Genomic DNA, 56530 nt, shown 5'->3' on the forward strand with positions numbered 1-56530 from the left:
TGCTTCTTATTTTGTCATTAATTTAGCAATGTCTTCGTACTTCATATCCGAACTCACATGATAGGTACCGACTTGCAGAGATTCACTTGCTTCTGTAATATCCAAATACGTACGGAATGCGGATGCATCCTCGATGATATCTGCTTTTTCAAGTGCAGATGAAACGTCTTGGCTAGTCATGCCAGTCTCTAGCTTAAGAGTAAATGTTTTTTGCTCCTCTTTTTTAGGTTTTTCTGGAGCCTTCTGCTGTGCGTTCTTTAGCTCATCATAGTCTTGATTAGATAACACATGATAGTCGTTTTCTTCAAGCTCTTTTTTTATTTCGTCTATACTAGGTTTTTCAGTTTTGACTGCCGCTGAAGCTGTTGCTGTTTGTTCAGTCTTCGGAGTACCTGTAAAATAAAAGGTCAGCATACAAGCACCAGCTAACAGAAGAGCTGTTGCGAATCCTTGGATTACCTGCTTCATAGCTGAACTCCTGCTTGTTTGGCGATTCGGTATACATCATCTTCAGCCAGGCTTGTCTGCTTGGCAATTTCCTTGATGGAATATCCTTGCTGTTGCAGCTTTAGAATCTGCTGGAAGATGGCAGGTTTCTGTGATGTCTTATTAGGTTTTGGCTCATGCTGTACAGTTGGCAGCAGCTCTTCTTCGAGAATTTTGACTTTCTTGTTCAACGTATATGTTTCTTGCATAGTCGAAAGGGTCAATTGTTCAATCTGTTGATCCATTTGTTTGAATTTATCTTGCATGAAGAAAGAGAAAATCCATAATATGATACCAGCTGTAAGAAAGGTGATAGAAGCAATTAACATGTTAGTATAAACCTCCTACTTATTGCTAACCTAGTTATACCATACCAAGCAGCTACCGGATATATAGTTTTCGACATTTTTTGAAATAGTTATTGATAACGGTTGATTACCTTAGGTAAGTCTGCTATTATTAGATGGTCTGAAGATCGTTAAGTTTTCATACACTTATTTAAGATTGTTGGGAGGGATTATACATGCGTGTAAACATTACTCTCGCCTGCACAGAAACAGGAGATCGTAACTACATTACAACAAAAAATAAGCGTAAACATCCAGAACGCATGGAGCTTAGAAAATATAGCCCACGCTTGAAAAAGTATACGCTGCACCGCGAAACAAAATAAGTTCGACCAAAAAAACTCCCCTTCAATTAGTGGGAGTTTTTTTACATATCAAGGAGGCGGAGCAAATGGAAGAAAAAGAAAAACTTCGACAGGAAGGGCTTCGTTTGCTGAAAGAAATGCCGCAAACGGATAAACTGCAAATCGAGCATCGGCTTGCGGAGCATCTTTTTGCTTCCTTCGTCTGGAAAGATGCAAAGAGCATCGGTATTACGATGGCTCTCCCACATGAATGGGATACAACTAAGCTAATTCAGCAAGCTTGGCTCGAAAAGAAAAGAATATGTGTTCCGCTCACAATCGAGAATCGAGCTATGCAATTTTACCACATCGAAAGCTATAACCAATTGACGAACGGAGCATTCAGCATCAAAGAACCGATTGCCGATCGCTGCGAACCTGCTTCAAAGGATACCATTGATCTTATTATTGTTCCTGGCCTTCTTTTTGATATGGCGGGTTACAGGATTGGGTATGGCGGAGGATACTATGATCGCTATCTAACCGATTATCAAAATAAAACGTTGTCACTGGCTGGCAGACAACAGATTAAGCAGTCATTACCTGTGGGACCTTTAGATCTTCCAGTTGATCATCTTCTGACAGATGATGGATTTCTGTTTTAACCGAATAGGAGTATTCGGCTTCGGGTTAAACTAGGCTTATCCCGGAGGAAAGGAAGAGCGCCGATGTGGAAAACCCTCATCACAACGTTAACGTTGGCAGCAAGTGTCGTATTTTTGATACGGGAGCGGTATCGGGTGCTGAATGCACTTTTAGCCGTAACGGTTCTTCGCAAAGGTCTTATTCGGCTTTCAATGGGATTTGAGCCTCTGCGTTCCCGGATGCTGCCGATTTTATTTAAACGCTCAGTGTAAACTGGGCGTTTTTCCATGACTTTTTTGATAAACTGTAGGCAAGAGGGGGAGAGGTATGACCTACAACGAAGAAACGGCCTATTATAAGATGATCAATCGTTTGTTAGCCGTTCATGGTTTTACATTTGTGAGGGCCGAAGAAGATCTAAGTGTCTGTTGGCTCGAGAAGAAGCAGAATGGTATCACCCATGTTGTGAAACTAAATTATAGAACGTTTACTTGGGCAAACCATTTAAAACAGGATATCTTAAAAACAGCAAATCAAATACAGAACATGAGTAAAGGGTTATTTGCGAAAAAGACGCGCATCCATAATGTCTATTTCGGTGAGCAGGAACCTGCAGATGAGTGGTCGAAGCTGAAGAAGCCGATGATCATCAAAAGCAAGCGTCCTATTCCGATGCAGCTTTATTATTTGGATGGGGGCTCTTATGAAAAAGAATCGGAGAAACTATTCCGCCATTTGAAGCTTGATGACAAAGTTACATTGATTTCAGCTGATGAACAAGAGCTTGAGGTGGAGAAGGGCAGACTCCGCAGCTTACTTGTTCAACAGCAGCAGGCAGATCAAGCTGTATTCCATCGTAAAAAACCGCTGCTTGTATATGGTCTTATCGGAATCTGCGTAGTGATGTTCCTATTGGAAACACTACTCGGTGGCTCGACTGATTCTACTGTACTTATTGAGCTCGGTGCAAAGCACAATCCATTAATTCTTGCAGAGAATGAATGGTGGCGAATTGTTTCTTCGATGTTTTTACATATCGGAGCATTGCATCTTTTGACAAATATGTTGTCGCTATACTATTTAGGTACATTGACAGAGCAAATATTTGGTCATCGTCGCTTCTTGCTCATCTACCTTTTAGGTGGGCTCATAGGCGGGCTGGCGAGCTTTGCTTTCTCAGATAATCTGAGTGCTGGAGCATCAGGTGCGATTTTCGGTCTGTTCGGAGCGCTGATTTATTTTGGCGTTGTTTATCCGAAGTTGTTCTGGCGAACGATTGGGAATGGTTTGATAGTTATTTTGCTTATTAACTTAGTGATCAGTTTCTCTGCTAGCCATGTGATTGATGTATTCGCGCATCTCGGCGGCTTGGTAGGAGGCTTCGCCAGTGCCTTGCTCGTCGGACTGCCTGGTAAGAGAAATACACGAGCGCGCATCGGCGGTACGCTATTGTCAATCGCACTTATTGCTGGTCTCATATGGTATGGCCTGACCGGATCTGTGAATGATACACTCCGTCACGTTCTTAAAGTGGAAGATGCAGTTAAGCAGAACGATTATTCTTCTGTTATTTCGGATTCAACGCTAGCTTTGGATGAAGGGGATTCTGTATATGAACCGATGCTCCTTTTTAATCGTGGTTTAGCTTACTACAAGACTGGAGACATTGAAAAAAGTGCACAGGACTATGAACGACTGGTGAAATTAACACCGGAGGATCATGCTGCTCATTATAATTTAGCGCTTGTCCTGCAGACAGAAGGCAAGAAAGAGGAAGCATTGAAGCATGCAAAGAGAGCTGTTGAGCTTGCGCCGGATGAAAGTCAGTATGAACAGCTTCAGCAGAAGCTTTCTCAATAATATTGCAGCAGCTCTCTGTGCTGTCCTGTCTCATCCTGATAGAGGACACGCAGATGCTTTCCAGATTTATCAAACAGCAAAAGCGGGATATACGTAACTGCTGTGCCTTTTTCCACTGCTGGACCGATCGGCAATATATAATTTCGATACAGACCTTCCCATAGACGACTGATGATTTCCTGTCTTTTCTTATCTTCCGTAAGACCTGAGATTCCCGTTAAGTCCGCAGTCGGAAGAGCTGTAAGCGGTATTTCTGTATACTGACCGGCTGGGATGGATAATTGCTGTTTCGCGTCGGTCCAGACTTGCTGCAGTGTCCGGCTCGTCTCTGTTTTTGCTATCTGCCGGGACTGCATCTCTTTTTCATTTTTAGGAAAGGAAAAAAGTTCGTATGCATCAGACGTGTAGGATCGAACGCCGGACAGCTTGAATGAACTGGTAATTTGGTTCTTGTGCAGTTCAGCGAAATGAAAAGAAACTGCATCCAGCTGTTTATTCGGCTGAAGAATATGCGTTTTCTCCTGCGTAAGGCGGCTTGCAGGATGCAGCCATTTATTCATGACCCCGACCAATCTGCCATTTTCGTACAATAGTCCAACGTCCTGACGTAAGTACGCTTCGGTGTCGAGTGCGCTAGTCAGACGCCACTGTATGCGACGGAAATCCACCTTTTTCATTGAGGTAGATGTATCGGTAAAAGCTGCAGAGCCATCAAGTGGGAAATGCTGAATCACAGGCTGTGGTTGCTGCATGCGTATAATGTAAGTGGAGCACAGTACGATGGAAAAGAAGATACAGGAAATTATAAGCCATATTCGCATAAGTTTTCCTCCTCATTGGACAAACTCTCGCTTATTGATACTATGTAATAGACCGATATGTTATGAAAGAGGGGATACGAATGCAGCAAATTGATCGAATATCAGAAACGTTGGAAAATCTAGTGCATATACCAAGTCCTTCAGGTTATACGGAACAGGCAATAGACTTTTGCCGCAGTGTTGCTGATTCACTTGGATACAATTCAAAGGTTACGAATAAAGGCAGCCTGCTTATTACGGTACCAGGTGAAAATACAGCTCACCATCGCCTGCTGACTGCGCATGTTGACACACTGGGAGCAATGGTAAGAGGAATAAAAGCAGATGGAACATTGTCCTTAGCTATGATCGGCGGTTTCCGATGGAACAGTGTCGAAGGGGAATATTGTACGATACATAGCAAAGATAATGCCTTCACTGGCACAATTCTTATGCATCAAACATCTGTCCATGTTTATAAGGATGCTGGAGAAGCAAAGCGTGACGAGAAAAATATTGAGGTCCGAATCGATGAACAGACAACGTCTCGTGACGAAACAGAAGCACTCGGTATTCGTGTTGGAGATTTTGTGTCATTCGATCCTCGTTTTGTCCGTAGCGATTCAGGCTTCATTAAATCACGGCATTTGGATGACAAAGCAAGTGTTGCTATCCTGCTTGAACTTCTTCGGGGTCTAAAGGAAGACAACCAACAGCTGCCATACACCACTCATATGTTAATTTCGAATAATGAGGAAATCGGTTATGGAGGAAATTCGAGTATACCGTCGGAGGTAGTGGAATATATTGCAGTCGATATGGGGGCAATCGGGGACGGGCAAGCTACTACAGAATATGATGTATCTATCTGTGTAAAAGATTCGAGCGGACCTTACCATTATGCTTTAAGAGAACAGCTTGCCGAGCTCGCTCAATCCAATGGTCTGCCGTATAAGCTGGATATCTACCCATATTACGGATCGGATGCATCCGCTGCGATTCGTGCAGGATACGATATACGTCATGGTCTGATCGGTCCGGGTATTGCTGCATCACACGCCTTTGAACGCACGCATGAAAGTGCTTTGACAGCTACGTATGCGTTGTTAAATGCTTATTTGAAAAGCGATATGTTTTAATTGTAAAGAAATACCCTAAAGTCAATCGACTTTAGGGTATTTTTTTTACATTAAGGCATATTGTTAAGAAGGTGTGAACGTAGTCTTAAATCATTTTCAATTTTAGGTGAAGGTTGTTATAATAACTTAGGTGATGTGTATGAAAACGGTTTATGATGTAATGCAGTTATTGAAGACGTACGGTATTTTCGTATATATCGGAGACCGTAAGCTTGATCTGACGATGATGCTGGAAGAGCTGCGGGAGCTGTATGACAATAACCTATTGTCTTTAGAGGAATATGGACAAGCAAATTTGATTCTTAGAAAAGAGATAAGTGCTTTATCGGATAGTCGAGAAGGAGCGGGAAACAATGAGTAAGGATGGATTATTGGTCGGTGTCGATATCGGCGGCACAACAATTAAGCTCGCCATCATCGATGAAACGAGCGAAATAGTGGAAAAATGGGAGATCAAGACGGATAAATACGAGCAAGGTCTGCACATACCGAAACAGATTTGGGAAACAATCCAAGCAAAGCTCACAGAACGTGACATTGCAAAGGAAAGAATCCAAGGCATCGGTGTCGGAGCGCCGGGATTCGTAGTCCCGAGCAATGGTGTTATCGCTGAAGCGGTAAATGTTGGCTGGCGCGACTTCCCTCTTTCTGCCGAGCTTGGTGTACTATCTGGCTTGCCTGTTTTCATCGATAATGACGCTAACCTAGCTGCGCTCGGCGAAGTGTGGAAAGGTGCAGGAGCCCAGCAGGGTAATATCATTGCCATTACACTAGGTACCGGCGTAGGAGCGGGTATTATTGCAAATGGTCATATCGTGAATGGAATCAATGGTACGGCAGGAGAAATCGGCCATGTCACTGTCGAAGAGAATGGTGCCCCGTGCAATTGCGGGCGAAAAGGCTGCTTGGAGACAATTTCTTCTGCTACAGGTATCAGCAGGCTGGCAACAGAAGCGGCCACTGTGCATCCAGAGAGCGGTCTTGGCCAACGGTTTGCAGAAAACGGTCGCGTTTCTTCCAAGGATGTTTTCGAACTGGCAGCAGAAAATGATGCAGCAGCTCAAAAAATTGTGGATAGAGCAACTAGTATCTTGGCAAAAACCTTAGCAAATGCGGCTATCCTTACCAACCCGTCCCGGATTATTATCGGGGGAGGCGTATCCAAAGCAGGGGATGCTTTGATGAAACCTATCATGGAAGCGTTCAAGAAAAATGCTCTGCCGCGTACAACATACGAATGTGAAATCGTGCTGGCTCAGCTCGGCAATGATGCAGGTGTCTATGGCGCTGCTTATTTAGTCAAACAGCACCTGGAAGAGAGCGTCAACTAAATAAAGAAACGCGTGCATGGCAGCAGCGCAAGTTGCTGCCATCTGTTTTACGCTTGGTTCTATTATGAGGAGGATTTTTACTTGAAACGAACATTCACTGCACCATTATATATTTTGGCGACAGTTTTGTTTGGACTGAAGACGTATATCATTTATCGCTTCCTATTCAATATCAGTTTGGATAATGCGATGCAGGAGTTCATACTGCTGCTGAATCCGTTTGTCAGTGCCTTTTTGGCTTTTGGACTTAGTGTTTTATTCTCACGTAAATGGCAGATGCGGTATATCCGCTTCATCAGTCTCGTGGGTTCTATCATCTTGTACATCAACTTAATTTTTTACCGTCACTTCAGTGATTTTCTTACAGTGCCGGTCCTCATGCAAGGAAGCAATGCCGCAGATCTTGGCGGCAGTGTACTCAGCCTCATTTATCCACAGGACATTCTGCTGGTCTTGGATTTGGCTATCATCTGGTTCCTCAGCTACCGTTATAAAGAAAAAATGACGGTTGACTACGTTCGCAGAAAGAAAGTATCAACAATGGCGGCTATCGCTGCTGTTGTAGTAATAAACATCGGACTTGCGGAAGTAGAACGCCCGCAGTTGTTTACACGCGGATTTGACCGGGAATATCTGGTCAAGAATATCGGTTTGTTCAACTTCCATGTATATGATGCTGTCATGCAATCAAAGACGGAAGCGCAGCGCGTGTTTGCTGACGGAAATGAACTTCCTGAGATCCTTTCTTATGTAAATGAAGAAGTGGAAACAGAAAAATCAGCTAAATTCGGGCAGGCAGAAGGAAAGAATGTCATCTTCATCTCTCTTGAATCCATGCAGAGCTTCCTGATCAATAATGAATTGAACGGGGAAGAGGTCACACCATTCCTCAATAGCCTGACAGAGGACAAAGATACGTATTACTTCGAGAACTTTTATCATCAGACAGAACAGGGAAAAACCTCTGATTCTGAATTCTTAGTTGAAAATTCCATATATCCGCTACCCCGGGGAGCAGTATTTTTCACCCACGGTCAGAATGAATACAACGGAACACCTGAAATCTTAGGTCAGAGCGATTACACAACTGCTGTATTCCATTCGAACAACTCCAGCTTCTGGAACCGTGATGTCATGTATGACAGCCTTGGCTATGACACTTTCTATGATGAAAACAGCTATGACGTCATCGCTGAAGGAGAAGATCAAAATACTGTCGGATGGGGCTTGATGGATAAACCATTCTTCGAGCAGTCGATTCCATATCTTCAGGAGATAGATAAGCCGTATTATTCGAAGTTCATCACCTTGACGAACCACCATCCGTTTGATTTGCCGGAAGAAGAAGCGACGATTGATCAGTTCGACTCCAATTCCCAGACACTAAATAAGTATTTCCAAACAGCCCGCTACACAGACGAAGCAGTACAGCAATTCTTTGAGCAGCTGAAGGGATCTGGTGAATATGAAGATAGCATCATCGTGATGATGGGAGATCATTATGGTATCAGTGAATATCATAATAAAGCGATGAGCCAATACTTGGGCAAAGATATTACACCATACCAGCAAGTACAAAACCAGCGTGTTCCGTTCTTCATCCATATTCCTGGTGATGGAAACGGGCAGGTAATGGAACAAGTGGCTGGTCAGATTGACGTGAAGCCGACCATCCTGAGTCTATTGGGAGTCGAAGCTGAACATGACATCCAATTCGGTAATGATGTGTTTGCAGAAGATCGCAAAGACTTCACTGCCCTGCGAAATGGAGATTTCATCAGTGATGAGTATCTGTTCACCAATGATATGTGCTACGACAGGCTGACGGGTGAACCAGCTGAAGATATGGAAGGAGAAGAAGCAGAGATATCCGGTGAGACTGGTGAACAGATTGAAAGTGTTTGCGAACCGATTCAGGAACAAGTAACAAAAGAACTGAATTACTCTGATCGGATTATCTATGGCGACTTGCTCCGGTTCTATGATTTCCAAGAAGGTAAGGAAAAAGCAAGTTAACAAAAAGGATCGCTGTTTCTGCAGCGATCCTTTTTACAATGAATTATAATAAGTTCACAATGGAAAAAAACGTAATGATAATTACAGAAATAAATGTAAAGATCGCCTGTTTCACTTGTCTTTTTTTGCATTCGGAAATAAGTGTGCAAACACAAAGAAATGCAATAAAAAACAAGATGATGGAAAGAATCACTTGCTAGTCCTCCTATGAGCAAAATAGTTGGTTTCCTGCTATACTTGTGATAGAGGAAGCTAGACAATACCTTCTATATAGTAGTACACACATATACGCTTGTCGAGCCTATTTTTTAAAAGCATTCATCAGGAAGGAGCAGATGAGTAAAAGTGAAAATACATACATTAGGTCTTGGACCAATGGGAACAAATTGTTACATACTGGAATCAAAGAATGACTGTCTGATTGTCGACCCTGGCGGTGATAGTGTCAAATTAATCGAATGGATCAAGCAAAAGGAGCTTCGACCGCAGGCAATCCTGCTGACTCATGCGCATTTCGATCATATCGGTGCTGTGGATGATGCGCGAGACATTTATCATATTCCTGTTTATTTGCATGAAGAAGAAGCCGATTGGCTGGGCGACCCGGGAAAGAATGGTTCAAAGATGTTTCCAGTCAAACAGATAACAGCACGGGATGCAGATGAGAATCTAAAGCCAGGTAATATGAAGCTAGGTCATTTTGAATTTGAAGTACGTCACACACCAGGACATTCTCCAGGAAGTGTGTCTCTCATCTTCCACAAAGAAAAGTATGTCATCGTTGGAGATGCGTTGTTCCAGCGAGGCATCGGGAGAACGGATTTGTATCGCGGAGATTTACCGACGTTGATGCAAAGCATCACAGATCAATTATTGACGCTGCCTGACTTCTATGAAGTATATCCAGGTCATGGTCCAGAAACAACGATAGGGGAAGAGCAAGCGAAGAATCCTTTCCTAATATAAAAGAAGATCCCGCTTTTATAGTGGGATCTTCTTATTTTACTGGGCTAGCTGGATTCGAACCAACGATAACGGGACCAAAACCCGCTGCCTTACCGCTTGGCTATAGCCCATCGTACATAGACTATTTTGCACGAGATTGTCCATCTTATACATCAAGAAGGATATTTCTTATAATAAATAATCGATTCCAGGCTTTCATCTGTTTTTATTTCGTATCGTACAAGTACATGCTGCTCTTCTTTAGTGATCGTTATATCTGCTTTCATAGCTTTGTTATGGATTGTAAAGGTTTTATCATCATCCGAATTTAGATTCGGAAGATAGTGTTTTTCTACTGTCTTGATTGCGATTGATGCAGCTTGCTCTAATTTGTACTGTTCGAACAGCAGGTTTGTTGATTGTACTTTTGTTTGAAGAAGCAAGCTGCCAGAAGTGAGTAAGAGAAGAAAGAAAGCTGTCAGGAACAAGAGGAATGGATGAAGGAATCCTTGTTCATTCCATATCAATCCGTTTTTCATATAACGATCCCTCTTTTCCTTTGACAGTAATAACTATCGAGCTGCCATCCTGAATAATTTTTAAATCTTCGATATGGTGCAGGTAGATTTCATGTCCTTTCGCATCAACTTGTCGTCGAATCATATCTTTGTATTGCTCAAAAACAGCTGTTCGACCTTGCTGATCCTGGATGTAAAGCTTATCTTTCACAGTATATACAGAACCGCCTTTGTGCACTTCCATAGAAATGAAATGCAATGCTTGCCTAACAGACACTGCTTCTGATTTTGTGTCTTGAGTCAAAGGATCCAATAGGGGAGGAACCGAAGCGAGGATCAGCATCAATACGCCTAATGCAAGTACTGCTTCAAGAAGCGTGAAGCCTTTATTATTCGAGATACCCATATAAGCAGCGTCTCTCCTCTCGCCCTTCTCCTCTTATTTCGATGCAGCCTTTTTTAAGACCATCCTCGATACCGAATCTTATTGCAATAGACAGCTTATCATCTTTAAATTCTTGATTCTTTGGTGTGGATTTTGCCAGTTCATTTTGCAGCAGACTGTAATAAACTGTCCGTTTTTCCTGGATATAATGTTCCTTTTTCACATCAATCCATAACGGCAGCAGCAGCGTACATAGAAGCAGGAACATAGCGAAACTGAACAAAGCCTCGAGCAGGAGAAAACCATCCTGATTATCTGCTGTCTTCATAGCGGCCTCTTCCTTTGCCAAGTGGAAATACTAGCCTATCCGTTCCAGCGGGTGTGCGGATAGTGAAATTACCCGGTGCTAGTGCTGTACCTGTTTGATTGAAACCGAAGGACATTGCGTTTGGATAAATCTTGATCGTATATCCTTCTGGAATCTCCTGGACTAAAAGAACCTTCTTCAGTCTGCTTGAAGAGATCTGATATTTATCATTCTCTAGATAGAGCTTAGCTGACCTGTCAAATTGCGTATATTGCTGCAAATAGAGCAGGTCTTGTTCCAGCTGCTTTTTGAATTGTTTTGCTTCTGCTTCCACTAGTAAGTGAGAATATACACCTGTACCGATGCTAATCAGTAAAGAAGCAATACCTAGTACAAGTATCAATTCAAGCAAACTAAAGCCTTTTTCTTTATGACCCTGATGCATTTGTCAAAGAAACCTCGCCTCCAGGACTAAGTACCAAGGAACGCTTACCACCCTGACATGTTGTTTCTGTTAAATAGCCGTCTTGGAGCTGCGCAATAGAGGTTGGAGCTGTGCCGTTGTCTATCTTATATGTTTGTACTTGGCTTTCAGCTAATTTTAATAGTGCGTCACAGCCCTGTGTTTGGACCCGGTCATTCTTATCAGCTAGATTAGGTACAACAAGAATCATCAGCACCGATATAACAAGCAAGACGATAAGCATTTCAATTAAAGTGAATCCTTTTTCATTTCGCATCTGATTACCTCTTTCTATAATGTATGGACCATTTGGAACATTGGAAGAAGCAAAGATAGATAGACAATGATGATGCACAAGGCCATGATACAGAGCAAAATAGGCTGAAGCAGATAAAGAATAGATTTTGTCCGGTCTTCCATTTTAGTCGTCATGATCTCCGCATACATCAGCAAATCCTCCGATTGTGATGACACATCATTTTCTTTCATCAAAATACTTTGAAGCTGGGCATCAAGCAGTGGGAAACTAGGCAGACATTCATCCAATGAATAGCCTGAGGATAGCTGAGATAGTAAGATACTGCTGTATAACTGAAGCATGTCGTGATATTTCTGTTTGGACAAGAGCTGGAGACTTTCATACAGTGAAAGCCCAGCCGAAAGAAGATTACCAAGCTGAATGGCAAACTGAAAACTTGTCCTTGTACGGGCTACAGTACGAATAACAGGTATGCGCTCCAAGTAATAGCGTTTCTTTGTTGAGGGCCAGCGTTTTTTGAAATTTCCCTGGAGAAAATATAGACTGATACCAATAACACCAAGAAGTAAACTGGCATACAAAAGAAAGTTCACCAGATTGGAGAAAAAGTGGAGAAGGTTTGCAGAGTCTGCAGAATATGCAAATAGAGATAGAAATGAAGGATAGACGTACAGCTTCACAAACAGTAGCAGTAGCAGAATACTGAATAGAAGAAAGATGGGGTAACGGGTGACTTTTTTGAACTTGGCAAGCTGCTGCATTTGTTTCTGCATAGTTGTGTAGCTTCTTGCTAATGCATCTTCCAAGTTTCCGTCATGATGTGCCACATAAAAATGGATGACGATTATTGGTGAGAAATGAGCGTGTGAAAAGGCCTCGTCCAGCCTTAAACCTTGCCGCAGACCTTCCTGTAATTTTTGGGTTGCTCCTTGCCATTGCGGTTGCCAGTGAAGGAAGTCCAGCGAGCGAGCCATATCATATCCTTGTGTTCTGAGTCGATGAAGCTGCTGGAGGAAAAGCATCTGCTGTTCCTCCAGCAGTTTGTCTTCCTTTTTGAACCTGATAATTTTCTTTCGTGATAAAGCCATATGCATAGGCTTTCCTCCTAAGTTTCGCGAATGTCAGGAAAGACGTTTTGTTAGCTTTCAGCAGGCGGCTGATTTGCGCAGAGTCGGCCAGCTCCATAATGGCAGCTCGTGTTGGGTGGGGCTTTGTAATAGGAAGAAGTTCCAGCGAAGCGACACCAATTAACGTATGCTGCAAGTCAGCTATAGGAATTCCCATTTCCTTTAAGCGGTGAATGGCACCTGCTGCATTCTTAGCGTGCAAAGTACTGATGACAAGATGTCCAGTCCTTGCTGTTTCAAAGGCAAAGCTGGCTGTGGATTCATCGCGGATTTCTCCAATCATCAGCACATCTGGGTCATGTCGCAGTGCTGCTTTCAAACCTGCTTGATACGTTAGACCGGCCTTCTCATTCACTTGCACCTGCAGCATGTTCTCCATTCTTTTTTCGATCGGATCCTCTAATGTGATAGCCTGGCAAGCTTTTATACGCAATAAATCCTGCAGTATGCTATACATAGTAGTTGTTTTCCCGCTGCCTGTCGGACCTGTAAACAAAAGAATTCCTGTACTTTCCATCAAAAGCTGGCGTAGTAAAGTTATTTGGAATGGAAACAAAAACAGCTGGTCGAGCAAGGGGGCTTCACTTTGGGGAAGTATACGGATTGCCAAACTTTCTGTTTGCTTGAGCGGCAAAGTTGAGAGACGAAGAGAGTATTGCTTTTGTCCTTGGTACGAAAACGGCATAGCCCCATCCTGAGGTTTTTGCATTTCTCCGATATCCATGCCACTGACGAATTTATAGTATGCTATCAACTTGCGAAAGCTCGGAGTCGATAAGCGGCTATGGAGGATACGTTTTCCATGTATTCGTATAAATACGCTAGTCTCGTCTTCTTCCGGCGTAAAATGAATGTCAGAAGCCTGCTGTTGTATCGCTTCTTCCATCAAACTTGCAGCAAAAACGGAAGGGCTATCCAGCATTTACATCACCTCCTTTGCAGTTACAATACTATAAGTTCCTGACAGCAGTCATACTGCGAAAATACAGGAATCAGCAGTGAATGAGCGTGTAAAAATGATTTCTTCCCAATAAAGTAGCTTTCTTAACACAGGTTGTATGGAAAGAAATGAAATTGGCTACGCTACAAGTAAAAGTAAGAGGGGGCAATAGCACATGTCTTCGAATGATTATTTTCGATTCGTAACCCAGGAGCTGGTGAAAAAAATGGATGCACCCAAGCAGGAGAAGAAACAGAAGGAAAAAGAAAAACACCAGCTGCACGGAAAGTGGTTTGGTGTTCTGCCATTTGCTTTCAAGCTGTTCTTCCGTAGTCGTAAAAAGTAAGAGGCCTGAACATGATTCAGGCCTCTTTTTTATGGAAAAGTTTCCGTGCAGTCTCTTCAGAGAGATAGAATATGCCGGCATTGATTGTATCCATTTGAATGGATGGGACTAGTCTTTTATGCACTGCATCCAGCTCGTTCTTGTATAACGCAGCTCTTTCTTCACGGATTTCTTCTTCTAGCTCTTCCTGAGCACTTTGATCGAAAAAATGCGCCAGTAAATCTTCTTCTTGTTTGAGTGTATCTTTTGTCTCCTTCACCCAGCTGTCATCGATAGTATCCAGATAGGTATGCATATAACTGCTTATTCGCTGGTAGCCGCTCTGATATCGGATGATAGGGGAAAGGCAATAGCATTGATCACTGATTTGCTGTTTGAATTCGACCTGAGAGAAGTTCTCCATCCAATCGGTTTCCAGCTGCCCATTTAATAACTGTAATCCGACAGAATGTGTTTCCGTACGTTTGCGTTTTCCGGAAAAATGTACACTCATATTGCGGATGAGCCACGGATACAACGGCGTCCTGGAAGCTGTATCCACCTTTTCATAAAGACGAGCAACTTGAGCGGAGTCACGAATGAGACGGAAAATCTTATGCAGACGAGGGCTGCCGAAATGAATATGTTCTGCTTTTTCGGCTGTCTCGTTTGGATCAGTTAGGAGGGTTAGCTCCATAGGGTCGCCTTCTTGACCAAGTCTTTTCTTATATCGCCAATAAAACGGGCGATTCATCAATTCTTCATCCAGTTCTGGAGTCAGCAGGAAATGGAGCAGCCCTTCTTTTTCCTCTATCAGCTGACAGCCATTTGTTAGGAAAAATTTCTTCAGAAACTGATGGAGTGTGTGTCTATCCATGTAATTTATCCCTTTCCAGCTGTTCGCCTGTCTCGGTAATAACCGCAGTCAAATTATCCAGCTTCACTTTTATTTCTCCTTCGGAACGAGAGTCGGCAAAAATTCGTTTAATCTCTTTTTCTACATCAGAAACTTGCAGTTCGGCAAGGATATGATCAAGGTTACCGATTACCCGCTCGAATAGGTTAATTTTCTTATAAAGCAATTCCAATATGTGCGCTTCAAGTGTGTTGCGTACGGCAAAGTTATAGATTTGTACATCCTTTTTCTGACCAAAACGATGAATCCGGCCAATGCGCTGTTCCAGTCGCATAGGATTCCACGGCAAATCATAATTGATCATATTGCTGCAAAATTGGAGGTTGATACCCTCACCGCCGGCTTCAGTTGCAATCAGAACTTGTGCATGTTTTTCAAACAGCTCGCGCATCCAATCCTTTTTACCAGCCTTAAAGCCGCCTCGGAAAGGAACGGAGGATATATCATGCTGCTTCAGTGTCCATTGCAAGTAAAATTGCGTTGCTCGATATTCTGTGAAAATAATGAACTTTTCTCCAGGCGGGGCAGCTTTGATCAGCTCTACCACTTTCAGTGCCTTGCTATGCTGTGGCAGCTTTTCGATTTCTTTCATCACAGGCAAATAAGCATTACCTGTTTCCGGATTTTCCTCCACCATTTTTTTCATAGACAAGTATGCTGCTTCCCTGGAGCTGCAGAGTTCGCGGAGTAAGGTTATTTTTGCGAAAGTCGCAGCGGCGCTGGTGGAATCTTGCATATTCTCATACACTAGCCGCTCTTGTTCGGTAAAATCAATCCAAATAGTTTCCACTTTTCGCTTTGTCCATTGCAGTCCTGTTTCTTCACGCCGGTTACGTACCATCACTTTCCGGATAAGTTCCTTTAAGTAATGATGCTCTTCTGCATCTCTTCGGTCATCTCCATATGTATCTTTGAATTGCTTATAGCTGCCAAGGTAGCCAGGCTTAAGCAAGGATACGAGATTATAAATATCACTCAGTTTGTTTTGGACAGGGGTTGCAGTCAGTAGCAGACAATATTTCTTCTTAAGTGATTGGATAAAAGCATAATTTTTTGTCTGGCTGTTTTTCAGTTTATGAGCCTCATCAATTAGCACGAAATCATAGTCCTGCTCTAGGATGATTTCCCTGTGAGGGGAGCGTTTTGCCAAGTCAATAGAGGAGACAATCACATCATAATGCTCCCATACATATTGCTTTCGCTGGGAGGCAGCAGGTATATGGAATTTAGAGTTCAATTCGTTTACCCATTGGTTGACAAGAGACGCCGGCACAAGCAGCAATACTTTTTTCACCAAGCCGCGAATCATCAATTCTTTCAATACGAGACCTGCTTCGATAGTCTTCCCAAGACCAACTTCATCTGCCAAGATGGCGCGTCCGTTCATTTCTTCCACAACTCGTCGACTTGCTTCCAGCTGATGAGGATGGAAGGTCATATGTGGCAAATACCCGGGTGCAACCAACCCGGTAAACGTATCAATATTCGTTTCTTTTGCAGCTGTATATGCCATTTGAAAATGCTCCCATGAGGCTGTTTCTCCTTCTTGCTGCAAAACATCATCCATCATGTCGATGAAAGGTTTATCATCTTTTATATGCACCTGCATAGTGATTTCATCTCCTTATTCTTCGGAGTTTCATTTAAAAAGCCGAAAAAGATAGACACATCCTGAAAATGTTATGTTATAATGAGGCTGAAACCAGACATTATTAATATTTTTTATTAGAATGTTTGGATTTTGCTTTTTTATAGGTTGATTGTCTGTTAGTATGCCCGCGTTTTCCAATTTCATAAACCGCGAGTGAATGTTGGAGGAGAGACCGCTATATGCGGCGCCGAAGGAGCAAATATTGAGTGAATCTCTCAGGCAAAAGAACTCCAACAGGACGCAACTCTGGAGAGTGCTTCCGTAGTAGAAGCCACCCAAGAAGCAACTATGGTCCAAAGGACGATAAGAAACTTTCTGGTAAATGGACAGAGCCCCTCAAAGCTTTTTCGAGGTGGCTCTGTTTTTTGTTGCGAGGTACATAAGAGAGGAGCAAGATGATGAGTGAGTTGAGAAGAACCCCGCTTTATCCTGCTTATCAGGCTAACAGCAAGACGATCGATTTCGGCGGATGGGAACTGCCAGTCCATTTCAGCAGCATCCAGGAAGAGCATCATGCAGTGCGGCAAGCAGCTGGCTTGTTCGATGTTTCCCATATGGGTGAGATTTTAGTTGAAGGACCAGCGAGCAAAGACTTCCTGCAATTTGTCCTGACGAATGACATTGACTTGCTCGTTCCGAACAAAGCGCAGTACAGTGTGATGTGTTATGAAGATGGCGGAACAGTAGACGATTTAATCGTTTATATGCTGGAAGAGAACCGTTATTTATTGGTGGTGAATGCCAGCAATACAGATAAGGATTTCGAATGGCTGCTTTCTCATAAAAGAGAAGATGTCAACATCGAGAATAAATCTGCATCGTACATGCAGGTTGCCTTGCAAGGACCTCATGCGGAGCAAATTCTGCAGCAGCTGACAGATGAAAAATTGTCGGAAATTTCATTTTTCCGATTCGCTTATCCAGTGAAGCTGGAAGATGTGGAAGGAGATTTTCTTATCTCACGCACAGGCTACACAGGTGAAGATGGCTTTGAAATCTATGGACCGGCCGCAAGCGGGCAAGCTGTATGGGAGCTGTTGCTCGAAAAAGGTAAGCAATTCAATCTTCAGCCTGTTGGGTTGGGTGCAAGAGACACATTACGCTTTGAGGCGAATCTCCCGCTGTATGGAAATGAATTGTCGAAGGATATTACTCCGATCGAGGCTGGTATTGGCTTTGCAGTGAAGACGAACAAATCTGCCGACTTCATCGGTAAAGAAACCTTAAAGAAGCAAAAAGAGAACGGAACGAAGCGAAAGCTCGTCGGCATTGAAATGCTGGAAAAAGGTATACCGCGCCATGGATATCCGATCTTCAGCGGCGGCGAACAAATTGGTGAGGTAACGACAGGAACGAAGTCACCGACGCTAGATAGCTATATTGGTCTTGCGCTCGTACATGCGAATGCTGCCGAAGAAGGCAATATTGTGGACGTGCAGATCCGAAAGAAACAGTTGCAGGCCAAGATTGTCGCAACACCATTCTATAAACGGAAATAGAAGGAGGATACAGCATGGATTTCAGGTACTTACCGATGACTGAGCAAGACAAAGAAGAAATGCTTCAAACGATAGGCGTGAAAGACACGGAGGAACTTTTCTCTGATATTCCGGAGGAAGTTCGCTTAAAGGGACCGCTTCAGATCAAAGAGCCGAAAAGTGAAGGTGAACTGAAAGCGGAACTTGCAGCTTTGGCAAGTCGGAATGTGACGATGAAGACACATGCTTCCTTCCTTGGAGCGGGTGTATACGATCATTACATCCCTTCGATCGTGGATCATGTAATCTCCAGATCTGAATTCTATACAGCTTACACGCCGTATCAACCAGAAATTTCTCAAGGCGAGCTGCAGGCAATCTTTGAGTTTCAAACGATGATCGCCGAGCTGACCGGAATGGATGTAGCAAATAGTTCCATGTATGATGGCGGAACTGCACTTGCAGAGGCAGCGACACTAAGTGCTGGTCATACGAGGAAGAAGAAAATTGTTGTATCAGAAGCCGTTCATCCTGAATCTCGTCAGGTGATCGATTCATACGGAAGAGGACAGCATTTGGAAATTGTCACTGTTCCGCATAAGGATGGTTTGACAGATTTACAAGCACTGGAAGAAGCAGTAGACGCCGATACGGCAAGTGTTATTGTGCAATATCCAAACTTCTTCGGACAGGTCGAACCGTTAGCCGATATTCGTAACATCATTGATGCACAGCCGAAAGCGATGATGGTTGTCTCCAGTAATCCATTGGCTCTAGGATTCTTGACACCACCAGGCAGCTTTGGAGCAGATATTGTCGTTGGTGATACGCAAGTATTCGGTATCCCTGCACAGTTTGGCGGACCACATTGCGGCTATTTCGCAAGCTCAGCAAAATTGATGCGCAAACTGCCGGGAAGACTTGTCGGTCAGACGAAAGATGAAGAAGGCAGACGTGGCTTTGTTCTAACACTTCAAGCTCGCGAACAGCATATCCGCCGAGATAAGGCAACATCGAATATTTGTTCCAATCAGGCGTTGAACGCATTGGCTTCCTCGGTGGCGATGAGTGCACTGGGGAAGAAAGGTGTAGCTGAAATGGCTCACTTGAATATTCAAAAAGCGCATTATATGAAAAAGCAGCTTGAAGTACACGGGCTGCAAGTCATCTTCCAAGGCGCCTTCTTTAATGAGTTGGTAATCAAAGTAGAAGACGATGCAGATGCACTGAATGATCATCTGGTTACACAAGGGTTTATCGGGGGGTATCACTTGGGACGGACGGATGATCGTTTGAAGAACCACATACTTGTTGCTGTGACGGAGCAGCGCACAAAAGAACAGATTGATACATTCGTAAGAGAGGTGGCGGCAGTCCATGCAAAACAATACTGATTTCCCATTGTTATTCGAACAAACGAAACCAGGCAGGACAGGTTATAGCTTGCCGCCGCTGGATGTTCCAGAAACGGATCTTTCAGAAGTTTTTGAATCAGCTTATATCCGCAGTGAGCCTGCAGAACTTCCGGAGCTGAGCGAGCTGCAAATCATTAGACATTATACAGCTCTATCAAGAAGAAATTACGGCGTCGATTCAGGGTTCTATCCACTCGGCTCTTGTACGATGAAGTATAATCCGAAAATCAATGAAGATGTTATCCGAATGGAAGGATTCAGCCATGTGCATCCATATCAGGATACGAAAACGGCCCAAGGTGCACTAGAGCTTATGTTCGATCTTCAGGAGCAGCTGAAGGAAATTACCGGCATGCACGAGGTTTCCTTGCAGCCTGCAGCAGGAGCTCATGGAGAATGGACTGGACTTATGATGATCCGTGCTCTACATGAGAAAAATGGAGAGATGCAGCGTACGAAGGTTATCGTGCCGGATTCAGCGCATGGTACAAATCCAGCTTCAGCGACGGTTGCTGGATTCGAATCTGTAACAGTGAAATCCAATGAAGAAGGACTAGTAGACTTGGATGATTTGCGTCGCGTCGTTGGAGAAGATACAGCAGCGCTGATGCTTACGAATCCGAATACACTCGGTCTGTTCGAAAAGGATATTTTGGAAATGGCCAAGATTGTCCATGAAGCAGGCGGCAAATTGTATTATGATGGTGCAAATCTGAATGCCATCATGGGTTATACAAGACCTGGAGATATGGGCTTTGATGTGGTGCACTTGAACTTGCATAAAACGTTCACTGGTCCGCATGGCGGCGGAGGACCAGGATCTGGCCCTGTCGGTGTTTCGGAGGAGCTTGCAGCATTTCTGCCGAAGCCTGTCGTACGCAGACAAGGAGAAGAAATCATCCTTGACGAAAACCGTCCAGACTCAATCGGTCGCGTGAAACCTTATTACGGAAACTTCGGTATCAATGTTCGTGCATATACGTATATCCGTACAATGGGACCAGAAGGGCTTAAACGCGTAAGTGAATATGCTGTCCTGAATGCAAATTACATGATGCGTCGCTTGAGTGAAGCATTTGATCTGCCATACACACAGCATTGCAAGCATGAATTCGTTCTTTCCGGACGCAGACAGAAAAAGCTTGGTGTCCGTACGCTTGATATCGCGAAACGATTGCTTGATTTCGGGTACCATCCACCGACCATCTACTTCCCGCTTAATGTGGAAGAGGCACTGATGATTGAGCCAACCGAAACAGAGGCAAAAGAAACATTGGATAGTTTCATTGATACGATGCTGGAAATTGCAGCGGATGCTGAAAGTCATCCAGAAATCGTGCAGGAAGCCCCGCATACGACAGTAGTGAGCAGAATGGACGAAACGACTGCCGCCAGAAAACCGATTCTTCGCTATATACCAGAATAATAAAAGAGCTTTGCACATCATGTGCAAAGCTCTTTTATTCGCCTTTTCGTTTGATCTTACCGCTCCAGGCTTTGAAACCGCCTTTAAGCTGATTAAGATCCTGATAGCCTTTTTTATGCAGCATTGCTGCAGTACGAACAGTACGTGTACCGTTTTGATCATACATATAAACGGGCTTGTCCTTGCGGATTTCAGCCAAACGGTAGCGAAGCTGGGTTAACGGGATATTTCGTGCACCTAGAATGTGTCCGCCATCGAATTCCTTCGGTTCACGAACATCAATCAGCTGTGCTTTACGGTATCCAGCTTTGAATTCTTCCTCTGTAAGAGTTTTCAGGTGTTTCTTCTGAATGAAATAGCGGATTACACTATATGCGATGAATACAATCAGTGCAATTCCGATAACTAATACTGCTTCCATGTCATTTCCCCCATCTGCTGATACTCCAACTTACATTATAGCAAGCAAGCGCTTATTTTCAAAGATTTTTTAATAGCCGTTCATATAAGTGTAACACTTTTTACCTGCTTCAACTTTGTTGGCTTGTTTGTCCGCTCGAAAAGGTGTATCATATAAAGATGTAGAAGTTGCAGTGGATTGAATGGAGGAATTTTATGCCTACACCGAGCATGGAAGATTATATTGAACAAATTTACATATTAATGGAACAAAAGGGATATGCCCGTGTGTCTGATATAGCAGAGAACCTGCAGGTACATCCGTCTTCTGTTACAAAAATGGTGCAGAAGCTGGACAAAGATGAATATCTGAAATATGAAAAGTACCGTGGCTTGATTCTTACTGATAAAGGAGAGCAGGTCGGCAAACGGCTTGTCTATCGGCATAAACTTTTGGAAGACTTCCTGCGGATTATCGGTGTCGAGGAAGAGAATATCTATCAGGATGTAGAAGGAATTGAGCATCATATGAGCTGGAATTCCATCGAGCGGATCGGCAATCTTGTTCAGTACTTCCAGGAAGATAATGAACGAAAAGAAGCGCTAATCAAAATACAGCAAAAACAGAAGTCTTAACTCAAACCATCCATTTGGATGGTTTTTTTGTTCTAAAGGAGCACTTTCCTGATTAGGTATAATAAAAAGTCATCATGGAGTGTGCTTATGAAAATAGACGGCGTTTTCTCAGGTGGGGGGGTGAAGGCTTTCGCCTTCATCGGTGCTATTCAGGCTGTGGAGAAGGAGAAATATGAGTTTGAAAATGTAGCGGGCACCTCTGCTGGTGCCATTGTCGCCGGGTTGCTGGCAGCGGGATATAGCGGAAAAGAAATGGAAGCATTATTACAGGAAACAGATATCAGTAAATTCACTGATCCTATTAAGCTTACTAGGTATATTCCTTTTGCCAACTGGCTGACGCTTTATTTCAAGATGGGGCTGTACAAGGGGAATGCGTTGGAACGCTGGCTTTATGAAGCATTGGCAAAAAAGCAGGTATATACCTTTCAAGATTTGAAGCCAAGAACATTGAAAGTGATTGCCGCAGATGTAACCTTGGGACGCTTAATCGTTTTTCCGGATGATTTAGCTGAGACATATGGAATAGATGGTGGAAGTTTCCCAGTAGCACGGGCCATCAGGATGAGCGCAGGTATTCCGTACATATTCATGCCGGCTAAGCTGCTATACAGCAACCGAAAAAGAAGTCTACTGCTGGATGGCGGATTGTTAAGTAACTTCCCAATCTGGACGCTGGATGGAGATGAACGTCTATTAAGACGCCCGATCTTAGGTATGAAGCTAAGTGAAGCAGTACAAAAAATTCCGGTTCAAAAAGTCCACCAATCTTTTGATTTGTTTTATGCGCTTTTTAAAACGATGAAGGTAGCACATGATATGCGCCACATAAATCAGGAAACAGCAAGGGATATCATCTTTATTCCGGTAGAGGACATCGGAATGGCCGATTTCAATATATCGGCTATAGAAAAGGAGAAACTGATAACAGGGGGCCGAGAGAAGGCAGAGCACTTCCTAAAGCGCTGGCCATAAAAAAAGTCGGGCATCAGATGCTCGACTTTTTCCGTTTCTGTTTATTGCCTTCAATGACACGAAGCTGTGGACCGCCAGACCGATCTTTAACCGTTCGTTTTTTTCTAGCAACGGAAGCTTTCTTAATGCTAGCAGCTTGTTTCGCTGGTTTGTTGACAGGGCGGGCTTTGGGCTGTTTGTATTTCTGTTTGGATTGCTTTACAGCTTTCTTATATTTCTGCATATCGCTGCTGCTGCCGCTCCCAGCTGAAGTATTACGGCCACGCATGCGTGTAAGTATAAAATAAAGCAATGCACCGAAAAGAACGGCACCTCCGATCCAGACAAGCACATTTTGGAAGAATGCTCCTGGATTTGTCACGAGCTGCATGCTGACACCGATAACAGCAAGGCCAATCAAAACAAAGACGATGATGGAAGACCCAGATCTACGCAACCCATTTTCCTCCTTTCCATGCCTTGATGGTGACATGGTTTCTTTATCTTACTATCTTTATACCACTATTCACCTGTACAGAATCATTTTCTAGCACTTTTTTGAAAGAAGCCAGTGCAACTTCCACTTGATCATCCTTGGGCTCTTTTGTTGTAACTAGCTGCAGCCAAAGACCTGGATAGCCGAGAAAGCGAAGAACAGGGATATCACGAACCTTGTTCGTCAGCTGAAGTACCTCAAAAGAAAGCCCGATGACAATCGGCAGGAGCAGGATACGGTTCACCATACGCCACCATAGCGGATCTGTTGCAACGAACATATACACGATCACGCCGACTATGACAGTAAACAGCATAAAGCTCGATCCGCATCGATAATGAAGACGAGATTGTTTCTGGACATTCTCTACCGTAAGCGGCAGGCAGTTTTCGTAACAGTTGATTACCTTATGTTCAGCACCGTGATATTGAAAAACCCGCTTGATCAATGGTGTAAGGGAAACAAGATAAACATATGCGAGAAGCAAAATAAGCTTCAGGAAACCTTCCAGTGCAACCTGTTCGAATCTGGAAGGAAGCCACTTGTCGAAGAAATCGGCGACAAGTGCAGGAGTCAGTGTAAATATCAATTTTCCGAAAATGAAGGATAGTACTCCAACAGCACCGATACCGATAATCATCGCCAGCTTTGATTTCTTCTCTTCTGGAACAATCTGAGCATCGTCCTCCGGATTGACCCCATAACGTTCTGAGGAAAAATTTAGATGCTTTGTACCATTAGCGCTGGCGTGTATAATCGCTGCGATCCCTCGCAGTATAGGTATCTTTTTCAGCTTGGATAGTTTCGGATTGTCTTGGCGTTCGACGGTTAAGTAGTCAATGCTCTCGTCATTTCTGCGAACGGCTGTAACGAAGCTGTTTTTTCCCGCAAACATGACACCTTCAATGACGGCTTGCCCGCCATAGGTATTGGTTTGTTTATCTGACATTATTTCACCAGCCTCGTTTCGATTTCCTTCTATTTTACTAAAAAAATACAGATAACACTAGATGGGATCTGTGATTAAAATCGTATAATCAAGGCATGCTACGTATTGAGGTGAGTTTTATGCAGCAAAATCGGAAAACTGCATCACGTTTTAATAGAAGTGCCGTTGTGACCGGATTCGTCGGCGGCGTGCTTTGGTCAGCTCTCGCATGGGTAGCGTACTTCTTTCATTTCACCGATTTGTCTGTGGCGGATTTCGTCCTCCGTTCCTGGGTTTGGATGCCTTGGGCACAGACATGGGTGGCAGAGTTAATTAGCATATTCCTAGTCGGGATTCTATCCATTTTAATCGCTTACCTGTATTTCCTATTCTTGAAGAAACAGCAAGGCATGCTGCCCAGCCTGATCTTCGGTGCTGTGCTCTGGGTCCTTGTCCAATTAGTGCTGGCCCCGGTTATCCATGGAGTAGATAGTGCTTTCCAAGCAGATCGGAATGCAAATATCACGACAATGTGCTTGTATTTGCTTTATGCTGTATTTATCGGATACAGCATAAACTTTGAATACCAACAAAGCGAAGCATACCAGGATAATTAAGCATTTCGAATTTTCAATCACAAAGGCTTCGTCTTATGTTACACTATGTGAAAGTTAAAATAATGTAACCAAAGGATGAAGAACGTGAATCGCTTAATGTTGATCAATGGACCAAATTTAAACTTGCTCGGAACGAGAGAGCCCGGTATTTACGGAAGTCATACGCTGGCCGATGTGGTAGCTGAAGTTAAGAAAGTGACGGATAGCTTCGGATATGAACTGGATGACTTTCAGTCGAATCATGAAGGTGCAATGGTGGATAAGATACAAGAGGCTGGCCGTACATGCAGCGGTATCATCCTGAATGCTGCCGCTTATACGCATACTAGCATCGCAATCAGGGATGCAATTGCCAGTGTCCCGATTCCGGTTCTGGAAGTACATATATCCAATATCCATACCCGGGAGGAATTTCGTCATCATTCGATGCTGGCATCCGTATGTAAGGGGCAGGTCGTTGGTCTGGGGATTAAAGGCTACCGATATGCAGCTTTAGCACTGCTGGAGAAATAAAGGGAGAGGAAGAAACAGATGGAGAAAATAGAGAAATTACGTGCTTTAATGGAAAAGAAAAAATTGGACGCATTCATCGTAACGAGTGCTCAGAATCGCCGATACATATCAGGTTTTACAGGAAGTGCTGGATTGCTTATCATTACTAAATCTAAGCAGTTATTCATTACTGATTTCCGTTATATGGAGCAAGCAACAGAACAAGCACCTGATTTTGAAATCATCGAGCACAAACAGTCCATCATCCAGGAAGCGGCTGCACAGCTTCTTAAAGAAGGTGCTCAGCAAGCTGGATTCGAGCATGAGGATGTTACTTTCGCACTGTACCAACAGTTCCAGAATGCTGTACACGCAGACCTTATCCCAGCATCGGGCCTGATTGAGGAGCTGCGTCTGATTAAATCAGAGGCGGAGCTTGCTATCATGAAGACCGCTGCCGAGATTGCTGATGCAGCATTCACACATATCCTTACTTTCGTGAAGCCAGGCATGAAGGAAATCGAAGTTTCCAATGAGCTTGAGTTCTTTATGCGCAAGCAGGGTGCAACACAGTCTAGCTTCGATACCATCGTCGCTTCCGGTTACCGTTCCGCATTACCGCACGGTGTAGCTTCTGATAAGGAGATTCAGAAGGGTGAATTGGTCACACTTGATTATGGTGCCCTTTACAATGGATATTGCTCGGATATCACCCGAACTTTCGCAGTAGGGGAGATAAGTGACAAATTACGTGAGATTTATGATATAGTACTAGAGGCGAATCTTCGAGGAGTAGCAGGCGTCAAACCGGGTATTACTGGTAAGGAAGCCGATGCACTGACACGAGACTATATCAATGAAAAAGGCTATGACCAATACTTCGGACATTCTACCGGACATGGTCTTGGTATGGATGTACACGAATCACCGGCTCTATCCTTCCGCTCCGATACGGTATTGAAGCCGGGAATGGTCGTTACAGTAGAGCCGGGGATCTACATACCGGAAGTAGGCGGATGCCGAATTGAGGATGATCTTGTGCTGACAGCTGATGGCAGTGAACGCCTGACGTTCTCCACTAAGGATTTAATTACTTTGTAACAGCCGTTTTCGAAGGAGGAAAACAATGATTTCAGTAAACGATTTTCGTACGGGCCTAACAATTGAAGTAGATAATGGCCTTTGGCAGGTTATCGATTTCCAGCACGTAAAACCTGGTAAAGGTGCGGCATTCGTACGTTCTAAGCTGCGTAATTTACGTAACGGTAACATCCAGGAAAAAACATTCCGTGCCGGTGAGAAAGTTTCTCGTGCACATATTGAACATAAGAAGATGCAATATCTTTATGCTTCAGGTGAAACACATACGTTTATGGACACAGACACATACGATCAACTAGAGCTTCAGACAGCACAGATCGAATATGAACTGAAATTCCTAAAAGAAAACATGGAAATCAGCGTTATGACTTTCGGGGGCGAGACACTCGGTGTGGATCTTCCGAATAACGTAGAATTGAAAGTAGTAGAAACAGAGCCAGGTATCAAAGGTGACACTGCTAGCGGCGGTACGAAACCTGCTATCGTTGAAACGGGCTTGAGTGTGCAAGTACCATTCTTCATTAATGAAGGTGATGTATTGCTTATAAACACTTCTGACGGGAAATACGTTTCCCGCGCATAAGCTATCTAAAGAGTCTCTTCCCCATATGGGAAGAGGCTCTTTTTTTGTGCATAAACAAACCCGAGGCACATACATTACAGTATGGGCAACATGTCCAATCGAAGTTAGAGGTGAGCAAGAATGAAGGAAATCCAGAAATTGTTTCGACCGCCTTTACAAGCACTATTGTCAGAAAAAGTAGGAGGGCGATGGGATAAGCTGCAGGAAATTCGCTGTCGGACGAACCAGCAACTTGAGCTCTGCTTCGATGACAGAACCGAATGGATAGAAGCATCGCTAATGGAGGCTGCGGATGCTCGGTTTATGCTGAATCAATTGAGTGATTTTTCTTTATATGCACTTGAAAATGAATTACGAGAAGGCTATATCACCATTGCAGGAGGCCATCGAGTCGGTTTGAGCGGACAAGTTAATACAGAGGGCGGTGTCGTCAAGGCTCTCAAGCATATATCCTCCTTCAATATAAGAATTGCGAAGGCCAGACCAGGAGCAGCGAGTAGAATTATGTCTTCCTTGTACAAGCCTGACGGCACTTGTCGCCACACGCTTATCATAGGACCGCCGAAGTCCGGTAAAACGACCATTCTTCGGGATATTGTTCGTTCTCTATCCACAGGCTGGCAGCAATATAAAGCGATGAAGACAGCAGTCGTTGACGAACGCTCTGAAATTGGAGGCAGCATAAATGGCATTCCGCAACATGATCTTGGAAAAAGGACAGATATCATGGATGCCTGTCCAAAAGCAGAAGGATTGATGATGCTGATTCGATCGATGTCTCCTGATGTGATAGTGGCTGACGAGATTGGAAGCGAACGTGATGTCCAGGCGCTGTTGGAAGCCTTGCATGCAGGTGTAAAGATCGTTTGCAGTGTTCATGGAGACAGCTTAGATTCCATTCGTCATCGTCCTTCCTTAAGGCCCCTATTTGAACAAGAAGTGTTTGAACGCATCGTCATTTTGAAGAAGGGGATGTCCCCTGGCGTAGTACAAGCAGTGTTGGAAACAGCCAGCCCAGCAGGTGCAAACGCATGAAGTGGGTAGGAGCGATACTTGTACTTATCGCAGCAACTTGGGTAGGTTTCGATTTATCCCGCAGACTGCAGCAGCGCCCGAAGCAAATCCGGCAGCTGATCAGCAGTCTGCAAGTGATGGAGGCAGAAATCCTTTATAGTCAGACAAGCATTATTGAAACAAGCGATAATCTGGCCAAGCAAATTCCACAGCCGGCAGCTGCCTTTTTTCGATCTCTATCAGATAAGCTGCTGCTGCACCCGGTGGATTTGTATGACTGCTGGGAAGAGACGACAGAATCTTGGATAGGCGCAACAGCGCTAAAACCTTCTGAGAAGGATGTGTGGCTGCAATTCGGCCGTACTCTTGGTCAGCATGATTTTGAACAGCAGCAAAAGCATATCCAGCTGGCCAGAACCCACCTGGAACGGGAGCTGGAGGAATCAGAAGAAGCCAACCAGCGCTATGGGAAAATGATCCGAAACCTCGGATTCCTGACAGGTTTGCTTATCGTACTACTGCTTATCTGAACGAGGTAGGAAAGGAGTCCGCTATGCTCGGAGAAGCAATGATTCTATTTCAAATCGCAGGTATCGGGATGATTGTTGCAATCATTCATACTGTATTGAAGCAAATGGGTAAGGAAGAGATTGCACAATTTACAACACTGATGGGATTCATACTCGTACTGCTCATCGTCTTGGGCAAATTATCGGAATTGTTCCAGCAGATCAAGTCGGTGTTCTTATTCCAGGGATGAGGCGATTAAGATGGATATTATTATAATCGTATCCATTGGCATTGTAGCAAGTTTGCTTGCCTTGATTGTAAAAGAACAAAATTCATCCATTGCATTTTTCGTAGTAGTAGTGACAGGTATCATTATTTTCCTGTTCATCTTGCAAAAGATTACAGGCATCCTGCTTTTGATTGAGCAGCTGGGTGAACGGGCAAATGTAGAAGGTCTTTATATCAAGACGATTTTGAAAATCATCGGCATTGCTTATATCACGGAATTTGGTGCGCATTTAACACGAGACGCCGGATTGTCAGCAATTGCTGCAAAAATAGAGCTTGCCGGAAAGATCATTATCATAACGGTGGCCATACCGATTCTGACAGCGGTCATCGAGACAATCATGAGTTTCATGCCGGGCGGATAAGGAGCTGGATACGTTGAAACGCTGCTTGGTAATTCTTTTTGCTTTGTTTGGTGTACTTGCGGTTCCATCAGCTGCTTATGGGGAGACAGATCCAGCGGAAGAACAGGAAGTTGCGGTCACAGCATTCGATAGCCTTCCGACAGAAGAACTCACTGAGTATTGGGAGCTTTTATCTGATAAGTACGGCCAATTTATCCCGGAACTGGAGAAAGGCTCTTTTGTTGATTTTATCAAACAGCAAGGAGACATTTCCATCCAATCGTGGCTGAAAGGGCTTTTTGAATATCTGCTGTATGAGCTGCTCTTAAATGGAAAGCTGCTTGGTATTTTGATTCTTTTAACGCTTTTCAGCAGCATCCTCCAAACGATCCAAACCGCATTCAATAAAGGCTCAATCAGCAAAGTTGCTTATTTGATCGTATGTATGGTTCTTCTGACACTTCTTTTGAATAGTTTCCGTTTGTCAGTGAATTATGCAATGGAAGCTATCAATGGTATGAGTGATTTTATGCTGGCTTTGATTCCGCTGCTGCTCGGATTGATGGCTTCATTTGGAAGTTTATCTGCTGTTGCTTTCTTTCATCCGATAATCGTTTTCCTTATTCATGCCAGCGGTCTATTGATCGCTAAGATAATTATCCCGTTATTCCTCATGAGCGCTCTTTTGCATCTAGTCAGTACAATCAACAAAGAATACCCGGTTACCCAGCTTGCTGATTTATTGAAAAATATAGGGCTATGGCTGTTAGGAATTTTCTTTTCTGTCTTCCTTGGTGTCATCTCCGTCCAGGGCGCCGTTACAGCTGTCCAGGATGGTGTAGCGATGAAGACAGCCAAATTCGTTACAGGAAACTTCATACCCGTCATTGGCCGGATGTTCACCGATGCCACTGATACTGTACTTAGTGCTTCGCTTCTTCTGAAGAATGCAATCGGAATTGTCGGGGTGCTGATCGTCTTAGCAATCTCCTTATTCCCTGCAATAAAGATTCTTGCCATCGCACTGATCTACAAAATTGCCGCAGCCTTGCTGCAGCCGCTAGGTGATGGTCCGATCATCAAATCGATGCAAGTGATGAGTAAATATATCCTTTATATTTTTGCTTGTTTGCTCGTTGTTGCGTTCATGTTCTTCATAGCTATTGTGATCATTGTCGCTTCGAGCAACGTTACATTAATGCTGAGATAGGAGCTGATCACTTGGAAGCTTTGCAATCATGGGTGATGCAGATCATTCTGTTCATCTTACTCGCTTTTGTACTCGATATGGTTTTGCCTGACACCGATATCCGCAAATACGTCAAGTTGGTCATGGGGCTTATGCTGCTTTTGTTGTTCCTTAAGCCTGTATTCGCATTATTCCAGGTTGATTCAACGAGAGCAGTGCAAGAAGCAATGGAAGGCTTTGCTGCCCTTACAGATGCGCCTTCGATAGAAAATTCAATAGAAGAGAAGAAAAGTGAAATAGATTCCATACAGCGCGCATATATTGAGGAACAGATGGCTGTCCAATTGAAGGACCAAGCAAATCCAACGCTGCAAGAGAAGTTTCACATGCAGATTACTGACATCGCAGTGGCCTTTAAGGAGGGAGAGGATGAGGAAACGACCGAAGCAATCGATTCCATCCAAGTTAAGGTGCAGAGTACCGACCAGGAATTACCGGAAGGAGAAATCAGCGACGTCGTCATCGACAGTTCCCGTCCAATCGCAGCAAATGAACAGACCGAGGATATGGAGAGAGTGAAATCCTATCTGACCGAAATCTGGGAGCTTGAGGATCTGCCGCTTGAGGTCACCCAAAAAGGGGGGACAGAATGAAAAAATTACTAGACAAGCTTACCGAACAGTGGAAGCTGAAAGATTCTCAGAATAAGAAACCGACAAAGCTTGGTTATTTGGTCATTGTCGGACTGCTTGGTGCCTTACTTTTACTTGTCAGCGGCTTATTCACGGAACAGAAAGAGCCGGATAGACAAAGCACCCAGCAGACTCAAAATTCAACAGCAGCAGAAACAGAAGAGACTTTCGCCAAGAAAGAAAACGACGCTTCTTCTTCCACTACAGACTTGGAAGCAGCATATGAGCAAGACCTGGTTGGCCTTCTGGAAAAAATCAAAGGTGTTTCCGAGGTGGAAGTAATGGTCAATCTGAACAGCACCCACCAGAAAATCTATGAAAAGAATCTGATCATCGGCCAGCAAACATCTGAAGAAACCGACCAAAACGGCGGCGAACGGGTAGTGGAAGATGAAAATGAGGAACAGCAGGTAGTGCTTGTCAGACAAGGAGATCAAGAAGTACCGCTGCTGGTCGAAACAAGAAAGCCAGAAGTGAGAGGGGTGCTTGTTGTTGCAAAAGGAGCAGAACAAGCGACAGTTCAGGAATGGGTTGTACAGGCAGTTTCACGCGTGCTAGATGTACCGACACATCGAATTTCGGTTATGCCGAAAAATTAAGGGGGAATTATGATGTTGAAAAAACAAACAGTATGGCTATTGACGATGCTGAGCTTGCTAATCGTATTGAGTGTCTATTATATGACCTCTCCGAACGGAGACGAACTGGCTTTTATAAATGACAAAGCGGATGAAAATGGGACAAGCACAACTGCTGGTGACTCCGGAGAAACTGAGTCTAAAGAAGAAGGAGAAGCAGATGTAACGACTGAACCAGCTAATGTCGATGAACTATTTGCCAGCATCCGGATGCAAACGATGGATCAACGAAGTGAAGCAAAAACCAGACTTGAAGAAATCGTTGCCAACTCCTCTACAAGCACAGAAGAAAAGAATGATGCAGTCAGCCAAATCGAACTAATGGAGCAATTCGCGTCAAAAGAGTCCATCCTGGAAGAATCAATCATCGCAGAGAAGAACTATGAGGAAGTGCTTGTCCGAGCAGAAGATGGACATGTGCAGATTACCGTTAAAGCGGATAAAATGACAGCTCAAGAAGCTAACAGCATTATGCAGATGGCTGCAGATGAATTCACCGGTGCCAACGTGGATGTAAAATATATTCCACAGAAATAAGAAGTGAGAGGCTGGGACAAAAGTGTTTTGGCTAAACAAAAATCCGAACGATGCAAATTCCTTAGTGAATTTGCTTAGGTTCGGATTTTTGTATTTTAATTAATACGAATCCTGCTCCGACAGAATACTTCGCTTTCGGTAAGCACGGACTCGTGCTGTTCCCACAGAACCAAAATGGCTTGCAAGCATATCATCGCATTAAAAAATCGATTTGTATTTTTCAAGGAGTCTTCTCATTCTGCCAGTGCTGTTTGCGTCTCCTGTATGAAAGAGAAGTTCGTAAAGACTAACTAGCTCCGGAAATACGCAGAAAGTGTAGTGTATTTCCGGAGCGGCGATTCACACATCGAATCTGGTAATCCAGTTATGTTCCAGTCCTTTTTCTATGGGAGGGTGTTTAGTACGATTTTGTTTGAAGTGGTGGTATGCTAGGGTATGATTAGCAGCAGGCTATACATAAGCAGGGAGAAGGCGTAAGCAGTGAAGACAGTATTTAGTTATCTTAAACCTTATTGGCTCATAATCGTAACTTCATTGATCTTTATCATGATGGAGCTTTCCGTCGAACTTGTGCAGCCATTTCTCTTACAAAAGCTCATTGATGATGGAATTGCTGCCGGCAATAATGAACTTGTAATTGAGCTTGGTCTTGGAATGGTGGCCATTGCGATCGTCGGTTTTGGAGCTGGAATCATCAATATTTTCTTTGCCGACCATCTTGGTCAGAGTGTTGGAAAAGAGCTGCGTGATCAGATGTATGAAAAGGTTCAAAAGGCAGAGCTTCAAGATATCCAGCGCTTTGGCACGAGCACACTCTTAACCAGACTGACTAATGATGTAAACCAAATTCAGTTGACACTTGTCATGTTCTTTCGATTCATGATTAGGGCTCCTTTCCTGATTATCGGCGGAACCGTCATGGCTTTTGTAGTGAATGCACGTATTGCACTTATCTTATTGATCGTCATTCCCATACTGCTGATTTTTCTTCGTTTTATCATGAAAAGGAGCATCCGTTATTTCGGAACTGTGCAGCGCAGTGTCGATAAAGTCAACCATGTGATGCGAGAGAACCTTGTCGGACTCCGGCTTATCAGAATATTCGTTCGAGAGCAGCACGAACAGAAGCGCTTTGAGCAGACCAGCAATGAGCTTCGTCAAAATATGCTGAAAGCATTTCGTTATACGGAATTGTCTGTGCCTCTGCTCACCTTGGTGATGAATATCGCTATTCTGGCAATTTTATATATTGGTGGAATGCAGCAGCAGACGAATGTCGGAGATATAGTCGCAATCGTTAACTATGCAACAAGGATTACGGGTGCATTGAGTGTTGTCGGCATGCTGATCACGTTTTATGCGCGAGCGAAAGCATCCAGTACTAGAATTGCTGATATTCTGGAGCTAGACCCTCCTGCAGATGATGGTGAGACAACATCAGAAACTTTCCGCGGAAAAATAGATCTGGAGCAGGTAACCTACCGATACCCAAATGGCAAAGTACCGGTCATTGAAGATTTTACGCTGGAAATCAAATCCGGAGAACGTGTTGCCATATTAGGGGAAACAGGGTCTGGTAAGTCAACTTTATTACATCTTATGATTGGCTTATATGAACCTGACAAAGGTCAAGTATTGGCCGATGATACGCCATTACCTAACCTGGACAGTAAGTCTTTTCGCCGAGAAGTCGGATTTGTATCCCAGGATGTGCAGTTGTTTTCAGGTACAATCCGTGAGAATATCGCCTGGGGAATACCTGATGCAAGTGAAGAAGCGATTGTTCGTGCTGCAAAAGATGCGCAAATTTATGACACGATTAGCAAATTGCCAGAAAAGCTTGATACAAGACTTGGTCAAAATGGGATCAATCTTTCAGGAGGACAAAAACAGCGGCTGACGATTGCAAGAGCATTGCTGTTAAAGCCTTCACTTCTGCTCTTAGATGATAGTACAAGTGCGCTAGATTTGCAGACAGAACGCAAACTATTGGAGGCGCTCAAGCGGTATGAATGTACGACGGTGCTTGTCACACAGAAGCTTAGTACGGCGATGCAATGTGACCGGATTTTAATCGTAGAAGAAGGAAAACGAACTGCATATGGTACAGCAGATGAGCTTCTGGAGCAATCAGAGCTGTTCCGCGCGATTCAGGCTTCTCAAGCGCAGAGGGAGGCGACATCATGAAAAAGTTATCCGAAGCGTTCCGTTATAAACGGCCGGCATATACGGCAAGTGCTCGTAAACAGAAAGCAAAAGTAGAAAATCCTAAAGGCACGCTACTTAGAATTTGGCATTACATGCTTCGCGAAAGACGACTTCTTTTCAGTACGCTCGGTATGATTATTGTAAGCTCTATACTAGCGTTGGTTGGTCCTGTCATTCTTGGGCATATCGTTGACCGGTTTGTAAGTGGGGAGTATACGGCTGGATATCTTCTACAGCAATTAAGCTGGCTGCTGCTAATTTATTCAGTTGTTGCTGTTATGACCTTTCTGCAAGGATATTGGATGATTACCATCTCGCAAACTGCAGTGTATTCAATTAGGAAGGATTTATTTGTCCATCTTCAGAAATTGAAGCTTGCTTTCTTCGATAAACGGCAGCATGGAGAGCTAATGAGCCGGATGACGAATGATGTGGATAATATCTCAACAACGCTCAATACGTCAATGGTTCAGATTGTTTCCAGCATCATCACCTTTATCGGCATACTGGCTGTCATGGTCATTCTTAGCCCGATACTTACAATCATTACACTGCTCGTTGTGCCGATCATGTTCATCGGCATCAAATGGATCACCAACCGTACCCGGTATGCTTTTAGAACACAGCAGCAAGCTGTCAGCAAAGTGAACGGTTATGCAGAAGAAAGCATATCCGGCCAAGCAGTCATTAAAGCATATGCCCAAGAAAGCAAAGTTATCGGTACCTTCCGTAGCAAAACAGAGGAGCTGCAGCATGCAGGTTTCTGGGCTCAAACGTTTTCCGGTTTCATTCCAAAGTGGATGAACATGCTGAATAACATCAGTTTTGCGGTAATTGCCGGCGTTGGAGCTCTCTTAATCGGGTATGGCCGTGCGGGTATAACTGTGGGTACGATTGTCATTTTCTTGGAATACTCAAGACAATTCACGCGTCCGCTGAATGACTTGGCAAACCAATTTAACTCCTTGTTCTCAGCGCTTGCTGGAGCAGAGCGAGTTTTTGGGATTCTGGACGAGCAGGAAGAACACCAAGAGACGGCGAAACAAACAATATCAAAACTTCGAGGAGACATACACTTCGAAAATGTCACATTCACTTATGAAGGAGAACCGGCTCTGAAGGATATCAGTTTTTCTGTTCAATCAGGACAAATGGCTGCTTTTGTCGGCCCGACAGGATCTGGGAAAACAACAATCATGAATCTGATTGCCGGTTTCTATCAGCCTGATAATGGCCAAGTTACAATCGATGATATGCCACTATCTGAGCTCGACTTAAACAGCTATCGTAATGGAATCGGGGTTGTGTTACAGCAGGATTTTCTGTTCAAAGGCACAATCCTGGAGAATATCCGCTATGGTAAATTAGATGCTACAGATGACCAAGTGATAGAAGCCGCCAAAGCGGCCAATGCTCACCGTTTCATCACCAGGCTGCCTGATGGATATGAAACGATAGTCGGACAGGATGGCGGTGGTCTTAGTCATGGACAGCGTCAGCTGCTGTCCATTGCCAAAGCTTTATTAAAGGATCCGGATATCCTATTGCTGGACGAAGCAACATCCAGCATTGATACAATTACTGAACTTAGGATCCAGCAAGCAATGAAAGCATTGATGGAGGGTCGTACAAGTATTGTAGTGGCGCATCGTCTCAATACGATAGAACAGGCAGATAAGATATTTGTACTGCAGGATGGCGAAATAAAAGAACAAGGAAGCCATCATGAATTGATAGAGCAAAAAGGCTTCTATTCTGCACTGCAGAGCGAAAAAAAGCAGCATAGCTCAACCAGCTGATGCTCCAGGTTAATCGTTAGGTGTTGCGATTTTTTTAACGTTTGCGTAAAATATGTTAGTGATTAAATCTGTAGGAACCATTTTGCAGGACCATTGTAAAGGAGTGCCAATATGCTTAAATTAGAAGAATTGAAAGAACTTATTACCTTAATTGACCAATCTTCAATAGATGAATTCGATTATGAAACAGAAGGGGAAAAAGTCTCTCTTCGCAAAAACAAAGAAGTTGTACAAGTAGCAGCGGCACCAGCGCCAGTTCAGCCGGCCGTGAGTGCTCCGCAGGCTCCGGTATCAGCTGCACAGCCTGATCCGGCAGCACAAGCTCCAGAAGCAGCTGCAAAGAATTATGATTACGAAATTACATCATTGATGGTCGGTACTTTCTACAGCAAACCAAATCCAGATTCTGATGATTTCGTTAGCGTCGGTGAACGGGTGGAGAAAGACACAGTAGTATGTATCGTGGAAGCGATGAAACTATTCAACGAAATCACTGCAGATGTAACTGGTGAAATCGTCGAGATACTAGTGGAAAACGGAGAGCTTGTTGAGTATGGACAACCTCTGTTCAGAGTGAAGGCTAACTAAGGGGTTGACTCGTTGTGATTAAGAAATTATTGATTGCCAACCGAGGAGAGATTGCTGTCCGAATTATCCGCGCCTGTAATGAGCTGGATATTGAGACGGTCGCAATCTATTCGGAAGCAGATAGAGAAGCATTACATGTACAGCTGGCGGATGAAGCATATTGTGTTGGTCCGGCGGCAAGTAAAGATAGTTATTTAAATTTCTCGAATATTATTAGTGTAGCGACGCTGACAGGTGTCGATGCCATCCATCCTGGATATGGATTCTTAGCAGAGAATCCTGATTTTGCAGAGCTGTGTGCAGAATGTAACATCACGTTCGTCGGTCCTAGTGCGTATGCCATCAATAAGATGGGAACAAAAGACGTTGCGCGTGAAACGATGCGTGAAGCTGGTGTTCCAGTAGTACCTGGTTCAAATGGCATCGTAGCAGACGCAGAAGAAGGCAAGCAAGTTGCGGAAGAGATTGGCTATCCTGTCATCATCAAAGCAACAGCAGGTGGCGGCGGTAAAGGTATCCGAATCGCCCGTACGGAAGAAGAGCTTGTAAAAGGAATCAGTGTAACACAGCAGGAAGCAGCAACAGCTTTCGGCAACCCTGGTGTCTACTTAGAGAAGTACATAGAGGATTTCCGACATGTGGAAATTCAGGTGCTTGCGGATAACCATGGCAATGCTATTCATCTTGGAGAACGTGATTGTACTGTACAGCGCCGTATGCAAAAGCTAATCGAAGAATCTCCTTCACCAGCTGTTTCACCGGAAATCCGTGAGAAAATGGGTGCAGCGGCTGTGAAAGCCGCGTTAGCGGTTGATTATTCCGGTGCTGGTACAATCGAATTCATTTTTGACCGAAAAGATCATACATTCTATTTCATGGAAATGAATACACGTATTCAAGTAGAACATCCAGTTACGGAGCTTGTGACAGGTGTGGATCTTATCAAGGAACAGATTCACATTGCCAATAACGAGCCATTGCGTTACGCGCAGGAAGATATAACATTTAACGGATGGGCTATCGAGTGCCGTATCAACGCAGAGAATCCGTTCAAAAACTTCATGCCTTCACCAGGTAAGATTGATTTATACCTTGCACCTGGCGGTTTCGGTGTACGTGTGGACGGAGCAGCTTATCAGGGCTATTCTATTCCGCCATTCTATGACAGTATGGTAGCGAAGCTGATCACGTTCGGTAAAACACGTGAAGAAGCAATCGCCCGCATGAAGCGTGCTTTGGGTGAATTTGCTGTCGAAGGTGTGCATACGACGATTCCATTCCATTCTCGTATGATGGAGCATCCCGTATTCGTAGAAGGGGATTTCAACACGAACTTCCTTGAAAACTACACAATCATGGAGTAAATAACCTAAAGGGTGTGAGATCTTTGCAAGAGCAATCTTTCGTATCGATCGGTCATAAGGGAGCACTTGGCAATGTCATGCTTTCACCTGCTGTAGTTGAGGTCATTGCCGGAATTGCAGCAAGCGAAGTGAAGGGTGTTATGGCAATGCGGGGCGGATTTGCCACTGGTGTGGCAGAGAAGCTCGGCAAGAAGGCACATGGTAAAGGTGTCAAGGTTGAACTGACAGAACAAGGAGTTGCAATCGACGTCTTTATCACGGTTAGTGCCGATTGCAGGATGCCTGAGGTAGCCAAAGACATTCAGCAGCATATCCGTCAGGCGCTGCAGACGATGACGGCACTTGCGACCAAAGAGATCAATGTCCATATAGTAGGTATACAACTCGATCAAAAAGCGGACACTGTCGAGTAGACTGTTTTCGTTGGAAAAGACCTTGGCTGGTTCGGCCCTGAGGTCTTTTCTTTTGTTCAAAGATAGATTTAAGCCTATATATCATGTTATGATTTGATGAGATGAGTTAAAAGGAGATAGAATATGAAACGACGTACGGCACGGGAAACTGCCTTCCAAGTCCTCTTCCAGATGGACATGAACGATATTCAGCCAGAAGAGGCTGTGGAAAATGTATTAGGAGAGCCGTTGCAGAATGCTTTTTTGGCCAGTCTTATTAATGGCGTAATAGAGCATAAAACTGCAATCGATGCAAAAATTGCCGAGCATTTAGAGAATTGGTCATTTGATCGGCTTGCGAGTGTAGAGAAGACAGCATTGCGTATCGCTGTATATGAGCTTCTTTATCATTCAGATGTACCACAAGGTGTAGTCATCAACGAAGCAATTGAGATTTCAAATCTATTCGGAGATGAAAAATCGGGCAAATTCGTTAACGGCGTACTATCAAGAATAATTAAAAAATAAGGGAGCGGATGAGCATGACAGCAGAATTAATCTACGGAAAAGAACTTGCAGCAACGATTCGGGAAGAATTGAAACAAGAAGCAGCAGCACTGAAAGAACAAGATATTCTGCCTCATCTGACCGTTGTTATAGTAGGAGACGATCCTGCCTCCAAATCTTATGTAAAAGGAAAAGAAAAAGCCTCAGCTGAAATTGGTATCAGTTCGGATCTGATAGAACTTCCAAGCTCGACGACACAGACGGAGCTGTTGGACCTTATTCAGCGATTGAATTTGGATACAAATGTGAACGGCATTCTAGTACAATTGCCTCTTCCGGCACATATCGACGAACAAGCTGTCATTGACAGCATTGATCCAGAAAAAGATGTAGATGGCTTCCACCCTGCTAATGTAGGGAAGATGATGCTTGGAGAAGATACATACTATCCATGTACACCGTACGGAATCATTCAAATGCTGAAGTCGAAGGATGTTGAGATTGCAGGTAAAACTGCTGTCATAGTCGGACGAAGCAATATTGTAGGCAAACCGATCGGGCAATTGCTTTTAAATGAGCATGCAACTGTTATCCATACGCATTCACGCACTCCGGATCTTAGAAGCTTTACAAAACAAGCAGATATCCTTGTTGTGGCGGTTGGACGTGAGCATATGATCAAAGCTGAGGATATCAAAGAAGGTGCTATCGTCATTGATGTGGGTGTGAACAGGAATGCAGCAGGCAAGCTGACAGGAGATGTCGATTTCGAACATGCGAAGGAAGTTGCCTCTATTATAACACCAGTGCCGGGCGGTGTAGGTCCAATGACAATTACAATGCTGATGCTTAACACAATTAAAGCAGCTAGACGCCAAGCAGCAGCGGTAGTGTAAGGAGCAGGAAAAGTATGAGTGATGACCGTTATTTGACCGTGACTGCCTTGACCCGCTATATGAAGCGGAAGCTGGAAACGGACAAGCATTTGAAGGATATTTGGCTAAGAGCTGAAATATCAAACTTCAAGCATCACAGTCGCGGTCATATGTATATGACTTTGAAAGATGACGGAGCGCGGATACAGTCTGTCATGTTTGCAAGTCAAAACAAAGGAATGAAATTTGTTCCTGAAAACGGGATGACCGTTCTGATCCGCGGAGAAATAGGCTTATATGAGCCGCAGGGCCAATATCAGCTTTATATTCAGCATATGGAGCCGGATGGAGTGGGCGCGCTGTATCAAGCCTATGAACAGCTAAAAGAGAAGCTGGAAAGAGAAGGGTTATTTTCCGCTGCTCACAAGAAACCCCTCCCGGAATATCCGGAGCATATTGGAGTCATAACATCCCCGACTGGTGCTGCTGTAAGGGATATTTTGACGACAATCAAAAGGCGGTATCCGATTGTTAAAGTGACGGTTCTGCCTGTATCTGTCCAAGGTGATAGATCAGCTCCGTCGCTTGTACAGGCTCTCTCCTATGCGGAAGAACATGATTTCGACGTGCTGATCATCGGAAGGGGAGGCGGCTCGATTGAAGAGCTTTGGAGCTTCAACGAGGAAATAGTCGCACGCGCTATCCACCGAGTAAGTATCCCGATTATTTCCGCGGTTGGCCATGAAACGGACTTCACTATCAGTGATTTCGTTGCCGATGTCAGAGCAGCTACTCCGACCGGTGCAGCTGAATTGGCAGTTCCGGCCCGTGAAGAACTGCTTCATCGTTTAGTGCAGCTGTCTAACAGGATGCATTATGTTGTCCGTCAAGGCTACAGTCAAGAAGCGAACCGATTGGCAAAACTTCGAGGTTCCTATGCATTTCGCTATCCTGGGCAGCTTCTCAGGCAGAAAGAAATAGAACTGGACAAGCTTTCCGATCGACTAAGCAGAGCGGGTACGACCACTGTGTCGGCAAGGCAACAGCAATTTACCACATTGGTTAATCGTCTTTCGCTTGTTCATCCTGGTAAACAGGCTCAGAATTATGATCAGCAGCTGACTGCCCTGCAAGCCAGATTAAAGCAAGCGATGGAAAAAAGGTATCAAAGTGAACAGCAAAAGTTTCTTCATCAAATCAATAAGCTATCTTTATTGAATCCATTGGAAACGATGAAGCGAGGATATAGTATCTCGTACAAACAAGATACCCTTCTAAAGAGCGTGGATCAGGTTACTAAAGGCGATGATGTGCAAATTCATCTGGAGGATGGCACGATAGATTGTATCGTCAAGGAAGTGAAGGAGGATACAAATGGCTGAGGAGAAAAAACAGACCTTTGAAGAAGCAATGCAGCAGTTGGAGGAGATTGTGAGCAAGCTGGAGCAAGGAGATGTTCCGCTTGAGCAGGCGATCGGTTATTATCAAGAAGGTATGAAGCTTTCCAAAATCTGTGGCGATAAGCTCGAGCATGTCGAGAAGCAAATGGTGGAAATCGTGAATAATGCCGGCGAAACCGAGCCATTCACTGTACAGGAGGAAGAATAAGTGAGTGATTCATTGCAGGATTATTTGAAAGCAGAACAGCAGCAGCTAAACGAGTACATGATGAATTTGCTTGAACATGACAACATCCTTCCAAACTCTTTAGCTGAATCTGTTTTATATAGCATGCGAGCTGGAGGCAAGCGACTGCGTCCAATTCTCATGCGGGCAGCATTTGAATCATTCGGCGGACGTGGAGATAAAGTCCTTCCAGTCGCTGCGGCGCTTGAAATGGTGCACACCTACTCTTTGATTCATGATGATCTGCCTGCGATGGATGATGACGATTATCGCCGCGGACAGCTGACAAACCATAAGAAATTTGGGGAAGCAACAGCGATTCTTGCAGGTGATGCACTCCTTACAAGAAGTTTTTCTGTCATCGGGCAAGCCGCAGGGATTCAGCCTGAGGAAAAGGTATACTTAATGTCTTATTTGTCTGAAGCTGCTGGTCCAACTGGCATGATTGCTGGACAAACTTTGGATATGGAAGCAGAAGATAAAGAAAGCACGTTGGATGAATTAGAGCAAATACATAATCTAAAAACGGGTAAGTTATTAACATATGCAATTGTTGCCGGTGCCTACTTAGCCGGAGTGAAACCGGCAACGCTGGATCTGATGAAACAATTCGGCACCTACATTGGTCTGGTTTTCCAGGTGCAGGATGACATCCTGGATGTAACAGGGGACGCATCTGTCCTTGGAAAACCAGTCGGCAGTGACGAAGAAAACAAGAAAAGCACGTATCCTAAGCTGCTTGGACTTGACGGAGCGAAGGCGCAAATGGACAAATACGTCAACCTGGCGCATCAGTGTTTGGAACAAGCGGAAATCAAGGATTCCAGATTGCATGAGCTCACCGTTTATTTGAGCAGAAGGACGAGCTGACTGTTATTGATTGTAAGCTCATAGCCAACTGTGATATATTGCTACTAGGAATATAGGACAGAACTGATACGTACGAACATAGAAAACGCCGTTATCACATATGTGCTAGCGGCTATTTTTAAATAGGCTCCTGCACGGCCGAAGTGCAGAAATTGTCTGAAATTGATGTTGGAGAGATAGAAACAGGGTATAAACCTACAGGATTGATTTCTTCGTCCGGCGCAGAAATGTACCTATTCATACTATGCTGTCAGGCTGATCAGGCCGGTGACAAAAGGGGAAGGTTATATGGATTTAACAGCAATTAAGAACCCGGCATTCTTGAAGGAGATGTCGAATGAGGAGCTAAGTGAACTTGCAGCTTCCATCCGAACATTTCTGATTGAAAAGCTGTCCGTCACAGGAGGACATCTTGGTGCGAATCTTGGTGTCGTGGAACTCTCGCTAGCACTGCATAAAGCATTCAATAGTCCGCAGGATAAATTTATCTGGGATGTAGGGCATCAAGCATACATTCACAAGATATTGACCGGCAGAACCGCTGACTTTGAAACATTACGCCAATATAAAGGCATGTGCGGTTTCCCGAAACGGATTGAGAGTGAGCACGATGTATGGGAAACAGGACATAGCTCTACATCCCTTTCTGCTGCGATGGGAATGGCGTCAGCAAGAGATATGATGGACGAGAATTATGAGGTCGTGCCGATTATTGGAGATGGTGCCCTCACTGGCGGAATGGCATTGGAAGCGCTGAATAATATCGGCGATGAGAAAAAGAACATCACCGTCATCCTTAATGATAATGAAATGTCTATTGCAAATAATGTCGGTGCGCTGCATCACGTTTTAGGAAGAATGCGCAGTGCAGGTAAGTACAAGCGTGCGAAGGATGAAATGGAAACACTGCTTAAAAAGATTCCAGCTGTTGGCGGGAAGCTTGCTACCGCTGCAGAAAGAATGAAAGATAGCATGAAGTATTTCATGGTTCCTGGCATGTTCTTCGAAGAACTAGGGTTCACCTATTTCGGACCTGTTGACGGCCATAACTTCCAAGACCTTGAAGAAGCAATAAATTACGCTAAAAAGACCAAAGGACCTAAAATCATCCATGTTGTTACCCAAAAAGGAAAAGGGTATCAACCTGCTGAAAGTGATAAAACAGACAATTGGCATGGAGTCGGACCATATAAGATTGAATCCGGTGAAAAGATTAAAAGTTCCGCTACTGCACCTGCTTGGAGTAAGGTGATTAGTGAAGCTGTTCTTGAGAAAGCGCGTACGGATAAACGGATTGCAGTCATTACTCCAGCAATGATTCTCGGTTCCAAACTGGAAAACTTCAAAAAAGAAATGCCTGATCGTCTTTTTGATGTTGGAATAGCTGAACAGCATGCCACAACGATGGCAGCTGGTATGGCAACACAAGGTGTAAAACCTTTCCTTGCTATTTATTCCACTTTCCTGCAGCGAGCTTACGATCAACTGCTTCATGACATTGCAAGACAAAACCTCAATGTCTTTGTCGGAATCGACCGCGCAGGTTTTGTCGGAGCTGATGGAGAGACGCATCAAGGTGTATACGATATATCCTTCCTCAGAGCAATGCCGAATTTCACCATAATGATGCCAAAGGATGAAAATGAAGCACAGCACATGGTTCATACAGCTTTGGCACATGAAGATGGCCCAATTGCTCTGCGTTATCCACGTGGAAACGCTCTCGGTGTTCCTGTAGACGATAAAACGTATGCATTACCAATCGGAAGCTGGGAAGTGCTAAAAGAAGGAACGGATGCTGTTATCCTAACATTTGGGACAACGATTCCGCTGGCAATGGATGCAAGTGAGTCACTCGCTGCGGACGATATTTCTGTTCGTGTTGTGAATGCTCGTTTCATCAAACCGATGGACGAAGCGATGCTGCATGAAATTTTCGCTTCCGATTTACCGATCCTGACGATTGAAGAAGCTGCGCTAAAAGGCGGTTTCGGCAGTGGTGTGATGGAATTCGCTGAGGAGAATGGCTACAATACGTCTTCTGTCAAACGAATGGGTATACCTGACTACTTTGTTGAACACGGAAGTGTACCGGAACAAATGGAAGAAGTTGGATTGACCAAAGAAAATACAATCGACAGACTCCGTAAAATACTAAGAATGAATGAAGAGCAAAGGGCTTGAGTGAATGGCAAAAGTGAGATTAGATGTTCTCCTCGTTGATAGGGGACTTATTGAAACAAGAGAAAAAGCAAAGCGGACAATCATGGCTGGGCTCGTATATTCCGGCAATGATCGTCTAGATAAACCTGGTATGAAGGTTGACGATACAGCTGACCTTACTGTGAAAGGTAAAGTCATTCCTTATGTAGGACGTGGCGGACTGAAACTGGAAAAAGCTTTGGATTATTTTGAAATCGATGTGGAAGACCGAACAATGGTTGACATCGGTTCTTCTACTGGAGGCTTTACTGATTGCGCTTTGCAGCGTGGTGCGGCTCGCAGTTACGCAATTGACGTTGGTTATAATCAGCTCGACTGGAAGCTTCGGAATGATCCGCGTGTTGTTGTTATGGAAAGAACGAATTTCCGTTATGTCACACCTGATATGCTGACAGAGGGGCTGCCGAATTTTGCATCGATAGATGTATCTTTCATTTCCTTGCGATTGATTTTGCCTGCATTGAAGGAGATATTAGCGCCAGGCAGTGATGTTGTCGCGCTCATAAAACCGCAATTCGAAGCGGGACGTGAACAAGTAGGCAGAAAAGGAATCGTACGTGATCGTAAAGTGCATTTTGAAGTACTAGAGGATACACTGAAATTCAGTGAATCGCTTGGTTTTCAGTATGAAGGACTGACTTTTTCGCCAATTACTGGAGGAGACGGCAATATCGAATTCTTGGCTCACTTAGCTTGGAATAAAGATACTGCAGCTGATTTCCCTGATGCAGAAGCGATTCAATCAGTCGTCGACGATGCGCATAAGCAATTAACTGCGAAAAAAGCCGTGTCGGAGAAAGCGATGGAGGAAGACAATGAGTAAAATTCAACGACATATCAAAATTCGCGAGCTGATCACAAACAACGATATTGAAACACAGGACGAGCTAGTAGATCATCTGAAAGATTTAGGATTCAATGTGACACAGGCTACCGTTTCCCGTGATATTAAGGAATTGCACCTTGTCAAAGTTCCGACCTTTGAGGGAGCTTACAAATACAGCTTGCCTGCAGACAATCGGTTCAATCCGCTTGAAAAACTGAAGCGGCTTATCATGGATGCTTTTGTGAGTATTGATACGACAAGTCATTTTATTGTACTCAAAACACTTCCTGGTAACGGGAACGCGCTTGCTGTTCTTTTAGATAACCTGGATTGGGATGAAATTCTCGGTACGATTAGCGGGGATGACACGATTCTGATCATTTGCCGTACGGAAGCTGATACAGAATTTGTGAAAGACAAACTGCTGGCCATGCTGTAAACGGAAGTGAAATGAGGGGATACCATGCTTACAGAACTTTCGATTAAGGATTTTGCGATTATTGACCAAATAAGGATACATTTTAAAGAAGGGCTTACTGTGCTGACTGGAGAAACAGGAGCAGGTAAGTCTATTGTCATTGATGCAGTCCAGCTGCTTAGCGGCGGAAGAGGGTCGGTTGAATTCATCCGCCACGGTCAGAAAAAAGCAGAGCTGGAAGGCCTGTTTATCATTGACTCACCTGATCACCCTATTTATACTGTAGGTGCTCAATTTGGTGTAGATATTGATGATGGAATGGTTGTTATGGAGCGTACCATGACGACAAGCGGGAAAAGTATTTGTCGTGTAAATGGCAAACTGGTGACTTTGGCTATATTACGTGAATTCGGCAAATCATTGATCGATATTCATACGCAGCACGAAACCCAATCTTTAATGGATGCAGATAAGCATATAGAGCTCTTGGATTTGTACGATGCAGAAGCAATCGGCAAAGCAAAGGAGACCTATGCGCTTCAATTCAAAGAACTTCAAAAATTGAAAAAGCGCTACAAAGAATGGAATACGAATGAACAGGAAATGGCCCAGCGTCTTGATTTACTTAAATTTCAATACAACGAATTGAAAGAAGCGGAGCTTCAGCCTGGTGAAGACGAACAACTTACAGAAGAGCGCACAAAGCTGATGAATTATGAACGAATATATCAATCGCTTCATGATGCTTATAACGCACTTTACGGTGAGCAGAAAGGCTTGGATTGGGTAGGGCATGCTTTAGCTAGTCTTGAATCGGCTAGTTCCTATGATGATGATATACAGAAGCACCATCAGATGATCAGTGAACAATATTATCTGATGGAGGATCTCACATTCCAGCTAAGCAGCCAGCTTGATTCACTTTCTTATAATCCAGAACGCTTGAATGAAATTGAAATGCGCTTGAATGAAATAAGCAGATTGAAAAAGAAGTACGGCCAATCGGTCGAAGAAATTTTAGAATATGCAGCAAGTATTGAAGATCAAATCGATCAGATTCAAAATCGCGACTCACACATTCATCAGCTGGAGCAGCAGATTGCGGATCTTGGTGAGGACGCAATGCTTGAAGCAAAGCAGCTTCATGACCTGCGTGTTCAAGCAGCTGTCCAGTTGACAGACGCCATCCATGATGAGCTGAAGGATCTTTATTTAGAGAAAGCTCGTTTCCATGTTGACGTACAGTTAAAGAATGGGAATTCTGGTGATCCAGAATTGAATGGTAAACCTGTCCAGTTGACGGCAGATGGTTTTGACGCGATTACATTCCATATCTCTACCAACCCGGGAGAGCCTTTGAAGGAACTGCACAAAGTTGCCTCAGGAGGGGAATTATCTCGTATCATGCTAGCTCTGAAACGAATTTTCTCAAGGCATCAAGGTGTGACGAGTGTCATTTTTGATGAAGTGGATACAGGTGTCAGCGGCCGTGTTGCCCAGGCGATAGGAGAGAAGATATATGGTATCTCTGTCGGGTCGCAGGTATTGTGTATTACCCACCTACCACAGGTTGCCTCCATGGCGGATACGCATTTATTAATCGAAAAACATGTTGAAAACAACAGTACGCATACGTCAGTAACTGAACTTGGTCAGGACACTGCTGTCGAAGAAATCAGCAGAATGATGACTGGGACAGTTCTCACGGAAAAGACCAAAGAACATGCGAGAGAACTGATAACACTTGCTGGACAATACAAACATTCATGATCCTGCCATATATGGCAGGATCTTTTTCGTTTTAAATAAAGGAAAAGATAGGTGCTTTTTCTGATGTTTTCTGGGTTTAAAAAGCCTCTGTGAAAGTCAAACTAGAAGTACATAAACAAGCATGAACTGCTGTGGGGTAGGACTTCTAGGAGATGAGAAAATGAAGAATAAGGTAGCAGCACTGCGCATCGCCATTGGTCTTTGTCTGCTGGCTGTATTATTAGCCGCACCATTGACAAAACCAGTACAGTCCTTTTTGAGCATACCCAAAACAATGACTTTGTTTTCAAATAACGATCTTTCTGACGCTCTCCCGGCCTTTGGTGACGGAGAGGCTGTAGAGGCTATTGACCAAGAGGCCTTTCAGGGGCAGTCAACAGGCAAACAAGACCTTGTTTATACGGTAGGCAGTATACCTGTCAAAAAGGTATCTGTTGATGTATTGTCAGATGTCCGCATTGTTCCTGGAGGACATTCAGTTGGAGTCAAACTTCATACATTAGGTGTACTTGTTGTCGGTCATCACCAAGTAAGAACTGCCGAAACAAGTGTATCTCCTGGAGAAGATGCAGCTATCTATACTGGGGATATTCTTTTGAAAATCGATGAAAAAGAAATCCACAGGATGGAAGAAGTTGCTCCACTGATCGAAAAAGCTGGTAAAGCGGGTAAGCCTGTCAGCATTGAAGTAAAACGCGGCAGCCAAGTTTTGACTGCTGAACTCAATCCTGCACTGGACGACAAGGATAAGCAGTACCGAATGGGCCTCTATATCCGTGATTCAGCAGCTGGTATCGGTACGATGACCTTTTATGATCCGGCATCAAAGAACTATGGTGCATTAGGCCATGTTATATCGGATATGGATACACAAAAGCCTATTGAGATTCATGACGGTACAATCGTCAGATCTAATGTTACAAGCATTCAAAAAGGAAACAATGGCAAACCAGGGGAAAAACTCGCTGAATTCAGCATGAACCGCAATTATATCGGAACTATCACGAAAAATAGCCCTTTTGGTATTTTTGGCAAACTGGAAAGTGATATGCGTCAAAATGAAGAAGCAAAAGCACTTCCAATTGCTTTAAGCGAGGACGTTAAAAAAGGACCAGCAGTCATTCGAACAGTAGTGGATGGCGAAAAAATTGAAGAATTTGATGTGGAAATCGTCAATAGCGTACCGCAGGACCATCCCGCAACAAAAGGTATGATCATCAAGGTGACAGACAAGCGGCTGCTTTCTAAAACAGGAGGAATCGTCCAAGGGATGAGTGGAAGCCCGATCATTCAGGATGGTAAACTTATTGGTGCTGTTACACACGTATTCGTTAACGATCCGACATCCGGTTATGGTGTACACATCGAATGGATGCTGCAGGAAGCAGGTATCGACATTTACAAAAGTGATAAAAAAGCAAGCTGATAAAGGCAATTCCTGTTCGTTTACGAATAGGATTGTCTTTTTCTTTTTCAAGTCATGCGGTATACTGTAAAGACAAGAAACATTTGTTCGGAACACGCTGTGTCGCATGTTGTCGAATGTTGGGCAATATTTCATTCTCTGGAAATAAAAGCGTGGTTTTTTTCAATTTGGCAGGAATTGACCTTGATGTGTCGAAACTATAACGTGGAATCATAAGGGATATTAAGGGAGGAAGCTGGGAATGGATAAGATAAAAGCAGTTTTGGTCGATGACAATCGAGAGCTTGTGCAGCTTATGGAGGAATATTTTGAAGACCAATCCGATATAGAGGTAATTGGAACAGCTTATAATGGAAAAGATTGTTTAGATATGCTGGAAGATATCCAGCCGGATGTCGTCGTACTCGACATCATCATGCCGCATGTCGATGGACTGGCTGTTCTTCGTACATTAAGAGAAAGAACATCCGCACCGATGCCGCATGTGATCATGCTAACAGCCTTCGGTCAAGAAGAAGTAACGAAGAAGGCAGTCGATCTCGGCGCTGCTTATTTCATCCTTAAGCCCTTCGATCTTGAGAACCTGGCAGCGCAGATCCGTCAGGTAAGCGGATATGGCGGAAGTTATGAGTCAAGTCCGCTTCGCGTAAAAGAGAAAAAACGTGATAAAAAACCGAATCTGGAAGCGAGCATCACGAATATCATCCACGAAATCGGTGTACCGGCACACATCAAGGGTTATATGTACCTTCGTGAAGCAATTACAATGGTCTATAACGATATTGACTTGCTTGGTTCTATTACCAAGGTTCTTTATCCAGACATTGCCAAAACATACAATACGACAGCTTCCCGAGTGGAAAGAGCAATCCGCCATGCTATCGAAGTAGCGTGGAACCGCGGGAATATGGATAGCATCTCCTCTCTGTTCGGATACACTGTCAGTATTTCCAAAGCAAAACCGACAAATTCTGAATTCATTGCAATGGTAGCAGATCGCCTGCGGCTTGAGCACCGTGCCAGTTAAGGCTGAAATGGATTGATCGTTATATAAATAACCCTAGAACGGTTATACTTAAGCTATAAATTCAAGGTTTTAACGCTTCTGTTTATCGATCGACGATAAGGGAGGCGTTTTTATTTTGTGTTATTATTACGCCTGCAACAGTTGACTAACAGCCACTTAAAGGGTATACAATAGAACTATCATCAGGGAGAGGAAGATACATACGAAAAACGATTGCTATAATTCATTACCTCCTCCTTATTTTGTCAAAAACAGTGATAAAATAATTTTCTTGAGGAGTTATATCTTATGTTTACTGCATTAATAGGAATTTTAATAGGTACGGGATTGTCATTTCAAACTGCTGTGAATTCACAGTTGAGAAAATTTGTTATCTCACCGTATTTGGCTTCCATGATCTCATTCGTGATTGGGGCTCTATCTTTGGCCGTCATAACTTTGATAACAGGTTCGCCGCTTGGAATATCATGGGGATTCATCTCCCAACAACCGGTTTGGATTTGGCTTGGCGGGGTGCTCGGTGTTATTTTTCTTACTGTCAACATTTTGTTATTCCCTAAACTGGGTAGTGTACAAACAGCCATCATGCCGATTTTAGGGCAAATCATCATGGGAATGCTGATTGATAATTTTGGATGGTTCCATTCTATGAAGGAACCATTTGATATGTATCGAATAATAGGAATAGCTTTAGTTATAATTGGTGTGTTTTTTGCTATTGCCATACAAGAAGTCAGATCACGACGGGAAAAATCGAATGAGAAAAATCTGAATCTGTGGATTTGGCGTTTAGTTGGAATAGGATCAGGAATGCTGATGTCAACACAGGTGGCGATTAATGGTCAGCTAGGAATTATTCTACATTCTTCCATACAAGCCGCTTTTGTCTCCTTTTTCATCGGCGCACTTACATTGATTGTTGTAGTTGCCTTAAAAGAACGCACTTTTGCCGGAGTAAGAAATCCCATAAAACAAAAAGCGGCATGGTGGGTTTGGTTAGGTGGATTCTTAGGAGCAGCATACGTGTTAATCAACATTTATTTAGTAGGTCAAGTGGGGACAGGACAAACAGTTGTCTTAGTCTTATTTGGACAGATTGCAGGAAGTCTGCTGATCCAGCGCTTAGGATTGATGGGGTCTTATAAAACTCAAATTGATTTTATACAGATAGTGGGTCTTGTTATGATCTTGGCAGGAGTATTCTTGATTAGAATGTTTTAATTCAAGGTAAATAATAAAACGAATGCTTAGGGACCGCACTTTAATAGCAATATTTTAAGCTTGTATTATCAGTAGTCGATAATGCAAGCTTTTTTATATGCCATAGTTTATCATAATATAATTATGTAAACTATTCAGTGTTTTTTGAGTAATAATTCCTATTTCCACAATAAAACAAAGTAAATAAAGACAAATAAAGACAAACAAAATAATCTAGTGTATAATTCAATCGTAAAGCGTTATGTAAGCGCTTTATAAAGACTGCTGTAATACATAGGAGGGGAAGCATAGTGGCAGCAAAAGAAGGAAGTTTAAAAGCTACAATTACTGTTGCAATGTCCAACTACTTGGAGGCAGGTTCGATTGTTGCCGGAGCTGGCGGATTGACTTTGTGGATGGAGTACCTGAATTTGAATGATGCGAAGCTTGGACTTCTCGGTGCTTTGAGTGCCAATGGCTTCGGGTCGGCGATTGGAGCTTTTCTTGGTGGCATCCTGGTGGACAAGTTCGGCAGAAAATTCATTTATAAGTATGATCTGCTTGTGTACATGCTAGGGATTTTACTAATCATGTTTTCGTTCAATTTTCCGATGCTGCTTGTCGGTTATGTGGTAACTGGAATCGCTGTCGGAGCGGCAATACCAGCTGCTTGGACTTACATAGCGGAAGAAGCGCCTAAGGGGGAGAGGGCAGCACGAGTCGGATGGGGGCAGTTTGCTTGGTCGATCGGACCGGCAATTACGCTGTTTCTATCAGTTTTATTGGCTCCTTTAGGTTTGCTTGGCAGCCGGATCATCTTTGCGCAGCTCTTTGTCGTGGCTCTTATCACGTGGATCATGCAGCAGCAGATCAATGAGTCAACAATATGGACGGAAGAGAAAGAAAAAGAAAAAAGCCAAAGAGAAGTTGGGAAACAAGATGTATCGTGGAAGCAGTTGTTTACTGTTAAAGCCAATCTAAAAGCGATTGTTCTGCTTGTTGGCATTTATGTGTTTTGGAATCTTGTTGCAGGTGTTATGGGCTATTTCATGCCTTATATTTACGAAACAGTCGGTGGATTATCTGCATCTCAGGCAAACTTGCTGCAAGGCTTCCTTTGGACATTAACTGTGGCAGCTACTTATTTTGTCTTCATTAAGCTCGGTGACCGGGTAAATCGTAAGCTTCTTTATGGAGTAGGTGCGGGTATGGGAATCGCTGCTTGGCTTGTTCTTACGTTTGGCGGAATGGGAATGTTCGAGCTGTTCACATTTGTCGTCCTTTGGGGGATTGCTGCTGGATTTGGGGCCCAAGCATTTTATGGGCTTTGGGCTGGAGAACTGTTCCATACGCGTTACCGGGCAAAAGCGCAAGGTTTTATCTTTGCCTTGGCGAGAATAGCGGTCGGGTTGATTTCGCTTGTTGTACCTTTGATGATAACTTCACTCGGATTCCAGTCGGCAGGTATGATCATGATTGGATTCCTCGTTATCGCGGCGGTTATTGGTTTGATCATGGCACCAGAAACAAGAGGGAAGTCATTGGAGGAAATCCAGGAGGATCGATATGGAAGAGCAGAAGAAAGACATCGTCAGGCGAGAAATTAAAAAAACAAAAATAAACAAATAAAAATAAAGATAAATACACAAATTTGCTTGTATCTAATGTATAATGAGTTCATGAATTGAAAGCGCTTCATCAAATGCAGAAGGAGTGGTAGAATTGGTACAGAATAAATGGAATGAATCGAATGCAAATCACTATGAAGGATTAGGGGAGCTAGTTTACCGGTCTAATTTGATTGGAAGTGACCGTTCTGTTTGTAACTGGGGTGGCGGAAATACATCTATGAAAACTACGGTTGAGGACTTCCGCGGACGCCCGGTAGAAGTTATGTATGTCAAAGGCAGCGGATCTGATTTGGCAACAATGGGAGCGCATAACTTCACCGGTTTGCGTATGGAGGATATTCGCCCATTGATTGAACGTGATTCTATGTCAGATGAGGAGATGGTTTCATACTTGAGTCAATGCATGATTGATGCAAGTCATCCGCGTGCTTCTATTGAAACACTGTTGCATGCGTTTCTTCCATATAAACACGTTGACCATTCACATCCTGACAGCATTATCAGTCTGTGCTGCGCAGACAATGGACAGGAAATCGCTAAAGAGATCTTCGGTGAGCGATTCGTCTGGGTGCCTTATATCCGTCCTGGATTCACTTTATCTAAAATGATTGCAGAGGCAGTAGCTGCAAATCCGCAGGCGGAACTTGTGCTGATGGAGAAGCATGGCCTGGTCGTGTGGGGGGAGACAGCGAAAGAAAGCTATGATCGTACGATTGCTGTCATTAATGAAGCAGAAAGCTATATTTCTCAAAAGCAGTCAGAAACAAAAGCTTTCGGTGGAGAGAAATTTTCAGTTTTGGATAAGGAAAAACGAAATCAGCTTATTACGAAAGTGATGCCAGCCATTAGAGGCGCAGTGAGCGGAGAAAAGAAAATGATTCTAAGCTTCGATGACAGCGTAGATGTGCTGGAATTTGTAAACAGTGAACAAGCGCAGCAGTTGAGTCGGGTAGGTGCTGCGTGCCCGGATCATCTTGTACATACAAAGCGTACGCCTTTGTACATCGCATTCGATCCGTCTGCTGACACCGCTGATGATCTGCTTCGAAAAGTAGAAGAAGGTATCCAAAACTTCGCTAAAGATTACGAAGATTATTTCAGTCTCCTTGCGTCTGAGGGAGATGTGATGTTCGAACCAGTGCCTAGAGTAGTACTCATCCCTGGTGTAGGTATGGTGACGACTGGAAAAGACAAAAAAGCTGCTGATATCAGTGCTGCTTTGTATCATCGTGCAATTGCAGTGATGAAGGGAGCAACAGCACTCGGTGACTTTGTTTCCTTGTCCGAATCGGAATCATTTGCAGTGGAATATTGGCCACTTGAGCTGTATAAGCTTTCCTTGGCACCACCCGAAGCAAGGTTCAGCCGTTCTGTCGTTCTCGTCACAGGCGGAGCTGGCGGTATTGGCAGTGCAACATTGCGCGTCTTCCTGGAAGGCGGAGCTCATGCAGTTGTGACCGATATCAATCTCGAAGGGGCAGAAAAGGTTGCACAGGAGCTAAACGAAACGTACGGGGCAGGACGTGCGATAGCTGTCAAAATGGATGTAACAGATGAAAGTGCTATCGCTGAAGCCTTTGAGAAAGCAGTCCGACAGTTTGGCGGAGTAGATCATATCATCAATAACGCAGGGCTTGCTACAAGCAGTCCATTTGATGAAACAACATTAAAAGAATGGCAGCTTAATATGGATGTTTTAGGCACAGGTTATTTCCTTGTAGCCCGTGAAGCATTCCGTTTGATGAAGCAGCAAGGCATTGGTGGAAGCATGGTATTTGTCGGATCAAAAAACAGCGTTTATGCCGGTAAGAATGCAGCGGCTTATAGTGCAGTGAAGGCGATGGAGATGCATTTGGCTAGATGTATTGCTGCAGAAGGCGGCAGCTATGGCATCCGAGTGAACGGTGTCCTGCCTGATGCTGTGCTGCAAGGGTCAGCAATCTGGGGCTCCAAATGGCGTGAGGAGCGTGCTGCCGCTTATAACATTTCGCCAGATGAACTGGAGGAGCATTATCGCAAACGGACGACACTTGGTGTCAATATCTATCCAAGTGATATCGCAGAATCCATTGCTTTCTTTGCCTCAGATGCAGCACTCAAGACAACTGGCTGCATGATAACAGTGGATGGCGGCGTACCGGCTGCCTTCACTAGATAGGGGGATATCACATGCATATTGCGGTAGATATCGGAGCGTCAAGCGGCCGTCTCGTTTCTGGTGAACTGAAAGATGGGAAGCTTGTCATACAGGAGATCCACCGTTTTGCGAATGGATACCAGAAACAAGGAGACCACCATTGCTGGGATATTGATCATTTGGAAGAGCAAATATTGCGAGGCTTGGAAATTGCCAAGCAGCAGGGCATCACAAAATGTACACTCGGAATCGACACGTGGGCAGTGGACTACGTGTTACTTGGGAAGGATGGTGAGCGGCTGCGTGATGTGATCGCTTACCGCGATTCCAGGACAGATGGTGTGATGGAACAAGTGTGGGAAAAGGTATCGAAAAGTGAAATTTACCGAAAAACAGGTATCCAGTATCAGTCGTTCAATACAATTTATCAGCTCTTCACAGAAAGTGAGGAGCTGATTCAAAAAACGGATACGATATTGCTTGTCCCGGATTATCTGCACTATAGACTTACCGGGAAAAAAGTAATGGAAGCGACCAATGCTTCTACGATGCAGTTATTAGATCCGCACACCAAGGATTTTAACGCGGACCTGCTTGCTTTAACAGGATTCCATTCCAAGCAGTTTGCCCAACTGATCGAAGCTGGAACAATTATTGGTGAACTCCACGAGATGCTAAATGAACAGTATGATCTGCCCGTTTGTACTGTTATTGCTGTCGGATCTCATGATACAGCTTCTGCAATTGCCGGTGTGCCTGCGAGTGGGAAAGAGTGGGCATATCTTAGCAGCGGCACCTGGTCTCTGATCGGGACGGAGCGAAAACAGCCCATTCTTGAGAACAGCAGTTTAGAAAAGAATTTCACCAATGAATGGGGCATCAATAACACATATCGTTACTTAAAAAATATTATCGGTATGTGGGTTATCCAGGAAATCAGAAGAGTATATCATGTTGATTATAATTTTAGTGAGATGGTTGAAGCAGCAAAGCAGACTGACCTAAAACAAGTAGCTTCGGTCAACTTGAATGATGCCAGATTTTTAAAGCCGGACAATATGATTGAAGAACTCCAGGACTATTGCCGAGAAACAGATCAATATGTACCTACTAGTATTGGGGAGCTTAGTCTGACGGTATTTCATAATCTGGCTATTGCTTA

General features: G+C 43.8%; 62 protein-coding genes, 1 tRNA gene and 1 riboswitch (1 of these 64 running past the window's edge). Of the genes, 47 read left to right on the top strand and 16 right to left on the bottom strand.

Annotation, left to right across the window (positions count from 1 at the left end; all coding sequences use genetic code 11):
* Positions 1–6: 6 nt before the first annotated feature.
* The gene (locus tag AE2B122_RS01995; protein WP_175072950.1) at positions 7–468 is read right to left on the bottom strand and encodes an endolytic transglycosylase MltG; all 462 of its coding nucleotides are present in this window, start codon (positions 466–468) and stop codon (positions 7–9) included.
* Entirely contained in the window at positions 465–815 is a 351-nt protein-coding gene (locus tag AE2B122_RS02000; RefSeq protein ID WP_095218052.1) for a helix-turn-helix domain-containing protein, read from the bottom strand. Before AE2B122_RS02000 ends, AE2B122_RS01995 begins: the two co-directional genes overlap by 4 nt.
* 194 nt (positions 816–1009) lie before the next feature.
* Here AE2B122_RS02000 and rpmG point away from each other — a divergent pair, with 194 nt between their 5' ends.
* From rpmG to AE2B122_RS02020, 4 genes are all read left to right on the top strand, one after another.
* Entirely contained in the window at positions 1010–1159 is a 150-nt protein-coding gene (gene rpmG / locus AE2B122_RS02005; protein WP_038561326.1) for a 50S ribosomal protein L33, read from the top strand.
* Positions 1160–1224: 65 nt separating this feature from the next.
* On the top strand, positions 1225–1782 hold the full coding sequence (locus AE2B122_RS02010) for a 5-formyltetrahydrofolate cyclo-ligase (RefSeq protein ID WP_175072951.1): 558 nt from the start codon (positions 1225–1227) through the stop codon (positions 1780–1782).
* A gap of 63 nt (positions 1783–1845) precedes the next feature.
* Positions 1846–2034 carry a hypothetical protein gene (locus tag AE2B122_RS02015; RefSeq protein WP_095218050.1) on the top strand — a complete coding sequence of 63 codons (189 nt, stop codon included), beginning with the start codon at positions 1846–1848 and terminating at the stop codon, positions 2032–2034.
* Positions 2035–2089: 55 nt separating this feature from the next.
* Positions 2090–3622 (top strand): rhomboid family intramembrane serine protease, encoded by a 1533-nt coding sequence (locus AE2B122_RS02020; RefSeq protein ID WP_175072952.1) that lies wholly within the window; start codon positions 2090–2092, stop codon positions 3620–3622.
* On the opposite strand, the gene AE2B122_RS02025 is transcribed toward AE2B122_RS02020, so the two are convergent.
* Positions 3616–4443 (bottom strand): hypothetical protein, encoded by an 828-nt coding sequence (locus tag AE2B122_RS02025; protein WP_175072953.1) that lies wholly within the window; start codon positions 4441–4443, stop codon positions 3616–3618. The two genes, AE2B122_RS02020 and AE2B122_RS02025, sit on opposite strands and share 7 nt — an antisense overlap.
* Positions 4444–4523: 80 nt before the next feature.
* Here AE2B122_RS02025 and AE2B122_RS02030 point away from each other — a divergent pair, with 80 nt between their 5' ends.
* The 5 genes from AE2B122_RS02030 to AE2B122_RS02050 all read left to right on the top strand — a co-directional run bounded on the left by AE2B122_RS02030 (position 4524) and on the right by AE2B122_RS02050 (position 9874).
* A complete protein-coding gene (locus AE2B122_RS02030; RefSeq protein ID WP_175072954.1) occupies positions 4524–5561 on the top strand; it encodes a M42 family metallopeptidase in 1038 nt (345 codons plus the stop codon).
* 139 nt (positions 5562–5700) lie between these two features.
* Positions 5701–5922, top strand: coding sequence for a YqgQ family protein (locus tag AE2B122_RS02035; RefSeq protein WP_095218046.1), 222 nt, complete (start codon positions 5701–5703; stop codon positions 5920–5922).
* A complete protein-coding gene (locus AE2B122_RS02040; RefSeq protein ID WP_175072955.1) occupies positions 5915–6892 on the top strand; it encodes an ROK family glucokinase in 978 nt (325 codons plus the stop codon). The genes AE2B122_RS02035 and AE2B122_RS02040 overlap by 8 nt, the downstream gene beginning before the upstream one ends.
* An 81-nt stretch (positions 6893–6973) precedes the next feature.
* Entirely contained in the window at positions 6974–8908 is a 1935-nt protein-coding gene (locus AE2B122_RS02045; protein ID WP_254593390.1) for an LTA synthase family protein, read from the top strand.
* Between the two features lie 345 nt (positions 8909–9253).
* Entirely contained in the window at positions 9254–9874 is a 621-nt protein-coding gene (locus tag AE2B122_RS02050) for an MBL fold metallo-hydrolase (RefSeq protein ID WP_245840300.1), read from the top strand.
* A gap of 39 nt (positions 9875–9913) precedes the next feature.
* Here the strand turns inward: AE2B122_RS02050 and AE2B122_RS02055 are convergent.
* The 8 genes from AE2B122_RS02055 to comGA form a co-directional block, all read right to left on the bottom strand.
* Positions 9914–9984, bottom strand: a tRNA-Gln gene (locus tag AE2B122_RS02055).
* Positions 9985–10026: 42 nt separating this feature from the next.
* Positions 10027–10392, bottom strand: coding sequence for a hypothetical protein (locus tag AE2B122_RS02060; RefSeq protein WP_095268717.1), 366 nt, complete (start codon positions 10390–10392; stop codon positions 10027–10029).
* On the bottom strand, positions 10367–10777 hold the full coding sequence (comGF, locus tag AE2B122_RS02065; RefSeq protein ID WP_175073277.1) for a competence type IV pilus minor pilin ComGF: 411 nt from the start codon (positions 10775–10777) through the stop codon (positions 10367–10369). The genes AE2B122_RS02060 and comGF overlap by 26 nt, the downstream gene beginning before the upstream one ends.
* Entirely contained in the window at positions 10761–11084 is a 324-nt protein-coding gene (locus AE2B122_RS02070; protein ID WP_095218042.1) for a hypothetical protein, read from the bottom strand. The genes comGF and AE2B122_RS02070 overlap by 17 nt, the downstream gene beginning before the upstream one ends.
* Positions 11068–11508: a type II secretion system protein gene (locus tag AE2B122_RS02075; RefSeq protein ID WP_095218041.1), complete on the bottom strand. Its 441-nt coding sequence runs from the start codon at positions 11506–11508 to the stop codon at positions 11068–11070. Before AE2B122_RS02075 ends, AE2B122_RS02070 begins: the two co-directional genes overlap by 17 nt.
* Positions 11492–11803: a competence type IV pilus major pilin ComGC gene (gene comGC / locus AE2B122_RS02080; protein WP_095218040.1), complete on the bottom strand. Its 312-nt coding sequence runs from the start codon at positions 11801–11803 to the stop codon at positions 11492–11494. Before comGC ends, AE2B122_RS02075 begins: the two co-directional genes overlap by 17 nt.
* 14 nt (positions 11804–11817) lie before the next feature.
* Positions 11818–12879 carry a type II secretion system F family protein gene (locus AE2B122_RS02085; RefSeq protein ID WP_175072957.1) on the bottom strand — a complete coding sequence of 354 codons (1062 nt, stop codon included), beginning with the start codon at positions 12877–12879 and terminating at the stop codon, positions 11818–11820.
* Positions 12761–13834 (bottom strand): competence type IV pilus ATPase ComGA, encoded by a 1074-nt coding sequence (comGA, locus tag AE2B122_RS02090; RefSeq protein ID WP_175072958.1) that lies wholly within the window; start codon positions 13832–13834, stop codon positions 12761–12763. Before comGA ends, AE2B122_RS02085 begins: the two co-directional genes overlap by 119 nt.
* Positions 13835–14027: 193 nt before the next feature.
* Between comGA and AE2B122_RS02095 the strand changes: the two genes are divergently transcribed.
* Positions 14028–14198 carry a YqzE family protein gene (locus AE2B122_RS02095; RefSeq protein ID WP_084160700.1) on the top strand — a complete coding sequence of 57 codons (171 nt, stop codon included), beginning with the start codon at positions 14028–14030 and terminating at the stop codon, positions 14196–14198.
* Between the two features lie 16 nt (positions 14199–14214).
* On the opposite strand, the gene AE2B122_RS02100 is transcribed toward AE2B122_RS02095, so the two are convergent.
* Positions 14215–15054, bottom strand: a complete 840-nt coding sequence (locus tag AE2B122_RS02100) for a YqhG family protein (RefSeq protein ID WP_175072959.1) — start codon at positions 15052–15054, stop codon at positions 14215–14217.
* A complete protein-coding gene (locus AE2B122_RS02105; protein WP_175072960.1) occupies positions 15047–16702 on the bottom strand; it encodes a DEAD/DEAH box helicase in 1656 nt (551 codons plus the stop codon). The genes AE2B122_RS02100 and AE2B122_RS02105 overlap by 8 nt, the downstream gene beginning before the upstream one ends.
* Before the next feature lie 195 nt (positions 16703–16897).
* Positions 16898–16985: riboswitch (glycine riboswitch) on the top strand.
* Between the two features lie 154 nt (positions 16986–17139).
* On the opposite strand from AE2B122_RS02105, the gene gcvT reads away from it, so the two are divergent.
* From gcvT to gcvPB, 3 genes are read left to right on the top strand one after another with little or no spacing between them, the layout of a single operon-like run.
* On the top strand, positions 17140–18243 hold the full coding sequence (gene gcvT / locus AE2B122_RS02110) for a glycine cleavage system aminomethyltransferase GcvT (RefSeq protein WP_245840297.1): 1104 nt from the start codon (positions 17140–17142) through the stop codon (positions 18241–18243).
* Between the two features lie 14 nt (positions 18244–18257).
* A complete protein-coding gene (gcvPA, locus tag AE2B122_RS02115) occupies positions 18258–19616 on the top strand; it encodes an aminomethyl-transferring glycine dehydrogenase subunit GcvPA (RefSeq protein WP_175072961.1) in 1359 nt (452 codons plus the stop codon).
* Entirely contained in the window at positions 19600–21063 is a 1464-nt protein-coding gene (gene gcvPB / locus AE2B122_RS02120) for an aminomethyl-transferring glycine dehydrogenase subunit GcvPB (protein ID WP_175072962.1), read from the top strand. The genes gcvPA and gcvPB overlap by 17 nt, the downstream gene beginning before the upstream one ends.
* A gap of 34 nt (positions 21064–21097) precedes the next feature.
* On the opposite strand, the gene AE2B122_RS02125 is transcribed toward gcvPB, so the two are convergent.
* Positions 21098–21484, bottom strand: coding sequence for a rhodanese-like domain-containing protein (locus tag AE2B122_RS02125; RefSeq protein ID WP_038561256.1), 387 nt, complete (start codon positions 21482–21484; stop codon positions 21098–21100).
* A gap of 194 nt (positions 21485–21678) precedes the next feature.
* On the opposite strand from AE2B122_RS02125, the gene mntR reads away from it, so the two are divergent.
* Both mntR and AE2B122_RS02135 read left to right on the top strand, forming a co-directional pair.
* Positions 21679–22098 (top strand): transcriptional regulator MntR, encoded by a 420-nt coding sequence (mntR, locus tag AE2B122_RS02130; RefSeq protein WP_095218033.1) that lies wholly within the window; start codon positions 21679–21681, stop codon positions 22096–22098.
* A gap of 87 nt (positions 22099–22185) precedes the next feature.
* Positions 22186–23073, top strand: coding sequence for a patatin-like phospholipase family protein (locus AE2B122_RS02135; RefSeq protein ID WP_095218032.1), 888 nt, complete (start codon positions 22186–22188; stop codon positions 23071–23073).
* Between the two features lie 13 nt (positions 23074–23086).
* On the opposite strand, the gene AE2B122_RS02140 is transcribed toward AE2B122_RS02135, so the two are convergent.
* The gene (locus tag AE2B122_RS02140) at positions 23087–23509 is read right to left on the bottom strand and encodes an SA1362 family protein (RefSeq protein WP_254593391.1); all 423 of its coding nucleotides are present in this window, start codon (positions 23507–23509) and stop codon (positions 23087–23089) included.
* 43 nt (positions 23510–23552) lie between these two features.
* Positions 23553–24497 (bottom strand): DUF1385 domain-containing protein, encoded by a 945-nt coding sequence (locus AE2B122_RS02145; protein WP_175072964.1) that lies wholly within the window; start codon positions 24495–24497, stop codon positions 23553–23555.
* Positions 24498–24616: 119 nt separating this feature from the next.
* On the opposite strand from AE2B122_RS02145, the gene AE2B122_RS02150 reads away from it, so the two are divergent.
* The 32 genes from AE2B122_RS02150 to rhaB form a co-directional block, all read left to right on the top strand.
* On the top strand, positions 24617–25093 hold the full coding sequence (locus AE2B122_RS02150) for a YqhR family membrane protein (RefSeq protein ID WP_175072965.1): 477 nt from the start codon (positions 24617–24619) through the stop codon (positions 25091–25093).
* 84 nt (positions 25094–25177) lie between these two features.
* The gene (aroQ, locus tag AE2B122_RS02155; RefSeq protein WP_095218028.1) at positions 25178–25606 is read left to right on the top strand and encodes a type II 3-dehydroquinate dehydratase; all 429 of its coding nucleotides are present in this window, start codon (positions 25178–25180) and stop codon (positions 25604–25606) included.
* A gap of 18 nt (positions 25607–25624) precedes the next feature.
* Entirely contained in the window at positions 25625–26686 is a 1062-nt protein-coding gene (locus tag AE2B122_RS02160) for a Xaa-Pro peptidase family protein (protein ID WP_175072966.1), read from the top strand.
* Between the two features lie 25 nt (positions 26687–26711).
* Complete coding sequence (gene efp / locus AE2B122_RS02165; RefSeq protein WP_095218026.1) at positions 26712–27269, top strand: elongation factor P; 558 nt, start codon at positions 26712–26714, stop codon at positions 27267–27269.
* 120 nt (positions 27270–27389) lie between these two features.
* Entirely contained in the window at positions 27390–28304 is a 915-nt protein-coding gene (gene spoIIIAA / locus AE2B122_RS02170) for a stage III sporulation protein AA (protein ID WP_175072967.1), read from the top strand.
* A complete protein-coding gene (gene spoIIIAB, locus AE2B122_RS02175) occupies positions 28301–28813 on the top strand; it encodes a stage III sporulation protein SpoIIIAB (protein WP_095268729.1) in 513 nt (170 codons plus the stop codon). The genes spoIIIAA and spoIIIAB overlap by 4 nt, the downstream gene beginning before the upstream one ends.
* Before the next feature lie 23 nt (positions 28814–28836).
* A complete protein-coding gene (spoIIIAC, locus tag AE2B122_RS02180; protein ID WP_038561221.1) occupies positions 28837–29043 on the top strand; it encodes a stage III sporulation protein AC in 207 nt (68 codons plus the stop codon).
* Positions 29044–29047: 4 nt separating this feature from the next.
* Entirely contained in the window at positions 29048–29446 is a 399-nt protein-coding gene (spoIIIAD, locus tag AE2B122_RS02185) for a stage III sporulation protein AD (RefSeq protein WP_245609722.1), read from the top strand.
* 13 nt (positions 29447–29459) lie between these two features.
* Entirely contained in the window at positions 29460–30635 is a 1176-nt protein-coding gene (spoIIIAE, locus tag AE2B122_RS02190) for a stage III sporulation protein AE (protein WP_175072968.1), read from the top strand.
* A gap of 11 nt (positions 30636–30646) precedes the next feature.
* Complete coding sequence (gene spoIIIAF, locus AE2B122_RS02195; RefSeq protein ID WP_175072969.1) at positions 30647–31267, top strand: stage III sporulation protein AF; 621 nt, start codon at positions 30647–30649, stop codon at positions 31265–31267.
* Positions 31264–31905, top strand: coding sequence for a stage III sporulation protein AG (gene spoIIIAG, locus AE2B122_RS02200; RefSeq protein WP_095218021.1), 642 nt, complete (start codon positions 31264–31266; stop codon positions 31903–31905). Before spoIIIAF ends, spoIIIAG begins: the two co-directional genes overlap by 4 nt.
* A 12-nt stretch (positions 31906–31917) precedes the next feature.
* Positions 31918–32481, top strand: coding sequence for a SpoIIIAH-like family protein (locus AE2B122_RS02205; RefSeq protein WP_095218020.1), 564 nt, complete (start codon positions 31918–31920; stop codon positions 32479–32481).
* A gap of 480 nt (positions 32482–32961) precedes the next feature.
* Positions 32962–34668, top strand: coding sequence for an ABC transporter ATP-binding protein (locus AE2B122_RS02210; RefSeq protein WP_095218019.1), 1707 nt, complete (start codon positions 32962–32964; stop codon positions 34666–34668).
* Entirely contained in the window at positions 34662–36488 is a 1827-nt protein-coding gene (locus AE2B122_RS02215; protein ID WP_175073278.1) for an ABC transporter ATP-binding protein, read from the top strand. The genes AE2B122_RS02210 and AE2B122_RS02215 overlap by 7 nt, the downstream gene beginning before the upstream one ends.
* 111 nt (positions 36489–36599) lie before the next feature.
* Positions 36600–37076 (top strand): acetyl-CoA carboxylase biotin carboxyl carrier protein, encoded by a 477-nt coding sequence (gene accB / locus AE2B122_RS02220; protein WP_175072970.1) that lies wholly within the window; start codon positions 36600–36602, stop codon positions 37074–37076.
* A gap of 14 nt (positions 37077–37090) precedes the next feature.
* Positions 37091–38440: an acetyl-CoA carboxylase biotin carboxylase subunit gene (gene accC / locus AE2B122_RS02225; protein ID WP_095218016.1), complete on the top strand. Its 1350-nt coding sequence runs from the start codon at positions 37091–37093 to the stop codon at positions 38438–38440.
* Between the two features lie 23 nt (positions 38441–38463).
* Entirely contained in the window at positions 38464–38853 is a 390-nt protein-coding gene (locus AE2B122_RS02230; RefSeq protein ID WP_175072971.1) for an Asp23/Gls24 family envelope stress response protein, read from the top strand.
* Positions 38854–38976: 123 nt separating this feature from the next.
* A complete protein-coding gene (gene nusB, locus AE2B122_RS02235; protein ID WP_095218015.1) occupies positions 38977–39360 on the top strand; it encodes a transcription antitermination factor NusB in 384 nt (127 codons plus the stop codon).
* Positions 39361–39374: 14 nt separating this feature from the next.
* Positions 39375–40235: a bifunctional methylenetetrahydrofolate dehydrogenase/methenyltetrahydrofolate cyclohydrolase FolD gene (folD, locus tag AE2B122_RS02240; protein ID WP_095218014.1), complete on the top strand. Its 861-nt coding sequence runs from the start codon at positions 39375–39377 to the stop codon at positions 40233–40235.
* Positions 40236–40249: 14 nt separating this feature from the next.
* A complete protein-coding gene (gene xseA / locus AE2B122_RS02245) occupies positions 40250–41596 on the top strand; it encodes an exodeoxyribonuclease VII large subunit (RefSeq protein WP_175072972.1) in 1347 nt (448 codons plus the stop codon).
* A complete protein-coding gene (locus AE2B122_RS02250) occupies positions 41589–41822 on the top strand; it encodes an exodeoxyribonuclease VII small subunit (protein ID WP_175072973.1) in 234 nt (77 codons plus the stop codon). The genes xseA and AE2B122_RS02250 overlap by 8 nt, the downstream gene beginning before the upstream one ends.
* Positions 41823–42710, top strand: coding sequence for a polyprenyl synthetase family protein (locus AE2B122_RS02255; RefSeq protein WP_254593392.1), 888 nt, complete (start codon positions 41823–41825; stop codon positions 42708–42710).
* A 288-nt stretch (positions 42711–42998) separates the two neighbouring features.
* On the top strand, positions 42999–44894 hold the full coding sequence (dxs, locus tag AE2B122_RS02260) for a 1-deoxy-D-xylulose-5-phosphate synthase (protein ID WP_175072974.1): 1896 nt from the start codon (positions 42999–43001) through the stop codon (positions 44892–44894).
* Positions 44895–44898: 4 nt separating this feature from the next.
* Positions 44899–45756 (top strand): TlyA family RNA methyltransferase, encoded by an 858-nt coding sequence (locus AE2B122_RS02265; RefSeq protein ID WP_175072975.1) that lies wholly within the window; start codon positions 44899–44901, stop codon positions 45754–45756.
* The gene (ahrC, locus tag AE2B122_RS02270; RefSeq protein WP_038561172.1) at positions 45749–46198 is read left to right on the top strand and encodes a transcriptional regulator AhrC/ArgR; all 450 of its coding nucleotides are present in this window, start codon (positions 45749–45751) and stop codon (positions 46196–46198) included. Before AE2B122_RS02265 ends, ahrC begins: the two co-directional genes overlap by 8 nt.
* A gap of 24 nt (positions 46199–46222) precedes the next feature.
* Complete coding sequence (recN, locus tag AE2B122_RS02275) at positions 46223–47947, top strand: DNA repair protein RecN (protein ID WP_095268737.1); 1725 nt, start codon at positions 46223–46225, stop codon at positions 47945–47947.
* Between the two features lie 160 nt (positions 47948–48107).
* Positions 48108–49373, top strand: coding sequence for a SpoIVB peptidase (gene spoIVB / locus AE2B122_RS02280; protein WP_175072976.1), 1266 nt, complete (start codon positions 48108–48110; stop codon positions 49371–49373).
* A 241-nt stretch (positions 49374–49614) separates the two neighbouring features.
* Complete coding sequence (gene spo0A, locus AE2B122_RS02285; RefSeq protein ID WP_095218007.1) at positions 49615–50400, top strand: sporulation transcription factor Spo0A; 786 nt, start codon at positions 49615–49617, stop codon at positions 50398–50400.
* A 288-nt stretch (positions 50401–50688) separates the two neighbouring features.
* Positions 50689–51621, top strand: coding sequence for a DMT family transporter (locus tag AE2B122_RS02290; protein WP_175072977.1), 933 nt, complete (start codon positions 50689–50691; stop codon positions 51619–51621).
* Between the two features lie 335 nt (positions 51622–51956).
* Positions 51957–53207 (top strand): MFS transporter, encoded by a 1251-nt coding sequence (locus AE2B122_RS02295; RefSeq protein WP_175073280.1) that lies wholly within the window; start codon positions 51957–51959, stop codon positions 53205–53207.
* 115 nt (positions 53208–53322) lie between these two features.
* Positions 53323–55389, top strand: coding sequence for a bifunctional aldolase/short-chain dehydrogenase (locus tag AE2B122_RS02300; protein ID WP_175072978.1), 2067 nt, complete (start codon positions 53323–53325; stop codon positions 55387–55389).
* 11 nt (positions 55390–55400) lie between these two features.
* Positions 55401–56530, top strand: the 5' portion of a protein-coding gene (gene rhaB / locus AE2B122_RS02305) for a rhamnulokinase (RefSeq protein ID WP_175072979.1). 310 nt of this gene lie beyond the right edge of the window; 1130 of the gene's 1440 nt are visible here — the first part of the coding sequence; it begins with the start codon at positions 55401–55403; its stop codon lies off the right edge, out of view.

Origin of the sequence: Terribacillus sp. AE2B 122 (assembly GCF_902497585.1) — a bacterium.
GTDB lineage: Bacteria > Bacillota > Bacilli > Bacillales > Amphibacillaceae > Terribacillus > Terribacillus saccharophilus_A.

What these genes read in the sequence shown, in the direction of transcription:
- AE2B122_RS01995 (WP_175072950.1), bottom strand. Translation starts at nt 468, where the DNA reads ATGAAGCAGGTAATCCAAGGATTCGCAACAGCTCTTCTGTTAGCTGGT.
- AE2B122_RS02000 (WP_095218052.1), bottom strand. Translation starts at nt 815, where the DNA reads ATGTTAATTGCTTCTATCACCTTTCTTACAGCTGGTATCATATTATGG.
- rpmG (WP_038561326.1), top strand. Translation starts at nt 1,010, where the DNA reads ATGCGTGTAAACATTACTCTCGCCTGCACAGAAACAGGAGATCGTAAC.
- AE2B122_RS02010 (WP_175072951.1), top strand. Translation starts at nt 1,225, where the DNA reads ATGGAAGAAAAAGAAAAACTTCGACAGGAAGGGCTTCGTTTGCTGAAA.
- AE2B122_RS02015 (WP_095218050.1), top strand. Translation starts at nt 1,846, where the DNA reads ATGTGGAAAACCCTCATCACAACGTTAACGTTGGCAGCAAGTGTCGTA.
- AE2B122_RS02020 (WP_175072952.1), top strand. Translation starts at nt 2,090, where the DNA reads ATGACCTACAACGAAGAAACGGCCTATTATAAGATGATCAATCGTTTG.
- AE2B122_RS02025 (WP_175072953.1), bottom strand. Translation starts at nt 4,443, where the DNA reads ATGCGAATATGGCTTATAATTTCCTGTATCTTCTTTTCCATCGTACTG.
- AE2B122_RS02030 (WP_175072954.1), top strand. Translation starts at nt 4,524, where the DNA reads ATGCAGCAAATTGATCGAATATCAGAAACGTTGGAAAATCTAGTGCAT.
- AE2B122_RS02035 (WP_095218046.1), top strand. Translation starts at nt 5,701, where the DNA reads ATGAAAACGGTTTATGATGTAATGCAGTTATTGAAGACGTACGGTATT.
- AE2B122_RS02040 (WP_175072955.1), top strand. Translation starts at nt 5,915, where the DNA reads ATGAGTAAGGATGGATTATTGGTCGGTGTCGATATCGGCGGCACAACA.
- AE2B122_RS02060 (WP_095268717.1), bottom strand. Translation starts at nt 10,392, where the DNA reads ATGAAAAACGGATTGATATGGAATGAACAAGGATTCCTTCATCCATTC.
- comGF (WP_175073277.1), bottom strand. Translation starts at nt 10,777, where the DNA reads ATGGGTATCTCGAATAATAAAGGCTTCACGCTTCTTGAAGCAGTACTT.
- AE2B122_RS02070 (WP_095218042.1), bottom strand. Translation starts at nt 11,084, where the DNA reads ATGAAGACAGCAGATAATCAGGATGGTTTTCTCCTGCTCGAGGCTTTG.
- AE2B122_RS02075 (WP_095218041.1), bottom strand. Translation starts at nt 11,508, where the DNA reads ATGCATCAGGGTCATAAAGAAAAAGGCTTTAGTTTGCTTGAATTGATA.
- comGC (WP_095218040.1), bottom strand. Translation starts at nt 11,803, where the DNA reads ATGCGAAATGAAAAAGGATTCACTTTAATTGAAATGCTTATCGTCTTG.
- AE2B122_RS02085 (WP_175072957.1), bottom strand. Translation starts at nt 12,879, where the DNA reads ATGCATATGGCTTTATCACGAAAGAAAATTATCAGGTTCAAAAAGGAA.
- comGA (WP_175072958.1), bottom strand. Translation starts at nt 13,834, where the DNA reads ATGCTGGATAGCCCTTCCGTTTTTGCTGCAAGTTTGATGGAAGAAGCG.
- AE2B122_RS02095 (WP_084160700.1), top strand. Translation starts at nt 14,028, where the DNA reads ATGTCTTCGAATGATTATTTTCGATTCGTAACCCAGGAGCTGGTGAAA.
- AE2B122_RS02100 (WP_175072959.1), bottom strand. Translation starts at nt 15,054, where the DNA reads ATGGATAGACACACACTCCATCAGTTTCTGAAGAAATTTTTCCTAACA.
- AE2B122_RS02105 (WP_175072960.1), bottom strand. Translation starts at nt 16,702, where the DNA reads ATGCAGGTGCATATAAAAGATGATAAACCTTTCATCGACATGATGGAT.
- gcvT (WP_245840297.1), top strand. Translation starts at nt 17,140, where the DNA reads ATGATGAGTGAGTTGAGAAGAACCCCGCTTTATCCTGCTTATCAGGCT.
- gcvPA (WP_175072961.1), top strand. Translation starts at nt 18,258, where the DNA reads ATGGATTTCAGGTACTTACCGATGACTGAGCAAGACAAAGAAGAAATG.
- gcvPB (WP_175072962.1), top strand. Translation starts at nt 19,600, where the DNA reads ATGCAAAACAATACTGATTTCCCATTGTTATTCGAACAAACGAAACCA.
- AE2B122_RS02125 (WP_038561256.1), bottom strand. Translation starts at nt 21,484, where the DNA reads ATGGAAGCAGTATTAGTTATCGGAATTGCACTGATTGTATTCATCGCA.
- mntR (WP_095218033.1), top strand. Translation starts at nt 21,679, where the DNA reads ATGCCTACACCGAGCATGGAAGATTATATTGAACAAATTTACATATTA.
- AE2B122_RS02135 (WP_095218032.1), top strand. Translation starts at nt 22,186, where the DNA reads ATGAAAATAGACGGCGTTTTCTCAGGTGGGGGGGTGAAGGCTTTCGCC.
- AE2B122_RS02145 (WP_175072964.1), bottom strand. Translation starts at nt 24,497, where the DNA reads ATGTCAGATAAACAAACCAATACCTATGGCGGGCAAGCCGTCATTGAA.
- AE2B122_RS02150 (WP_175072965.1), top strand. Translation starts at nt 24,617, where the DNA reads ATGCAGCAAAATCGGAAAACTGCATCACGTTTTAATAGAAGTGCCGTT.
- AE2B122_RS02160 (WP_175072966.1), top strand. Translation starts at nt 25,625, where the DNA reads ATGGAGAAAATAGAGAAATTACGTGCTTTAATGGAAAAGAAAAAATTG.
- efp (WP_095218026.1), top strand. Translation starts at nt 26,712, where the DNA reads ATGATTTCAGTAAACGATTTTCGTACGGGCCTAACAATTGAAGTAGAT.
- spoIIIAA (WP_175072967.1), top strand. Translation starts at nt 27,390, where the DNA reads ATGAAGGAAATCCAGAAATTGTTTCGACCGCCTTTACAAGCACTATTG.
- spoIIIAB (WP_095268729.1), top strand. Translation starts at nt 28,301, where the DNA reads ATGAAGTGGGTAGGAGCGATACTTGTACTTATCGCAGCAACTTGGGTA.
- spoIIIAC (WP_038561221.1), top strand. Translation starts at nt 28,837, where the DNA reads ATGCTCGGAGAAGCAATGATTCTATTTCAAATCGCAGGTATCGGGATG.
- spoIIIAG (WP_095218021.1), top strand. Translation starts at nt 31,264, where the DNA reads ATGAAAAAATTACTAGACAAGCTTACCGAACAGTGGAAGCTGAAAGAT.
- AE2B122_RS02205 (WP_095218020.1), top strand. Translation starts at nt 31,918, where the DNA reads ATGTTGAAAAAACAAACAGTATGGCTATTGACGATGCTGAGCTTGCTA.
- accB (WP_175072970.1), top strand. Translation starts at nt 36,600, where the DNA reads ATGCTTAAATTAGAAGAATTGAAAGAACTTATTACCTTAATTGACCAA.
- nusB (WP_095218015.1), top strand. Translation starts at nt 38,977, where the DNA reads ATGAAACGACGTACGGCACGGGAAACTGCCTTCCAAGTCCTCTTCCAG.
- folD (WP_095218014.1), top strand. Translation starts at nt 39,375, where the DNA reads ATGACAGCAGAATTAATCTACGGAAAAGAACTTGCAGCAACGATTCGG.
- xseA (WP_175072972.1), top strand. Translation starts at nt 40,250, where the DNA reads ATGAGTGATGACCGTTATTTGACCGTGACTGCCTTGACCCGCTATATG.
- AE2B122_RS02250 (WP_175072973.1), top strand. Translation starts at nt 41,589, where the DNA reads ATGGCTGAGGAGAAAAAACAGACCTTTGAAGAAGCAATGCAGCAGTTG.
- dxs (WP_175072974.1), top strand. Translation starts at nt 42,999, where the DNA reads ATGGATTTAACAGCAATTAAGAACCCGGCATTCTTGAAGGAGATGTCG.
- AE2B122_RS02265 (WP_175072975.1), top strand. Translation starts at nt 44,899, where the DNA reads ATGGCAAAAGTGAGATTAGATGTTCTCCTCGTTGATAGGGGACTTATT.
- ahrC (WP_038561172.1), top strand. Translation starts at nt 45,749, where the DNA reads ATGAGTAAAATTCAACGACATATCAAAATTCGCGAGCTGATCACAAAC.
- recN (WP_095268737.1), top strand. Translation starts at nt 46,223, where the DNA reads ATGCTTACAGAACTTTCGATTAAGGATTTTGCGATTATTGACCAAATA.
- spoIVB (WP_175072976.1), top strand. Translation starts at nt 48,108, where the DNA reads ATGAAGAATAAGGTAGCAGCACTGCGCATCGCCATTGGTCTTTGTCTG.
- spo0A (WP_095218007.1), top strand. Translation starts at nt 49,615, where the DNA reads ATGGATAAGATAAAAGCAGTTTTGGTCGATGACAATCGAGAGCTTGTG.
- AE2B122_RS02290 (WP_175072977.1), top strand. Translation starts at nt 50,689, where the DNA reads ATGTTTACTGCATTAATAGGAATTTTAATAGGTACGGGATTGTCATTT.
- AE2B122_RS02295 (WP_175073280.1), top strand. Translation starts at nt 51,957, where the DNA reads ATGTCCAACTACTTGGAGGCAGGTTCGATTGTTGCCGGAGCTGGCGGA.